The following is a 46,040-nucleotide window of genomic DNA, read 5'->3' as shown; positions in this document are numbered from 1 at the left end:
AGGACGTTTTAAATCTCAAGCCTTATTGGATGAGCATGCAATAGCCGCCTGTATGGTTTATGTGGACTTGAACCCAATCCGAGCAAAACTAGCCAATACGCCTGAAACCTCCAAACATACCAGCATCAGACGACGCATATTTGATTTAAAAAAAGGAAAACAACCTTCCACACTGATGCCATTTGTGGGCAGCACAACACAACCTCAGCCATCAGGTTTGCCGTTTGAACTCATCGATTACCTGAAATTAGTTGACCTATCAGGGCGTACCTTCCAACACAATAAACGCGGAGCAATAAATATTGATGAATCCCCTATCCTACAGCGACTTGGTTTAGATGAACAAACCTGGAGCAGTCTATTTTCATGCTTTGAAACAACATTTAGTGTGGCCGCTGGCCAAATCGACACCCTCCAAACCTATAAACGACGACGTCGGCAAAAACGCTTAGTTTGTTGAGCTTACTAGCGGTTTAATTGAGATTTAAGATGAGTAGACACGCACTAGAAATGAGTTCGGCGCACTCTCTTCGAGGTAATATCTAAAATACAAAGCCAATTATTAATCATTGGTCACTACAACTAGTGTATTTCTCACTTACTTAGGCACTTTTCATTAAAGAGCGATTCCAAATACGTTCCTCATTAAAATCAAAAGTTATGGCTGTCTATTTTGTGTGGTCCTTTTAATATGCCTGTCCAAATTTAAATTTATGACTGTCCACGATTAATTAAATTTAATTTTATGACTGTCTACGATTAATTAAAAAGGAGGTTAAAACTCGACTCTATCTTTACCGTTTTCTTTGGCGACGTATAATTTGTTATCTGCTTCGGAAATCATGTTTACTGCGTTTTTAAAATTCCCTTTATCAAACTCTTGAACACCTATACTGAATGTTACGTTCTGCTCTTTAGGCATCCCTTCGATATCAGAATTTGAAAATGTATGTTTAATACGTGCGAAAATATTTTCGGCTATGGACCTGGTACAATTAGGTAAAACAATCAACCACTCTTCACCACCATACCGACCATATTTGCCATACTTAATATCATCACGCATAGACACTTTACAGGCTTTAGAAAATGCAATCAGAACGTTATCGCCCACGTCGTGTCCATATGTATCATTCAAATTTTTGAAGTTATCCAAATCTACCAAAGCGATAATTAATGTTCTCCCTTCATCAGAAGGTTCTTTGAAGCAATTATTCGCGTACTGCAAGATAGCACGCCTATTTGGGCACCGTGTTAAATGGTCTCTAAGTGCCATAGTTTTGAAAATGTCTCGAAGTTGCACTTGCTTGTAAAGCGAAAAGGTGACAATAAGTAATGAGATAGCAATTATAAAAATAATTAAATACCACAGCTTTTGTTGTTGATTTTGTTGATCTATTTTATATTGTTGACGCTCATTTTTTTCTGTAAGGAATCTATTCTCTGTTTCCTTCAGCTCCGAGTCTAATTGAACTCTCTGCCTTTCTATTTCTTTCTTTTTCTTCAGAGAATAGTCTTCTTTTAATAACTCAATATTATTTTTGGTAAGCTCGAAAGCGGCTTTATAGTTACCTTTTAATGCTTCTAAATTTGCACGTAGTTGCTGATATCTAATGGTATTATCTGAGTTAGGAAAAAAACTTAAGAGACTCTCGCTTGCGGCTAAACTTGATTCTGCCTTATCAATATTTTTAAGGGCTATGTAAGCTTCAGTAAGCCCATTATAGGACCAAAATTCCGACGATTTATCGTCAATTTTAGCGAAGAATGGCCCTGCCTGATTATACAATTCTATGGCTTCATTCCATTTTTGTTGCTTGAGCGCAAGGTCAGCAAGGCCTCGTTTAGACCACATAAGGCCTACATCATCATTTAACTCTTTATTAATTACTATTGACTGTTCGTACATCTCTTTCGATTTAGAGAAGTTACCGTTCATCAAATAAGCTTTTCCAAGATTATATAAAATAACTGATTGATCAAAACGAGTTTTCTTTTCAATGCTAATCTCAAGTGACTTTAAATAGTAAGCAATGCCTTCTTCAAAATTTTCCAATCGAATATTGGCCGTACCTAATTCACTAGAAACCTCATCGAGAAAGGTTACATCGTTTAATTTTTCGGCAACACTGTAGGCTTTACCCAATGACATTAAGGCCTCGGTATAATCACCTACTCGACTTTTCATTCTTCCAGCTGCCAAATAAATTTCACCAACAAGTTCATCGTCTTGGATTATTTCAGCTTGAGTAAGTAAAAAGCGATATTTTTGGTCTAGTTCTTCAGAATAGCCCTGTCTTTCTAGAACGTTAAGTTCAGCTATCGCTAAACGCACCATAATATTTGTATTATCAGCTTCCTTAGCAGCAAGGATTACCTCTTCCAATAGTAATTTCGCCTCGGAGATCCGCTCTAAATAAATAAGTTTTTCTATTTTTAGTGTAACTGCCTGAAGATAAATGATTCGCCAACCATGCTGCTTGCTTGTAACAATAATTGGCTCAAGGACTTGAATGGTATCCATCGGTGGAGTTTGCTTATCAGCACGTAACTCAGTGAGATATGTTAGTGTCTCTTGTTTCGAGTCACCAGTTACCTGTTCTTGAGCAAATACAGAATTTACAACGATTAAAATGCCAAATAAAACAAAGTGAATGTAAGGTTTCATATATTCCTTTTATTGACATAATAATTAACAAAAGATAAAAGCCAAGAGTTTCAATATTAGTTCACCATATAGTAAACAGTTAACGATATATCACTTTTATTGCCAGTTAATCTTGATAAACAAACTAATATTAACGGTCGACATACCTAATTTAATTAACTGTTTAAGTTTGTCAATTTTTATGTACCAAATGTAATCCGATTTATAAGATAGCCATACATTAGCTCGCCTCTGCAAAGCCAAATAACTAGACAGCCATAAAATAAATGATTAGATCGAATTACTAGACAGCCATGGGGCAAGCGACTATTTCGACTCGCATAAGCTTGAATTCACAAACACAAAAGTCGAAATAAGAAACCTAAGTCATAGGTTATACCTTTTAAATCAGTCAATTGGCCGCGCTTCCTTTGATTTGAATTCAGATTACAAGTATAAGAAAGCACTACTTTTACTCAAAGGAAATACTATGACTATCACGCTTTATGAATTATCTGGCGCTGATCGTAACTTGCGTTTTGCTCCCCATTGTTGGAAATCAAAACTAGCGTTACATCACAAACAAGTGAATTTTAAAACAGAGCCTGTTTGGTTCACCGAAAAAGAAAAATTTGCTGTATCTGAACAGCCATTGTTACCCGTTGTTACCGACTCAGATAAAGTGATTAGCGATTCTTGGGAGATTGCCCAATATTTAGAAGATACATATCCACAGAACCCTAGCTTATTTGCTAACGATGAAGCTAAAGTGCAGGCAGAATCATTCCATCAATGGGTGTCTACGGTACTATCTAAGCATATACCAGGTATTATCATTCTAGATCTTTTTAATATTATCGCAGACCAAGACAAAGAGTATTTTCGAACGACTAGAGAAGCGCGACTAGGTACTAGCTTAGAAGAGTTTGCAGCAACACCAGAAAAGCACATTCAGGGATTACAAACTGAACTCCAATATGCAAGGGAATTGTTAGCTTCACAACGCTATTTTGGTGGCGAAATACCTGATTATCGAGATATTTGTTTATTGGGCACTTTCTTATGGATTGCCAGTAGCGGTACAACTGACTTTTTAGAAAAGGACGATATTATTTACGCGTGGTACAAGCGTGTTTTAAACGACTACCGAGAAGTCATTCCAGCCGCAATAGTGGCGTAGATAACCATACCTACATTTTGCTCTGCTCAGGCTAGATAAATAATTCTGGCCTAGCTTTTCTAACATTTATTTTTCGTTATTGGACTGCGTATTTGAAGTTCCCCTTAAATTTTAAAGCGCCACTTTAACCCAACAAACCTGATTAACAACACATTAACACTTGATTGAAATCTGTAAATCTGAAAATATTGGCTTCTTAGAAATCAGTAATTTATATGGAAATAAAATGTTTCGGTTGTTAATCGTTTTTTTGTCGACTCTACTTCCCTTCGCCGCTCAAGCCACTTACTACAAAGAAGCAATTACTTTTAAGGATTTTAATGAATACAATTCACAACGTCTATTTATGTCGAACGCTCAAAGCAGCAATGGTTTCCCTTTGGATGATACAAAAATAGTAGAAATCGAAAAAGGAAGTATTTTTTTGGGTTGCGATGAAACAGGCTTAAATCCCTGGGTACTATCAAAGGGAAAGCGTACACCAACGCCACTATGGGAAAACACTAAAACCTTTAGTAGTTGCGGCACCCAGCCACATAGTAAATTATATAAAATCAATGAAAATGAAGTTGTATTTATACTGGATAATTATTCAACTTACTATATTACCGATGGCACTAAAGAGGGAACTAAAATTTGGGCATTGAACGAAACCATAAATAAGAAAAATTTATTAATAAGTTTTCAGGATATTAAACAACTATCCAATGGTAATTTCGTTTTTGATAGCGACCCATTCGGAGTGGCATTTTACGATTCAGTTACAGAAGATTTTTATGAAGTATCAAAGACATTTTTTGCTTTTTCCGAGCGGGCTAAAGCGGCAATTATTAGCGAAGATAAAGTCATAGTGCTTAGTGATGAGCACGTTTACATATCGGATGGGACACGTCAGGGGTTTAAACAACTTGAGTCTATTTCTTTAGATAAAATTAAAAACCTTTTATATAAAACTAAAAATGCGTTTTATTTTTACGAAGCCACTGATGATGCATTTTTACTATATGAATTTGACCTACTTACTGAAGAATTTACCACTGTTTATGAGGGGCCTTGGATTAGTCTAGTACAACATTTTGGCGTTATAGAAGGCGAACAATCACTTTATTTTATAGCAATGCGAATTCAACAGGAAGGCGAAGGAGCCTGGCCGCTTCTTGATTTATATAAATTTGATACGCAAAAATATAGCCTTACTCAGCTTTATGATGACCAGCTAAAAACGCCTAAAGAGTTAAAAATCTATAACACGAATAATTATATTTTTATCAACAAAGTAAGTATCGATTCTATTAACGAGTATTTTAGTTTATCGAAAAAAACGGATGATTTAACGACGGTTGAAAACGTCAATATTCCTACCAACTACAATCAGTCTGGAAATGTTTTTTTAGGTAAATCAGAAAGTAAGGTCTATCTGTCCCCTCGTTTTAATGCCCTTCAAGGCGCACTTATCACTATTTATGATTCTGAAAATAATACAATAACCAATAAAGAACTGACTACCGCTCCAGACAGATTCAATACGTTTATGCACAATAACGAACTCTATCTTGCTCACGATACAGAATCAGCAACTATGCATGCTGGCTACTATGTTTATAATTCACTTAGTGAAGATATCGATTATGCTTTTACGATACACAAAGGGTTAACGAACAGTGGTTCCCGTGACAATAGAGACTTGAAAGTTTTCGATAGCTTTGTATCCGGCAGCGGTAGCTTCGGCAATAACCAATCTTCGGATCCTAAATACAACTATTGGCTGATGAATGAGGAACTATCAGTGATTCCGGTGATGAATCAATCGTTAAGTGATGGTATTGAAATTACCTATGATATAACGATTGATTTAGTAATTGACGACAACCTTTTTTTCTCTGTTGGTTCTGAGTTGAAAGATAGGAATACCTTTAAGTATAACGTAACTAGTCAACAACTAACTAAACTGCATTCGACAATTGAATCCGACGATGATGACAATAAAATTAATCGCGTCATTGGTTTTAAAGACAATACTCTGTATGTGGAAACCAAAAGTAGAAAAGCAGGCTTAGTTAATATCAACGACTCACAAGTAAATTTAGTTGAAACACCTGAATCATTTTATATGTTCAGTTGTGCAAACAAATTTTTGTATAAAAATCGCCGTACTGAGGAAATATTCGAGGTTTTACCTTCGAGTGATATAAATAAAATAGCAGATCTCCCCTCTTCTTTTATTTTCTATGAATTAGGATTAGTGCTTATGTATTCTTCAACTACTCCACAAATATATGATTGTAATACGGAACGTTTTACTCCTTTAGACAAAACAACTGCAGGTAGAGAAATACCAAGAATATCTCCCAGTAGTTCACTTAAAGTAAATAACGACTTATATTTCCAAAGTACTACTTCAGCGCCATACGGTCTTGAACTATATAGATATAATTCACAAAATAGAGATATAGATTATATAGGCAAATATGATGGAGGCTTTGACGAACTACATATTAATAGTACGGGGGTTTACTACAGTGAATTTAATTCAGAATCTAACGAAACTGTTATTTTCAAAATGAATAATAATACCTTAACTGAAGTGCATAGGTATCCAGAAGAAATTAGATTTATTAAAACGCATTCCAAGGATGAAAAAGGTTGGCTTTTCTTTATGGGAACGGAGCAATCTGGCAGTACAAATACTAAGCTTTTCATTTATATGCCAGAACACAACAAAATTGTAGAGCTAGACTTGTTCGCTAATGCACCAGTTTCAGAGTCAGAGTATGCAGACATTGATTTAGAGCCTCTCGGTGATTGGGAATACCTCAATGGCTACCATTATATTGATTATCAAACACACCTGATTGGCCATGAGTTATTAATCCTTTCATCTACTTGTCTTGAGCAGTTGGCCATATTTAATAATAACCAGTGCACAAATGGTTTTGCTAACAATTTACCAGAGTCTTATATTACCCACGATGTAGAAGCCGTTGCCAATAAATATATTTATATTCCCACCCGAGCGACAGATTTAGACGGAGATAAACTAGAATATTCGTTAGTGGGCGCACCTCAATGGTTGTCTATTGATAGTCAAAGTGGCGATATCACCGGTTCCGTACCTAGTAATGCAAATACCGAAGATTATGAGATGGAGGTGGTTATCTCTGATGGTGAAGAAACAGTGAAAACCAATCAGTTTTCACTAAAAATTCAAGGTGATGAAAATCAATCGACACCTCCAACAACCACAACTCCCACAATATCTGATGGTGGAGGTGGCGGTGTTATTAGCTGGGTAACCTTTGCTTTATTAATACTTTTCAGGGCCAGTAAATCAATGATAAAAACAACAAAAAGCGGGCATGATCTCAAAAACCTAGCCGCCAACTAAGCATTACTTTATTACTATTCTCTGAGTGAAATCATTCCAGCCGCAATAGCTGGAATCAGTAGGGTCATGGTCTGCATAGTCTGTTCAATGCTTTCTCGAATAGTATCGGTATTAATGGTAAAAAAGCCTTTTGTCCCATGACGCATTTCCATTAAAGATATAATCCCTTGCTCCGCGGCATTACTCTATACCGTTTCTTTAATTCTAATGGTAACACTATCTAAATAACGCTGACCGACCATACGACCTGGAACCGTGGTATAAGGTGTCCAAACGAATTAATTCAATCCTTATACAAGTCAGCGAATGCATCTTCTATTTTGGCAAATTTGAACTGGAATCCGCTTTCTTGCAATCGCATTGGAATAACTCTTTGACCATATATCAGTAAGTCAGCCATTTCCCCCATAGCAAGTTTTAGGGCAATTTTTGGGGTGAATAATATGCATGGACGATGCAGTGCTTTGGCTAACGTTGTTGAGAACACTTTATTAGTTACTGGATAGGGGGCAGTTAAGTTATAAATACCTGAACAATCACTATTATCAATCAAATGCATGATACCTCGCACCATATCGTCAATATGGATCCACGACATATAATGCTCCCCTGAGCCAATAGGTCCCCCCAAACCTAATTTGAATGGCAACTCCATTTTTTCTAAAGCACCACCATTTTCGGCCAATACGATGCCCGTTCTTAGTATACAAACACGGGTTGTATCAGTTTCAATATCTAAAGCAAGCCTCTCCCATGTTGTACACAATTCATGGCTGTATTCTTTATTCGGTTTATCAAAATCCTCATCAATTACTTGGCTGTCTTGACGACCATAAAAGCCAATGGCTGATCCGCTAATGAAGAATTTAGGAGGAGTTTGACTTGCCACACACAATAACCCTAACTTTTTAGTCATTTCCCAGCGACTGTTTTCTAAAATCGTTTTTTGTTCGCAGCTCCAACGTTTATTTACAATAGGTTCGCCAGCTAAGTTAATCACGCCATCGAAGTCGTTCAAATTAGACAAGTGCTCTAAACTCGATATATACGTCAGTCCGTTTCCGAGCTTTTCTTCAGCACGCTTAGGATTTCTTGTTAATATCGTAAGCTGATTTTCAGCCTTGATATGTTTTACGAGCTTTGAACCTATCAGTCCGCTGCCACCTGTAATTAGCAAATTCATCGATTTTCCTTTATTCGTTTGTAAGCAAGTCCATTGGAAACGGATCAATTCTTCTCACCATGCTAGCAACCTACTTCATCCAAGTAGCAACGGCACACAGTTAAAACAAAAGTGAATAATCCAAAGTATAATAGATGGTCAATATTTGGTGGGTTAAAATACCCCCCATTGATGTACTGGAAAGGTTAAGTTGTAGTGAAATTAGAAAAAGCTAAGGGTTTTACCCTAATAGAATTGATTATTGTAATAGTGATTCTTGGAATTTTGTCTGTGGTGGCTGCCCCGAAATTTATTAATTTAACCTCGGATGCCAACAAAGCTGCTTTAGATGGAATGGCCGGTGCCGCAAGTGGTGCTGTCAACTTAGTTTATGCAAAAGCCATAATCCAGGGAGTCGTTAATGACGCTGAAGGCAATGTAGACTTAGATGGTGATGGTGTTGATGACATCGCTACAATTTATGGTTTTCCTAGTGCAAACCGCACAACCGGCATAGCCAATGCACTTCAGTTAAATGATGAATGGGCATATGGTGATACCTTTGGTGGTGGTCAATTCTTTATTTCGCCAGAAAGCATCGTAGGATTTAGCGGAATTACCAACAACAACATTCCCCTTAGAAGCCCAAATTGTTATTTAACTTACACCCCACCAGCGGCTGTAAACGAGCTTCCAACTTATGATTTTGTTACAACTGGGTGTTGATACGTCATTTTCGAAAGCTGTCGCAAGAACATTAAACTCATTTTACGAATGATCTGTTGATATACATTCATCCGCGTTAAGTGAGCTTAATGTTCCATCCCGGAGATATTCTCATCTCTAAAATACGTTACGTTTAGTCAATTTCAGTGACAAAATCTTCTTTGGGACGACGTATTTTTTTCAAATTTTTAAGCCAGTCACCTTCTTCTGCTCGATAACCCAAAGGCAACAAAATAACCGAACGCAAACCACGCTCATTTAAGCCCAATATTTCGTCTACTTTTTCAGGAATAAAACCTTCCATTGGAGTGCTATCCACACCTTCCTCTGCTGCGGCTACTAACGCAGTGCCTAGACCGATATAAGCTTGTCGAGCGGCATGTTGAAAGTTAACTTCAGGATCTCTTGGTGGGTAAGTGGCCAAGATCATTTTACGGTAGTTTTCCCACCCCTCGTTAATTACGCCGCGTTCTTCGTTTACTAAATCGAACATATGGTTAATGCGTTCTGGAGTATAATTATCCCAAGCCGCAAACACTAAAAGATGCGAACAATCCGAGATTTGAGCCTGGTTAAAGGCATGTGGAACAATTTGATCTCGTAATGCTTGGTTCTTTACCACAATGACTTCGTAGGGTTGCAAACCACTTGAGGTCGCTGTTAAGCGGATAGCTTCAAGGATGTGTTGCACTTTTTCTTCAGCAACCGCTTTACTGGCATCCATTTTTTTAGTTGCATAGCGCCAATTTAACTTTTCTAACAAGTCCGACATTAATTACTCCATCAATGATTCAATATGCGAGTGATAAAAATATGGTCATTTTTGGAGATTTCAATGCCTAGGTGCGTGTTCTAGGATCAGCTTGCTTTTAAGATATTTACAAATATTCAGATTGTTATGCAAATTGTACCTTAGACTGTCTTCGTTGCACCTACTTCGTATAGTGGTTAAACTCGACCTTCTGTTTAACGCTGCTCAAAACACCAAAAAATATGAAATTAGCAAACAAATTCAATATCGTAATATTAACCTTAGGGATTTTTAGCGGCAGTTTAGCCGCCCAACCGGTTGTGCCACTCCAATCCCCCAGCAAAGCCGAAATCATTGATAGGTTTGCTGAACTTGCCCTTGAATGTGTTCACAAAGAATACCCAAATATTATCAAGCATATGATGAACAGCGATGAGGATGTGAAAACACCCAAACAGCTCTACCCTGCTTTTTATGGCTGTTTTGATTGGCACTCTTCCGTCCATGGACACTGGTTACTTACCCGTATTGCCAGCCAATATCCAGATTCAACTCGTCACCAAGATATCATGGCGAGTTTGGCTCAAAGTTTTACCGAAGCAAATTTAGCCGGTGAGTTAGCCTATTTCAATCGTGCTGATACGGGCACCAGTTTTGAGCGCCCTTATGGACTAGCCTGGTTTTTACAACTCACCACGGAATTGCGCGAATGGGATAACCCACAAGCTAAACATTGGCTAGATATTTTAACTCCTCTTGAAAACAAAATAATCGCCAATTTAACTGATTGGTTACCTAAACTTTCTTTCCCGATTCGAGTGGGTGAACATAGTCAAACGGCGTTTGCCTTTGGTTTGATGTGGGACTGGAGCCTCAGTGCTAACAATCAGGAATTTAACGACTTATTGAAGAGCAACATTACACGTTTATACGCCAGCGATGTGAATTGCCCTCTTGCTTACGAACCCTCCGGACAAGATTTTTTATCACCTTGTATTGCGGAAGCTGACTTAATGCGACGAGTATTATCATCTACCCAATATGCAAAATGGTTATCCACATTCTTACCCAGTATTCCCAGCGATGGAAAAGCCGAATGGTTACAAGTGGCCACAGTGGTAGACAAAACCGATGGTAAACTTGCCCACTTAGATGGTTTAAATTTAAGCAGAGCATGGATGCTGGAAGGTATAGCTTCGGCTTTGAATAACAAAGATCCCCGTAAAGTTGCTATTTTGAATGCTGCACAAGCCCACAAAAAATCAGGATTGAATTCAGTCATCCATGATATGCATTACATGGGCAGCCATTGGTTAGGAAGCTTCGCAACCTATTTAGAAACACAAAGAGGCTTGCAGTAAAAAAAAGCACTGAGTTATCCACTCAGTGCTTTCTAGATCCGCTATTTATATGGTTTTTACGCTTTTCTACGAAGTCTTAAGGCTAATAAGCCTAGAGCAAGGGTTGCCAAGGTCGTTGGTTCGGGAATATCATTACTCGCTAGTTCGTTACGTACTAAGAAAGTTTCACCATATGTACTGGTAGAGTATGCAGCGATGCTACTAGGCGCTCCCCAAACATATCCTAATGACACATCACCTGAATCGCAATGACTGAAGCCAGAACCAAAGTAAGATGCAGCGCAAACGTTAGCATTATAGTTGTCAAGCTGAAACGCGCTCATTAGCTCTGACGTAGTAGCAAAACTTGAACTCCACTCAATTTCAGTGGCAAATCTAAAATCATCGATTAAGGTAACATCATTGCCACAACCGCCAATACCGGCACAAGGAGAAGCATAAACCCACTCTAGGCCGTTATCGTCTGCATAATAGGTGTAACTGCCTGTTTGATAAATTAAACCCGCGTTTGCCACGCCAGCAGCAGTTAATAAGATGCCTAGTAAGGCCAATTTTAACGTTTTCATTCAATACCTCTACATTTGAATAATAATTTTCATATGATTACTTTTTGATAGTTAGTTTTTATTCCAAACTGCCAACGATACCGAATTAGCACATACCATGCCATAAATACAAGTAGTTGTTTTTAAAGAATTTAAAATGAAATTAGTTATTAAGTAAGCATATCTTGTAAAATTATTCGACACGGAAAGAACCAATTTGAGTTTACCTTAGAAGAGGTAATATAGATTCTGCGAGATGGGGCCGACCACTAGAGTGAGAGACCTAGTGAAAAAATAAAAATTGCTCAACAGAGGCGACTGAAATCGGTATTAAGACACACCTTCATATTCAGCGTTTTTTTCAAAGACCTCTAATTCAAAATCCAAAACAGTAAGCAACACCAGAGTGCAGCAGCCTTTTTAAAGAGAACGAGCCGTTCGACTCGTTTTCAGTTTCGATGTCGCTATCATTTTATGTGATTAACGAATTGAACCAAAACGTTGTTCTAAATAAGCAATAATATCGTTGCTTTCATACATCCAAGTATCTTTACCGTCGTCGGAGATGCGTAAACAAGGTACTTTGGTTTTACCACCTTGTTGCTCTAGTTCAGCCCGGAACTCGCTACCTTTGCTGGCATTACGTGTTTCTATGGGCAAATTCAAACGATGCAAAGCTCTGCGGGTTTTTATACAAAATGGACAAGCAAAAAATTGATACAGGGCCATAGATTGAATTTCATTTTCTACCTGCTGCTGTGCTTGTTCACTACGTTGTTGTTTTCGCGGACGGGTGATCAAATCAACAAAGGCAATGATGCAGCCTAGAAAGTTACGAACGAAGTTGATTATAAAAGACATATTATGAGTACTACCCTAAAAAAATGAGGCCGTATTATATACCCTTACGCAAACAAATTTCGCCGTGAATTACGAATATTTTGATATTAGCTATAAGGTGATTTAATACGATAAATAAAGCTGAATAACCGTGATGGTGGTTAGCGTTTGTAACTACGAACAATTACATTTTATCGCTGTTGAATTTTAAAAGGTAAATGCAGCCAACTAGTATGCCGGCTGCATTTAATCCATTTCATCCCCCACAACAAGCTGTTGTGGGTTTGAGTTTAATTAAAACTCAGGTGTTTGTGGTGCAGGCAAGTTGGTTTCTTGCATGCTACGAGCCTTGATGTCAGCAATATCACCGCCGAAATCAAACATACTCACATCACCACGCTCGGCCGCCATTTTAGCGCGCAAATCAGCGGTTGCTTGGGTATCTATGCTTAGATCATCGCTGATCACCACACCATAACCCAAGGCACCTTCAACAGTCACCAAAGAACGATTAATGTCGTCTAGCACTAGTTGAGGTTCTCGCTGCAATGGGTCTCCCCAACCGCCGCCGCCCCATGTATTGAAGTAAAGAATATCGCCTTTTTTCACTTCAATACCTTCACATTTGGCTGGTAAGGTTTCTTCACTACCATCGGCACGTTGCAATAGTTTAGTAGAACGCATTCCTGGCGCACCACCGTTAACTCCCCAAGGGTAAGTTAACCAACGGTCATCATGAATTGCGATCTGACCATCGTTCAAGAAACGGTATCCAACAGACAAGCCATTTCCACCACGATGCAGACCTACACCACCTGAATCAGGTATGGTTTCGTATGCTTCTACACGTAATGGGAAGTAGGCTTCAATAAACTCGTTCGGCACATTAGTGAATCCTGGCCATAATGAGTGTCCATCAGGACCATCTCCAGCAGGACGTCCAGGAATACCACCAAAACCAATTTGGAACAATTGGAACCACTCGCCATTGTCATCGTAACCAGAATAAAACAAATGGGGAGAATCTGAGAAGCCTGCTGCATTCATGGCTTCAGGAGCACCCTGCCCTAACAAACCGCCCATCACATCAAAGATTCTGCCCAGTGCATGGGTTCTGCCCGACAAAGCTGCTGGATAATTCGGTTTTAATAGGCTGCCTTGTGGAATACGCACATCAACTAGGTCATAAAAACCATCGTTAAATAGAATCTGCGGATCCACTAAGTTAATGGTGAAAGATCCGAAGAACATTTTGAACATATCTTCGTTGAGGTAGAAGTTAATGGAGCTTTTGGCTTGAGGATCTGTGCCCTCAAAATCAAAAATGGCTTTTTCACCTTCTCGCCACATTTTACAACGAATTTTATAAGGGCCTTTGCCCACACCATCATCACATAGGTAATCTTCGAACACCCGAGGCTCTTCCGGGACTAACATATTGATGATTGCTGACATAGCCGTATGGTTACGCTCTAACATCACTTCCATGGTGGAATAAAACACGTCATCGCCAAAACGATCGGCAATTTCAATGACGCGTTTAGATGCGGTATTACACGCAGCAACTAAGGCATTTAAATCGAATCGGTTCCACTGCGGGGTACGAACATTATGTAGGATCAGTTCCAATAACTCAGTTTGTAATACGCCTTTTTTATACAGCTTAGTTGGCGGAATACGTATCCCTTCTTGGAAGATAGACTCGGCTTTAATTGGGATTGAACCTGGCACCATGCCACCATTATCAGACATGTGACCGAACATTGCAGACCAAGCGATATGACGACCTTCACGGAAAATTGGCACCAAAACTAACCAATCAGGCAAGTGAGATACCGCAGCATTACACATATAGGGGTCGTTGGTGAGCAGCACATCGCCCTCTTCCATTTGTCCGGTAAATGCTTCCATAAACCCATGGATAAAAGAGCCAAACTGGCCAACCACCATTTTACCGTCGCGATTTGCGATCATTGGGAAACAGTCGCCTTGTTCACGGATACCTGGGCTCATTGCGGTTCTAAACAGCACTGCGTCCATTTCTTCACGTGCATTTTTTAATGCATTTTCAATAATATCGACGGTGACAGTATCTGCATCAACACGTTTAAGAGGAGTGCTATTAGTTTCAATAATTTTATTCATTCTATTCTCCTACTACTTATTACTAGCGTTAACAGGGTTGATTAATAAGTTACCCACAGAATCTACTGTCGCCACATAACCCGGTAAAATGACAGTTGTCGAATCCATTTCACCTACAATACATGGTCCTGGCACTTCCAAGCCAATTCCCATTTTGCCTCGCTCATAAATAGCAGCTTGATGATATTGCCCTTCAAAATAAATTTTTGAATCGGCAATTTTACAATCCGCTAAACTAGATTTTTGAGCGATTTGTTTGTTTTGAGGCAATGCTGTTGAAGAAGCAGAAACGATAGCCCGTACCATCACAATTTCATGACCTTCATCTAAGGCGAAGGTGAACAACTGTGTATGCTCTTCATCAAATCGGTCGATCAATAGATCCAACCCTTTAGCTTCAAAGTCTGCTTTTGAACACTCAATAGAAAGTTGGAAAGCTTGTCCGGTATAACGAACATCTGCTTGCAAAGTAACATCTAAGTCATCTTTGCTAATACCATCAGCAATTAATGTTGAGGCAGCTTTGTCTGTTAACTCTGCAAACAATTCGGTCAGTGACTCTTTGTCGGTATCTTTAATCAAAGTAACAAATGTTTTAGAGGCTTCATCTTTTACCACTGTTGTGGCATCACCATAGGCACACAACACACCTGGTCCAGGTGGAATAATGGTTGGCCAAGCATCCGTTAGAATACCTAAGGCGTTGGCGTGTAATGGGCCAGCACCACCGAATCCAACTAAGGCAAAATCTCTTGGGTCAAAACCTTGTTCAACGGAAACTAAACGTAGGGCACCAAACATGGCTTCATTGGCAATACGCACAATCCCTTCCGCGGCTTCTTCAACAGAAATCTCCATGGCATCAGCCACTTTTTTAACTGCAGCCACAGCTGCGGCTTTGTCGATAGCCATTTTTCCGCCAAGTTGCACATCAGAGGGTAAATAGCCCAATACCACGTTAGCATCACAAACCGTTGGTTCAACACCGCCTTTCATATAAGCAGCAGGACCTGGCTTAGCACCTGCCGACTCAGGGCCAACCCGTAAGGCTTTGGTTAATTCAGGTACAAAGGCTAACGAACCGCCTCCAGCCCCCACTGTACGTACATCAACGGATGGAGCTCTAACCACAACGTCACCCACTCGGGTTTCTCGTCTGATACGTGCTTTGGAATTTTGAATAAGGGCTACGTCGGTGGACGTTCCGCCCATATCGAAAGTTAGGATATTGTCGTAACCGGCTGCTGAGGAAAAGTGTATTGCACCAGATACCCCACCAGCAGGCCCACTCATTAGTAGGTTAACCGGATTGTCCGCTGCAGCATTGGCCGAAGCTAAACCGCCGTCTGAACGCAATATGGATAAGTGTAAGTCTTCGCCCATGGTTTTATGCAATGATGCTTGCAAATTATCCACGTACCTTGCCACTTCTGGTCGAACGTAAGAGTTCACAACTGTAGTTTCTGTACGCTCGTACTCTTGCATTTCAGGAACGATGTCGCTGGAAATACTAATGGGAATATCGGTAAATACAGATGCTGCCAATTCCTTCGCGCGTTTTTCATGGTCACCGTTAACATAGGCATTGATGAAACAGATCGTTAAGGCTTCTACTTCACCTGTTGCTTTTAGCTTTTTCAAATCTTGCAATAGTGCTTGTTCGTCTAGCTCTGTAGCGGTGCTGCCATCAGCATCCATACGCTCAGTGGCTTCAATAGTTAGCTCTAGTGGGGCTAACAAAGGCTTCTTAACAAAGCTCACCCAACCGCCTAATCCACCGGGACAAAATGAACGGGCCACTTGTAATACATGTTTGTATCCACGTGTGGTCACTAACCCTACTTTTGCGCCTTTACCGGTCAAAACCGCGTTAGTGGCAACTGTAGTCCCATGCATCACGCGATTAATTTGTTTAGGATCGATACCAGACTCATCACAAATGCGAGCTATACCGTTTAACACACCTATTGAAGAATCTTCTGGTGTAGAAGGTACCTTGGCAGTGTGAGTTTCACCGTTGCTTTCGTTAATTAATAGAAGGTCTGTAAAAGTCCCCCCTACATCAACACCTAATCGATAACTCATAACGTTTTCCTTTCTATATTCTTGTTGTATTTAATTTTATTTAAGGTCTTCGTATTAATTTATTTCGTTCATGCAGGGTACTTTTTACGTAACCATGTTTTGGCATTACCGCCTTTTGCGGTTTTGGTTAGCTCAATGGCAAGGTCAGATGCCGCTAACAGGGTTGGCATATCAATGCCAGTTTCATACCCCATCTGATGACACATCATCACCACGTCCTCAGTGGCAACATTACCACTGGCACCTGGCGCGAAGGGGCAACCGCCTAAACCGGCAATGGAAGCATCAAACCTGCGCACACCGGCGGTTAAGGCCGCATACACATTAGCCAATCCCATAGCGCGGGTATCATGGAAGTGACAGGCTATTTTGTCTTCGCCAAACTTATCAACCAAAGTAGTCATTAAGGCTTCGACACTCTGAGGATTCGCTGCACCTATGGTGTCGGCAATCACTAATCGAGACGCGCCCATATTGATCAGCTTTTCAGCAATATCGACTACCTGTTGTGCAGGAATCACACCTTCGAAAGGGCATTCCCATGCAGTGGCTAAATACACCTGTAATTCAACATCAGTGCCTTTACCCGCCTCAATCACTTGCTCAATCACTTTTAAGGTTTGCTCGTTATCCATGCGAATGTTTTTTTCGTTCATGGTGTTAGATGCAGCCATAACCAAAGAGGCTAATTTAACCTGATTTTTCTGGGCTAATTCGAAGCCTTTCATATTTGGGATAAGGGCTGAAAAATGGCAATCAGCTTTGGGTAACTGCTGACAGATTTCATCCGTACCGGCCATTGCAGGCACTGCCTTGGGCGATACAAATGCACCCACTTCGATGCCATCTAATCTAGCGTCGGTTAACACTTGAATCAGTTGCAAACGTTGTTGCGGCGAGAGTATTTCGGCTTGATTTTGCAGCCCATCACGAGGACCTACATCATTAATGTATACATGATTACTCATTGCCGGTTCCTTTAATTGCGCCACTTTCCACCAAGGAGTCGATGCGTTCTTGTGACATATGTAACAGCTCTGACAACACAGTTTGAGTATCTTGACCTAACACTGGTGCTGGAGAGAAAGACTCTTCGTCGGTACGTGAGAATTTAATCGGGTTGCCCGGTCCCTTTGTGCTTTTGCCATCAGGGTGTTTCAAATCAACCACCATATTACGATGCAAAACTTGTTCGTCACTCAATGCCTGAGATAAGTTATTAACCGGTGCGCAAGGAATGCGTTTGGCTTCCAACTGTTCAATCCAATAAGCCGACGTGTTTTGACTCAAAATTTCGTTTAATTTGGCATTGATGAAATCTCTATCAGCCCAACGTCCTGGCTGACCATCATATTTACTATCTTCAAACTCAGGGCACTTGACCACTTCATTGAGGTTTTTCCAGAAGTTGTCAGTGATCACTGCAATAACCACAAAACCATCTGAGGTTTGGAAGGTATTGTAAGGAACGTGAACAAAATGCGAATTACCGATTGGGTACGGGTTTTCACCAGATAAGAAGTGCATGGTGGCCATGTAGTTAAGCATTGAAATTTGACAATCCAACATGGAAATATCCACATCTTGACCTTTACCACTGGTTGCCCGTTCAATGATGGCTGACTGAATACCCATTACCGCGAACATACCACCGCCCAAATCGCCGATGGGAATACCTGCTCTTACTGGGTTCTCTTGATCAAGACCGGTAATTGACATACCACCGCCCATTGCTTGAGCAACTTGGTCAAACGCAGGACGTTTAAATTTAGGTCCGCTGCTACCAAATCCGGTAATACTACAAGTAATAATTCGAGGGTTAATTTTGCTTAGTGTGTTGTAGTCAATACCTAAACGATCAGGCACACCTGCACCAAAGTTATTCACTACCACATCAGACTCTTTTACCAAGTCATAAAAAACTTGTTTGCCTTCATCACTTTTTAAGTCGATACAAATACTTTGTTTATTGCGGTTCAAAGTAATGTAATAAGCGCCCATCCCATCTAAAGAGTTTTTCGGATCACTGGCAAGCAATTTACGAGTGCCTTCACCTTGCAACGGTTCGACCTTGATGGTTTCTGCTCCTAAATCAGCGAGCAACATTGCGCAATACGGACCTGATAACATATGTGTTAAATCAATTACACGTATACCAGAAAGCGGCTTATTCATTCTTTATCTCCAATTATTTTTTTGTGTCCTGAAAGTCAACGGGTATGGCACTAACAGCGCCAATCCCCGTCACTTAAAAAGTGCTTAAAAGTTATAAGCGAATTCAACGCCATACTCTGCGAGGGCTGAGGGGTGGATAAACGAACCACCGAATTCAGGAGCAGGAATGACTTCTTGTAAATATTCTTCGTCTGTGATGTTTTTGCCATAAATGGCCAAAGTCCAGTTATCAGCTTCAAGGGCAATTCGTGCATTGACGGTGAAAAAGGAATCACGTTTAGCATTATCAAAATTTTGCGAATGAGGACCCGGTGGAACTCCGCCTCCCAAGGTTCCGAAGAAGTCCCAAATAGTGGGAGTTTCTTCACCCTGTAAGGTATGGAAATAGGTTTCTCCGGTGTATTGATAATCCACGCGAGTGGTCACCCAATACTCGTCATTCACTGGCTGTTCGTAACTAAACCCTAAGGTATAGGTAGTGTCAGGTGACTGAGGTGCTTTGTTACCAACGGTAATGGGACGACTGCGGTTTTCTTTGATCTCTGAATCAAGTAAACCCAATCCAGCGAACACTTTGAAGCTATCGGTAACATCAGCTGTAACATCAAGCTCAAAACCTTGAATTTCTAGTTCATCAATGGTGCTTACCGCACGTAATAAACCGAAAGGTCCGGCAAAAAATTCAAAGAATTGGTTATCTTCAACATTCGTTTTGAATACAGCTGCATTCAATTTAACCTTGTTATCCAAAAATTTAGATTTAATACCCAACTCAATGTTAGTGGTAATTTCTTTATCGTAGTCATCAGAAACCAACAGTTGCGCATCCACTGAATCACCAGGGTTACCCGTACCTGAGCTATTAAACCAATAATCTAAGGTGGCTTGCGTACCTAGCGAGTTAAAGCCTCCACTTCTAAAGCCAACACCATAACTGGCATAAGAGTTAACCGTGTCGGATAGTTCATAACTCAAGGTAACTTTAGGTTGGAATTGGGCAAATGAACGACTGCGATCAGGAATGCCATCAGGGTTGGCGACTAGACCTGGGTTAATAGGGCCAACTTCACCATCCACAATAGTATTAATGTTGAGACCAGACGCGGAGACATTAGGTACATTGTTCGATACGGTTCGGTCTTCATAGTCATAACGAAGGGCCACTGATAATTCAAGTTTCTCAGATACGTCATACTCAATTTGACCAAATGCCGATAACACTGAAGTATCGTAAGTATCATCGAACAATAAATCCGTAGGGTTTGGCCCTGTAGGTGGCACATACGCTTGCTGCAAATAACCTTGACCTTGATCAGCACCATAGGCGACCACTACATCTCGGTCGATTTCAGCAAAATACACACCAGCGATCCAACGTAGATCTGCGGTATCATCGTCTGAGGTAAATCTTAGTTCACCACTAAAGTCAGATTGACTGCGTTCTTGATACTGATATCCGTCACACGAAGTGGGAGTGTATGGACCGTAAACTCCGGTAAACTCAACGCCGGGAGGAAAAATCCCGAAGGGAGCAAAGAAATCACCGAATAAATCTGTGCGATCTGCACCCCCTAAGGCTGTGGGTGTATTGTTCAATGTAGCTCGGTCAGTTTGACACTGTGGCGTCAACTCATAACCATAAAAAGAAGCACTGGTACCATCAGAAAGTAAGGTTTCTTCCAGATCGTTGTAAGACAACACGCCAGTTACATCATAACCCTCAAGATCCCAGTCGGCTTTTATTGAAAGCTCTGTGCTATCTTGTTTGTTTTCACCAGGGACATTAAATGCGAACACAAAATCGTGATCGTTTACATTAGCGTTATAAGCAGGTTGATTAAAATCTTCAACAAAGGAAGGCAAAGCAAACACTGCATTAAAGTTAATTGCACCACCTTTTACACTAGAAACCCCAGCTCGCATGTCCAAGGTTAGATTTTCAGTAGCATCCCACATTAGTCGACCTTTTAGTGTGGTATCTTCTAAGAAATCTACTGAATCTTCGCCGGTGAAATCGTTTTGATAGTGACCGTCGATGCTATTGTAACTAGCGGTCAAACGTCCTCTCACTGTCTCACTGAGGCCACCGCTAATAATTCCGTTAATCCGTTTCGCACCGGCATTGCCTACTGCCACTTTAACGCTACCTTCAAGCTCATCGCTAGGTAATGTAGTGGTTACTAAAATCGCCCCAGCCACAGCATTACGACCATATAGCGCACCTTGCGGGCCTTTAAGAATTTCGATTTGAGCAATATCCAACAACTCACCATTGAAGCCATTGGGATTGGTCATCAGTACACCATCAACCACATAGGCAAAGGTCGACTCTGCATCACGGGTTGACACTATGCCGCGAATATTTACTTGGGTGTCACCGACGTTTGCAGTGTCAACAATGTTCACATTAGGAACAAGGGAGATAAAATCTCCGGGGCGTTCGATGCCAGCGGTTTCAATATCTCTTGCTGATAACGCGCTTACAGCAATAGGTACTTGTTGTAGACTTTCTGGACGCTTACGGGAGATACTAATTAGCTCAATTGACTCTTCCTCTGCTTGGGTGTCTTGCGCAAGGGCAGCACCGGCAAAAGTAGTTGAGCTGGTTAACATCGATATCGCGATAGCATTTCCCAATTTATTTCGGGTAAATCTAAGCATTGTGTTTTCCCTCTTGGTTATTGTTATTATTGCGTTTCAATCTTCGCCACAAGGTGGTTTGGCTAATTCCTAAATACTGGGCAACCAATTCTTTATTGCCGTTAAATTTTGTCATTGCTTGGTTAAGCAACTCTTGTTCATTTTTTGCGATAGCACCGGTTTGTTCTATTTGTTTTATTTCAAATAGTTCTGGCGCTAACTCAGTCAACAATTGCGACACTCTTTTACTGGTTACGTCTTGGAATGCGGAGCAATAAACCAGTAAACGTTCAACAATATTTTCCAACTCTCGGATATTTCCTGGCCAATCATAGGCATTAAAAATAGGGCTTAATTGTTGGGTCAGTCGCTGAATAACCTCTTCACTCAAACTGCCGAAATTAAGGGCCATCAACTTGTTCTGGGTGATATTTTCGATATCTTCACGACGTTCTTTTAAAGAGGGAACATTAATGCTTAGAACGTTCAGGCGGTAATACAAGTCATCTCTGAACAACCCCTGTTTGACTTGTGTGGCCAAGGGACGGTTGGTGGCAGCAATCACTTTAAGATTCACTTTGAATTCTTTGTGCGAACCTATGGGTCGGTAGGTTTTTTCTTGGATAACCCGGAGCAATTTTGCTTGCTGAGGTAAGCTTAACTCTCCCACTTCATCTAAAAATAACACGCCATTATCTGCTTCATATAACAAGCCATGTTTGCCGCCACGTTTTGAGCCAGTAAAAGCCCCTTCTACGTAACCAAACAACTCCCCTTCAAACAACTCACTGGGCATTGCTGCGCAGTTAATCGCCACAAAACGCCCTTCTGAAAACTGACTCTTTTGATGAATACGTTTTGCGATCATTTCTTTACCCGTACCCGACTCACCAATGATCAACACATGGCTTGGAGAGTTCGCGTACAGATCAGTACGTTCAATCAAGTCGGTCATTAATTTGGATTTATAAATCAGCGGTTGGTCTAGGGTGGGAGCGTTCTTGGGTTGAAATATTTGTGGTGTTTGCGCATAGAATTGGTACACATTAAACTGACTTTTAGTCATTTTGATGGTGTCCTTATGGAACCACCAATCAGTTTCATTTAACCGACACTTTCCATCTGATACATCGGCAAACTGGCTACTGTGCAACAAATCCAAAATTTCTTGTTTGTTATTCGAGTCGATGGCGAATTCTGTTTTTGCGGCGCTATTCGAGGTTAGAACATCGGTATAGTTGTCGACCACTAGAATCGGCGTTTTCGAGTCCTCATCTAACCATTTATGAATTGCTTTTGTGTGAATTGAATCCCGTTGTTTGCGCCCCAAAACAACGGCTTCTTTTAATACTGCTCGGCAGGATTCTTTTGAATATATTAAGAAAGACTTTATATTGTCTAAAAGGGCCAGCCCACAGACTAAACTTGCTCCCACTACCACATTATCTGAGGTTAGATGAGCTAATTGATACCGTTGTTTAGCATCTTCAGCGGTTTCGTACTGATGACACGTAATATTAACCGATGTACTAGTATTTAATAGGCTAACTAGACTGCTGTAATCATCATAAGTAATTAGGTGGATGTCGTTACTTACTTTAGAGGCTTTTAAGACAGCGCTAACAATATCGGACTCTGTGACGGGAATAGATAATACGGGCACATCTAAGGTAGTTTTTAAGTATGCTGAATTGCTACCTGCGCTAATCACTAAGTCTGGTTTGAATACATTAATATGGGTATTGGCTTCATGAATAGTGCCGATGATTGCATCGACAACTTTGCATTCAGCTTGTTCTTCAAACTCTTCTAATACACTACTAACCAATTGGCTAAACTCTTTATGGCCAAAGATTAGAATACGGATTTTGTGATTTTGCTTTATCAATTTATTGCAACCTGAAAGTGAAAATTGTTAGCAAATTAACATAGCACGGTTCATGCCAAAAACAATGGAATTTAAAAACCGTTTAAATTCAACTATTTACATGGTTACACATTTTCATTTTCAGGTTGGAAATTTCAAAATGAAAAATAACCTATCATTTTGAAATAAAATCATTCATTTTGAAATTCAGCTTTTTGATGATTCTGTTAACTGCAAAATCGCGCCAAATTCGTCATATTCGGCAAGGTCGCAAATGGACCAGCCTTGTAAACCTGTTCGTTTTTCCAAGTAGTTAATTTCCAGTTTTTGCAATGTTTCATCGATGGACTCAGTTGCAAAAGAAAGTAGAAATATTCCTTCTCCTTTTTGCGCAAGTATCTCAGCAACGACTCCTTCATTGCTCAGCGGTTGAACTAAAACCAATAGACTTTCCCCCACGTTAAAACGTGCAGTTTTTACTAGTCTTTGGGGAAGCTCTTCAATTACCGGTGATTGCTTTAACAATCCGTTGAAATAGCTTACTGATTTGTCTAAATCTGCCACCACAAAATTAATGTGGTGAATATGGGTGATCAAAATGCATACTCCTGCTTGGATTCACTAGGCTGTTTAAGATGAGCCGCTTACCTTAAGCCAGCAATGCATCCTGTGTAATGTGATTCAACACTGCAGTCTTCATGCCAGCGTCTTTGATAAGTTAATCTAAATAAATTCATATAGTTAACTAAGCACATTAAAAACCAAACCAAGAGTAAAATTTCATTCTGAAGGAATTATTTTCACTTTGAATGAAGATTTAAAGGCCTAGTAAAGACAATTCCACTGCCGTAAAACCTTGCTGCAGATCCTTTGCCCTTGCAACCTTAACCCCATTATCATATCTTTATAACATATATACCGTATCGCTATTTGAGAAAAAGATAGGTTAGCCAAACTAAATAACTCTTAATGCTCTAACAATACAAGGCCGAAATCATAATGAAGTTAGATAGACGAAATTTTATGGCGGGAGTGGGTATAGCTACTGCACTCCCATTAGTTGGCTGCGCTGTCAGTTCATCCGTTAGCCACAATACAAAATCTGTAGACACTACTTTGACTGATGATTTCCCAACTGCTCCACCATTGTCTGGCCCCCGTATCAACTTGAGCCGAGCTTATGAAGTAATGGATAGATTAAACCTTGATGCCTTGGTGCTTGGTCAAAGCGACAATTTTTACTATTCGACAGGCCATAAGCCGGTAACCTTAACTATGGGTCATGGACCAAATTCATTTTCGATTATTACCCGCCAAGACTCTAAGCCTAATGGTTTAGTAATGCCGTCTTTTACATACTATTTCTTGTTAGCAGATGTTATCGCTCCCCATGACTTTGCAACGTACCTTTTCAGTGATAATGGCGCCTCTGACGAAGTAGCCGAAGAACCTAACCTAATGATATTTGCAGATGAAAAAGTAACGCCTTTGGATGAAATAGAAGCCAGGCGAGCAAATCGGACACGACAAACAGCAAAAGAATATGGTGCATACATTGGCGCCAGGGCTGCATTGAAAAAGGCATTTAGCGACCTTGGTCTGACTAAAGCTAGAGTAGCAACAGACAACATCACCTCTTGGGAATTAATCTCGACAACTTTACCCGATGTTTCGATTACAGATGCCGATGACGCACTTCGACGTATTCGTCCGTATAAATCTGATATAGAAATTGCACTTATGCGTCGTGCCGCACCGATGAACGCTGAAGCGGCTATTGCTGCGGTCAATTTGATACGCGATGGTGCTACCTATCGCGATCTTAGACGTTTGTTTTATGCTGAAGCGGCTAAACGCGGTAACACTGGCGTGTTTATGGTGGTGGATCGCATTAGTGACGATTTATTTGATGCACCCTTTCGCGACGGTCAGTCATTCTTAATTGACGCCGTTAGTCACGCGGACGGCTATCATGGCGATTATGGGCGTACGGTATTTATCGGTGAGCCCAATAAAGAACTTGCTAAAATGACCAAAACCATTGGCCTTGCATGGGATGAAGTTAGACATGCTTTGAAGCCTGGAATGAAGTTTTCTGAAATCACCGCTTTGGGACAAGCAACTCTGCAAAAATTAGGGGGAAATTACGCTGTGTCATTCTCACCCCATAGCGTAGGTCTTTACCATACCGATCATGTGGGTAAAAACCCGGGTGCACAGAGTGAAGATCTCGTATTAGAAAAAGGCATGATAATCAGTGTTGATTGTCCGTTATTGGCATCAGGGATTGGAGGTTCAGCTCACCTTGAAGATTTAATGTTAATAACAGCCGACGGTAGTGAGCCAATAAATCACGTAGGCGACCAAACCATTATCATTTGATTTGCAAAAGAGTCCTTATAAGCCCATAAAAAATGCCTCTTTCGAGGCATTTTTCTAATCTATACTTTTTACTAACTTATTGGTTTGCTTTCTTCCTCTGGTTAGCACGAGCATATTTATTAAACAAAGTTCGTTGCTCATCAGTACCTTCGCCCAACTGCACTTTCACTAAGGAGCTTGCATGTTGGTGATAATAAACGTATTCCATAACAGCTTCCAGCCCTCGAGCATTTTCAAAAATCAGTGGTCTTTGTTTTATTTCATCTTCATCATTTGAGTCATTTTTACTCACCCCGAACCAAAAACGCTGCACCACATTTAAACTGTTGTACCAATTCCAAGTAAGCTTGTCTAAGGCGCGCTCGGAAAACGTGGAAAAGGTCGCAATGTCATTTTCCAAAACCACGGACATATAGCTAAATTCTCTGGTTTCACTATCATTTGAAGAGCAAGATTCAAGTAGGTTCAATATATACAGTTTAGGAACATTAGTCTTACTGAACTTAACAAAATACGTTGTGTCTTTTTCCGAACCTTGGCTAGAGTTTGACGATGGTCTGTAGTCAATTTTATAACAATCAGCTAAGTTGGTTATATACAGCGGCGCATCAAAAATGGTGACACCACCATTTTCAACAATATCAATAGCAGTATTAGTATCAATATATCGACTATTTTCCCCACTAAAGTTACTCAGAGCAACTTTCTCAGAAGATATTAGGTAAGCCACCTTAATCCCATCAAGTAGCATCACCTGATCGTCTTGTTCAACGAGTTGTTCAGTGGTTACGACAGTATAAGGCGACGAACAAGCACATAAGATTAAACTGCTAAGGACCACGAACGTTTTAACTAATTCCCTCATTTATTTTCCCTAATAATCTTTAATTTTAGTTTTTATTTGATTCATACTTCATTCTCTCTTAACAATAAAGTTCAAGTCAATCAGTTAGTTAATTAACTGCATTAAAAACCACTGATCTCGAAACCCACACCTTAAAAGCAACTAATTTTTCCCTTTGCAAATACTTACGGTCATTTGTAAACCTGAAAAAAAACAACAATTAAATAGTGACTTCCTCTGGCAGACACATATATGCGCACCAAAATCTAACTTGTCTAGGCACCAGTTAACCGATATTTAATTGCTAAAAAGCCAATTTAAGCGTTAAATAATCCTTCAAACCTAAACAAAGGGATGTTGTCGTGAAAATAGTAACTAGATTAATATGGATATTGTTAGTTAGCTTTAGTATTTGTTGTGAAGCAAATGCTGAACGTGTTTACGAGAAACAAGATCCTCCCCGCAAACTGACTAGCGAACAAGCAAAGGTGGCGGCTAGCAATTACCAAAAATATTGTTCTTTGTGTCACGGCGATGATCGCGAAGGTCATAAAAATGATCACGCCCCCTCCCTTCGCAGTAAGAGTCTATTCGAATCTGGTGTACCTCATTCAATATTACGCCCCATGTCCTATGGGCGACACGGAACCGCCATGGGTGGCTATTTAGATGAAGTAGGCGGTCCTATGACGTTGGATGAAACGTGGGACTTAACCTATTGGCTGTTTTGGCAATCAGGGGCACAAAGAGTCAAGCTTAGTGAAAACCCCGTCAATGGAGATATTGAAAAAGGTGAGATTTTATATAAACAAAACTGCACCAGTTGTCATGGTGAAAATGGTGAAGGCATCACTGCACCCGCTCTTTTTAACCCTTCATTTTTAGCCCACAACAAAGACGAGTTTATTCGCTATGCCATTGAAAAAGGCCGCGAAGATACTCCTATGTTAGGATTTTCTGACAAATTAACAGAAGACGATATTGATAACCTCACCGCCTTTATTCGCAGTAAGGCCAGTGATGCTAAAATTAGCAAAGTCCCCTTAAAAGCCCTACCTACACCAGATCAGTATGTAATTAATCCACAAGGGGAAGATCCTAATTTTGAATTGGACCAAGGCAAATATGTATCCTCTAAAGACTTACATGCTGCCATGGAAGCGAAAAAGCGTATGGTACTTATAGATACCCGAGTGACGTCAGTATGGCAACGAGCCCATTTAGCCGGTTCAGTACCTTTTCCTTATTATTCTGATATCCAAAGTCGTGTTGGAGAAATGCCCAAGGATGTATTGATTGTAGGTTACTGCTCGTGCCCTCGCGCAGCAGCAGAGTACGTAATGGATAAATTTAACGAAGCAGGTTATGCCAACACTGCTGTGTTATATGAAGGTATCTTTGGTTGGATGAATTTAGGCTATCCGGTGGTTCGAGCAGAAGGTTTAGAAGAGCCAGAAGAAGTGTCAGAAAGCCATTGATATCCCTCTCTGACTCGCAGTCGTTAATTGGAGAAAACCTAAGCCCTGCTAACTAAAATTAACAGGGCGATTTTAATAATCTTTATATGATGGAATTTTGAGGGAAGCGTTAGCAACACTGACTTCTAGGAAAAATGAAATTAACCCACCAGTGATCAGTATCATGCCTAAAATAAACATGGAAATAATAGTGGTATCTAAATTCACCACAGTTAATCCATTTATTAGCAATAGAATAACGTCCATACACACAGTCACCGCCGCAGCAGTTAAAAAGGTAACCGCCCAGTTGGCAAAACGCATTCTTCGGCGCAGGGCTTTGAGCTCGTTTTTAGCTTTTTCGGTGATCTTAGTTGGGTCAACATCACCAATTCTTTCGAAGTAACGAGCCCGATCAATAATTCTAGCTAAACGGCCGGTCATCACATTCATCATTTGCCCCATGCCCACTATCAGGAACACGGGTGCCAGTGACAATTGAATCAATTCAACAGCAGATTCATTTAAATTTAATTCCATTATTATTCCATCATTTTATTTCTGATGCCCTTGTAGCAAATAACAACCTAAATTGCACTGTAAAATTACATTCACTCTGCCTATTGTCCCATTTATAGACTTAGCTCAGTATTTAAGCCAATTTCTTCAGCTAAACTCTCATTTAGGTTTTAGATACATTTAGGGTTATGTAACCATCAAATCCTAATGTCATTAGAACCCCTTCGTCATGAATATTGGTCACTCCATCAGCGATGATTGTCATACCTAATGAATGAGCTAAATTACATAAACCTGTAAGATATTCTTGGTTTGATTTATTGTTGCTAACATCAAAAACGAAAGCACTATCAATCTTTATGTAGTCCAATCCAAACTCTTGAATATCAATAAGCTGGGAAAAGCTTGCCCCTACTCGCTTCAAACCAATTTGACAACCTAACTCTTTGACTTGAGAACAAAAACGTCTAAATTTAGGTACATTTTCAAATACAACACTTTCTCGTAGCTCAAGGCAAATATTGCCAGTAACATCTGGATTTTGACTAAGAATTTGATAAATTTTGGAAAGTGATTTTTTGTCTAAAATAGTTTGAATTGAGAGCAGTATCGCATAGGTATTTTGGTTTTTTTCCAGCTTGATTTTTTCAATTATCGTCTCAATCATTTTTAAATCTATGCTAGAAACTAAATCTAAGGCTCTAGCTTTATGGGCATAATAACCTGCATTATGTACCTTGCCATCCAACTCTAACCCTATCATCGCTTGATGGTGCAATATGCGGCTCTGCTGACCTACAACGGGGTAGCACATGGTCGATATGGTTTTATCTAATGCCTGAGTTAGGGCAATGCCCCATTCATCATTTGTATTGTAGGGCGCAACCACCTCTAGTTTGTCTGAAACTTCACCAGCAGCTCCTTTTCGTTGTTGAGCCTGTTCAAGCAATTCATCTAAGCGGTTGAACAGTTCATTACTACTTTCTTGAGATTGCAGATATACAGCAGCATGAGCAATATTAATTTCAACGCTTTGTTTATATTTAGAAATGATATTCCTATGCTTAACTTCCAAGGCATAACTCAATTTATTGATATCGTCTGATTCTGTCATTAACACTGCAAAGTCAGAATCATTTAATCTCGCCATGCGAATATCCGTATAACGACCATTCAAATCCTTAGAAAATTTATTTAAGGTATTCGCATAATCAACTAAAAACGCATCCATATTTTGCTGACCAATAGTTGCTAATACATGGTCATAGTTGCTAATGCTTACCATAAAAAGAATATTATGCCCCTCTTTATCGCGATACCTTAACTGGCCTTCTAGCAAGGTGAAAAAAGCATTAATGTTAATTAAACCTGTGACTCTGTCATGTTGGCTTTTATAGCGATTTTGATCTAGACGTTTATTACTTTCCAAAACAATGCCTTTGAAACGGTCAGCCAAAGTATTCATGGCTTTTACAACCCGTGCAAAATCTTTGGTATAAGGAATAGGTATTGTAAAAAAGCGTCTTTCAGAAAAAGCCCTTGCCTGTTCAACCAACTTATCTAAGGGAACTAAAATAAAACGCAGTAGAAATGAACCAATTAGGCAAGCCAATAGTGTTGTAATAATGAAATTGATAAATAATGCTTGTGTATTATCCCAAAGGGTTTGATATGCATAGCTAGTCTGACTTTCAATATATAAAGTACCAAACTTTTGCCACCCATCATTTATTTGAGCCACACCTGGCTTAACTTTTATATCGGCTAATTTGATAAACCAAGAAGGTACTTCAGATATATCTGACTCTTCATATTGACGCTCAATTAAGATATCGCCTTTAGCATTTATTAGAACGATACTTAGAAAATGTCCAGTATCAAACTTGGCGGATATCAGCAACTCAAGATCAACGAGATCCTTATTTGAATTAGAAATTAGCATCGCTAGGGAATTAGTATCATCCACATTTTTTACATAAAGTTGTTGTTCAAAGTAGTCTCTTGCAGAGCTTATACTTATAAAAAAATTAGAAATTGAACTAATCAATAGCAAAAAAACAATCGATAACCACAGTTGTCTACTTAGATACATGAGATACTCCTTGAATAAGTTGGAGCGTGCAACTGACTACCATTGAATTCCTTCCTCTTGAGTTTTAGCCAACAAATTTCTCCATTTAGATAACTTTGATGTGGCATTGCCTACCAATTGATTGGATTGTCCTGACCATAGGCCTTCGGAATTAAAACTAAATACAGGAATGAGGTCTTTTCTTTTAGATGATGGTAGAACTTCAGAAATTAAGCTATCGAGAACCAAAGGTTCAGAATCAGGTGTAGCATAATATCCCAACACCATATGGGCTTGAGTGATGCGACTCCGTGCACCACCTATCTTAGCTTTCACATATATTAACCGTAATTTTGCATCGTCTATTCCCAGCAGTCTTAAACTAAAATATTTTAATGTCGCATAATCTTCGCAATCGCCACTTCCTTGTCCTATTGTTTCAACTGCAGAAGCCCAATAGTCCTCTTTTTTCCATAATGCTTGATCAGTTTGATAATTCAGGACTTCATCAAAAAAAGTGTTTATAGCCTCAAGCTTTTCCAACTCAGAAAGACTGATCGACTGGGTTAAAATCTCTTGCCATTTTTGTGCAACTAAAGTTCGTTGTGGGCCATATTGACGATTAACGTTTTGATTGAATTTAGTAAAATCAGCCAAATCAAACTGTGCCAAACAAATAGCCGTAATCAACAGAATAAAAACTAAAAGTGTTAAACGCATAGATTGAGTAACGCAAAAACCATATTTATTAGTGATCCCATAGAAAGTTTTTAATATTTACAAGACGCTTTACTGGGCAGTAACGTCAATGGGTACAAACATTTCAAAACAGGTTCCGCTATGCATTTGGCTAGTTACACTAATATTTCCGCATAACTTTTTGTTAACCAAATCATGAGTGATAGACAAGCCCAATCCGCTACCACCATTTTCTCTTTGTGTCGTAAAGAAGGGTTCGAATATTTTGTCGATCAACTTTTGTGGAATGCCACAACCATTGTCGATAAAACGAATAAGAACATTACAATTATCATAAATTGAAAAAGAAATAGTAATTTTCGGGTTATTGATTGCTTTAAAGCCATGCCGGATACTATTCATAATCAAATTAGTCAATATCTGTGCTATCGCTCCAGGGTAAGATTTCATTATTATGGTATCGTCACATTCAAGCTCAATCTGCAATTTCGCTTTTTTGATTTCAGGATTAAGGCTACTAATCAAAGCTTGCACATTTTTCAGTAAATCAAATTCAACAATTTCATTAGAAGATTGATCTACTGCGGTCTGTTTAAAATCTTTAATTAACTTAACTGCTCTTGAGAGGTTAGTCGACAACAAACTACAAACTTCGTTACCACTTTCAATAAACTCTGAAAATATCTCCTCATTTAAACTGCCAGATTGAAAAGCCTCTATCAACAGTTTCAATTCTTCTTCTAAGTGCGATACACCGCTTATGGATACTCCCAGAGGTGTATTCACTTCATGAGTAATTCCAGCAACCAAACCGCCTAAGGTCACCATATTTTCTGAATCCAATAATTGCTGTTGGGTATTTTTTAGAATTGTCTGTGCGCTACTTAATTTTTGATTTTGACTGTCAATCTGCTGTTCTAACTTATGATTTGCCTGGACAAGTTGATTTTGAGCTTTCCACATATTAGAAGCGTTAATAGCACGACCAATAAAATCAGCTAAAGCAGCAACAAACGCCATTTCATCTGCATCCCATATACGCGCAGCTCCAGCATGTTCGCAATGTATAATACCTATCATTTTCCCCGTGTGTCTGATTGGCGCATCGAGAATAGATTCAATCTTACAGTCATCTTTGTGCTTTAGTGAAAACTCTCGAGTAGCAGGACTGTTGAGCGCATCATTGATGCACAACTGCCTCCCTTTTATCAAAGCATTAAAATAATCGGGGTATACTTCTGCGGTAAGTAAACTCTCGCTTCTTTCACTATGATTATTACGGTCAACAACTAAATAGCACCGCATTGCTTGTTGGTCTTTTTCAAAAAACCAAACCCCTGCTCTTTCCAGCTCTAATCCTTGCAAACAACTATTAATAATAACTCTTAAAGCATCAGCAAAATTGCCATTATCAATACTGGGGGATTGAGACACATTAAACAGTAATTCATCCAATCGTTCTTTCATAAATTAGTTCACCTAACGAACACTGTTAATCGGGAAATTGATGTCTAATGGCACAAAATTGTTCAAAATTTTCAATTATGATATCGACCAATTTAGGGTCAAAATGTTTGCCCGATTCATCGACGAGCAACTGTTTGATTTTTGTTGTATCCCAGGAGTCCTTGAAACACCTTTGAGAGCCAAGAACATCAAACACATCGGCAATTGCGGTTATTCTTCCACTTAATGGAATATCGTCACCTTTTAGTTGGGTTGGATAACCACTACCATCCCACTTTTCATGATGGGTCAAAGCAATTTGCGCAGCGAGTTGTAGCACAGGATTTTTGGAGCGCTTCAAAATATCGTACCCAACCTTTGCATGGGTCTGCATAATCGCTAAGTCTTCACCTTCTAATGGTCCTGGCTTGTGTAAAATTCGATCTGGAATGGCTACCTTACCTAAATCGTGTAAAGGAGAAGCTTGCTTCATCATTACAACTTCGGCTTCAGGAAGTTTGCAGTAAGACGCGATTAACTGGCAGATAATTGCAACTCGTTTAACGTGCGCACTTATATCCGTGCTTCTCATTTCAACGGCTTCGCCTAGCAAGTAAACTAGCTCACGCTGCGTATTCACCACTTCTTCGGAAATTAATAAATTTTCATAAGTCAAAGCAACATTGATACAATAAATTTCAAGCAACTCTTTGTTACTTTCAGTTAGCTTCCCTTGGGTATCAATGTATAAAAAATAATCCATCCCTCTATCTGTTTGAGTATAAAAAACGTAGCTATCATCAAAATGACAAGAGCGTTTTTCCTCTACCGCCGTTTCAATAGAAGTTCTAACATTGACAGGAAGGGAATCTAGCTTGGTATTTTCACTAAACTCAAGCATGTCTTTTGAAGCTGCTAGAACCTGAGTAGTATCGGTTTCACCAATCTTCATAGATGAACAATAAATGGCCGTTGAAGGTAATTGAAGTAAAGAAACCAGCTCATCCAGAACAGCCGATGCAAAGGTATTAATTGAATGAGGTTTAAGAACCTGACTTGTACATTCAATTACCCGCCTTAATCCTTTTCGATGTCTTTCAATAGTATCGATATCACGATAGGACCTTAGTCCTGTGTACATTAAGGTTTTTAATTTCTGACTGGTTAATTCAGTTTTTTCTTTGTAATCATTGATATCATATTTTTCAATAATTTCATGTTCAGGGGCTTGCCCCGGCTGACCGGTGCGAAGCACTAAGCGGGTAGTATGGTTCTTCAACTCTTTTCGAACATAATGAACTAAATCTAAACCAGCGTGATCAGTCTCCATCACTACATCTACCAATGCCAATGCAATGTCATCATTTTCTTGAAATATATTTTTAGCTTCAGCTGCAGAATACGCATGCAAAAACTCGACTTTATGACCATCAAATCGAAAACGTTTAAGAGTTAAATCAGTGACTCGATGAACTTCTGTTTCGTCATCGATAATTAACACTTTGAAACAGCCTTTAGCATCTACTGGCACTGGATCAGAAGGTTTATCTATTTTCTTTTGATTAGAAAACAACGGGTTTTGAACCATTTAATTTTTCCTATAGGTGATTTTGTCCACCTTAAAAACTGTCCAGCATGTAAAATTTGAATAGTGGACGAATAAAAAGCAACGAATAGTTAACTCAGTAAACAGCGTTAATTTTTAACCAATAAAACTTAATCACAACGGTACGTTTCATCTAGTCGAACTGATGGTTAATCAAACTAAACTCAATCCAAAACCCCTGCTTATCTTCACAGCCATAAGACAATTCCCCATGCAGCTTTTGTTTGATCAAATTATTAACCACACTCAGCCCTAAACCTGCGTTACCAGCCCCCCTATTAGTAGTATAGAAAGGCTCAAATATTTTACTGAGTAAGGTTTCGTCAACTCCATGACCGTTATCGCTATAACGGAGTACATGATGTTGTTCTTGTACATCGAGTCTGACAGAGATTTTAATATGGTTATTATGATCACTGTCTTTAAAGCCATGAAGCATGGAGTTAGCAACTAGGGCACTAATGATTTGTAAAAATGCGCTAGGATACGAACGAATAACAATAGTCGGGTCGCAGTCCAATGAAACATCGAAATTAATATCTTTGTATTGAAGCTCGAAGTTAATAAACAACTCTTCCAATAATTCCCTTACATTGATTTCGTCTAGTCCATCTTTAGTTTGATCCACTGATATACGCTTAAAACTGGTCATTAATTTTGCGGCACGATGTAAATTTTTTAATGCCATTTTGCTTAAATCGTTAGCAGCTTCGATGAAGTCCTCAAACTTATCTTTATCTAAAGTACCTTGCTGAAAGGTGTCATCGAGGTCGTCGACTGTTTCGATTAAGTGTGAAATCGCAGTGATACTTACGCCTAAAGGTGTATTAACTTCATGAGAAATACCTGCAACCACGCCCCCCATAGCAGATATTTTTTCAGACTCGATTAGCTTATCTTGGGCAAACTTCAAATTTTCTAACGCAGTATTCTTTTCATTGCACATAGCTGCAGAGTTGATTTGCTTAATGTGCAGATATATCAAACAAAAACCTATAAAAAATGCCAAAATTGGAATAATGAGATATAAGCCGCCTCCTGAATTACCTTCTCGCGTAATAACAAGTTGCCAAGTTTTATCTGCTACAGAGAGCAGACTAGTAAAGCTTGCGGTATCATCCGAACTTGTAAGGTCACCTACTTTACTTTGATAGACCAATTGGGGCTCAAAAGTATGAGTTGAGAATAACTTTAGATTTTCCGCTACACCACTTATGAAATAGTTCCCTAAGAGCATTCTAATATCGAAAACTATAACTATGAATCCACTGTTATTATCTTCTCTTTGTTTAAAGGTTTTGTGCTCGTGAGGTTTTTTATACAAAGGTAAAGCAACTAACACCATAGAACTTTCATTTTCGTCACCAACGAAAAATGGAACACTCGCTGAGGGTTTTCCACTTTGTAAAGATTGCTGCAAGGCATCTTTGATTAGTGTTTGGTTCCATATAATGTCTTTGAGTTGTTTTTCATAGAAACCGGCACTATTCCAAAGTGTTAAGGGAAAATAAGATTTATCCTCGAGATTTTCGTGTTTCTTGGCCATTTCTTGTGCACGCATTAACGCACTGCCTTCTAATTTAGTCCCAACTTCTTTGGTTAAAATGATTAACTCTTCAGTGGATTCAACTTTAGGCAACCACGCCACCATTTCGGTAGCAGGAAACGACTCTAAAATGGCTGAGGTAAATTGTTTGAATTCTTGCGCATTAATTAAAGTAGATGACTCATAGAAATGTTGAAGTGATTTTAATGGAAATTTAGCAAACAATATTCGCTCTTGAGTCACTTCTACATATTCTTGAGCGGGGTTATAAAAACTCACTAATTCTTCTTGCTCGCTTATCCTCTGATATATAATTACTGACACGGCAAATATCACCAAAGAAACAATGATGCTAATTAGTAAAGAAGGGAAATATCTATACATCTATACTCCACTGAGATATTGGCCAAGTTATAAATGTTAACCAAATCCAGTATGCTAATTTTTGATTGTGTAAAGTGAGCATTTAAGCCATACCTGCAACATTATCTTTCGCTCATTGCCAACGATGTAGCCTTGACGATCGGATTAAAAATATACTCAAGAATCGTTTTCTTGCCGGTAATAATGTCTACCTGGGCAGTCATACCCGGCAAGATGTCTAAGGATTTAGTTCCTATTGTATTTTTTGCATGCAATCTAACTATATAAAAAGTTTGATCTTTGTCATTTGTAATTGTATCTGCGCTAATATGATCGACTTCAGCAGTCATGCCTCCATACACCGAAAAATCATAAGCACTAAACTTCAATATGGCAGGTTGCCCTATGCGAATAAAAGCAATGTCTTTGGGAGCAATTTTCGCTTCTACTTGCAATTGGTCATCAAAAGGAATTATTTCGATAACTTGACTACCAGGTGTCACCACGCCACCAATAGTATTAAACAACAGACGTTGTATGGTTCCTTTTACGGGTGATTTAATAACAGCTTGTTCAACTACATCTTTTAAGCCGGTTTGCCCCTCTTCTAACGCAGCCATTTTCGACAAAACGTCAGTCAGTTCCTGATTCCACATATTTACTTTGTTAAGTTGCGACTCGCGTTTGGTATTTATTAATTCATTGATGGCTGCAGTACTTCTTTCTATTGCGACTTTGTTGACTTTCAAATTACCTTGTAACTCAATAATTTGTCGTTCAAGTCGTAAAATATCCATTTCTGAAACAGCACCAGATGCTAGCAACGGTTTAGTCACATTCAGTTCTTTTTGAGTAATAACCAATAATTTTCCGAAACGATTTAAATCAGCCTTAGCTTCTTCTATGTCTTGTTCCCGTTGCGCAATTCTATTGTCGAAACCACTTTGAATTTCATTCAATTCATCAATATTTGATTCGTATAGCTGCTTTTCATTGGCTACGACAGCGCTAACTTCTTTGACTAATGTATCGTCAAATTGCAGAGGAATACCTCTGGTGAGCGCAACTAACCTTTGCTCTCTCGCTGCCAAGGAAGCATATTGGATACTATTTTCTTGGAGATTCGATATAAATCGAGTCGGGTCGAGTCGAATAAGAGTTTGTCCAGGCTCAACCAGATCACCTTCTTTGACTAACAATTCTTGCACTATTCCACCATCGAACGATTGAATAACTTGTAATTGTTGAAACGGCACGACTTTCCCTTCCCCTCTGGCGACTTCATCGATAGAAGCAAAATATCCCCAAACGATTAAACCAACTATAGTTGCAAGAATTATGTAAAGCATACTTTTCGCTTTCACAGGCGCTTGTTGAATTCGCTCCCACTCAGCTTCTAAAACCCAGTCTTGTCCTTTAGTTGGAGCAAGCCAGTCCCTCACTATTCGTTGCAGAAATGATTGTGACGCTTGTTTTTTAGGCACCTTGTTTATCCTGCTCTTTTTGTACAGCATTAGTTGTAGATAATTGCCTTAATATTACATTTTTAGGACCGTCAGCAACGATTTTGCCTTTATCTAAAATGATGATTCGGTCGACTAAATCTAGAAGTGTCTGTCTATGAGTATTTAGAATAAGGGTTTTTCCAATTACTTCCCTTTGCAACAATTTTTTCAATTGCTGCTCAACGCCAGAATCCATAGATGATGTAGGTTCATCTAATATGTAGACAGAAGATTTTTTAATTAATGCTCTCGCTATTGCTACAGCTTGTCGTTGTCCGCCTGAGAGTAATTCCCCTCTTTCACCAACGTTCATGAAAATTCCGTCAGGATGAGAGTTAACAAAGTCTATTAACCCACAATCTTTAATAACTTCCCAGACACGTTCAGTATCAATACTGTTATCGAATGCGCATATATTGTCTTTCAAAGAGCCGGAAAATAGCACTATATCTTGCGGGATATAAGATAATAACTTCCTTAAATTTTGCGGCTCATATTGCTGCAAATCTATGTTATCTAGAGTAATTAAACCCGATTTAGGTTTATGTGCTTTTAATATCAATTTGTTTAAAGTGCTTTTACCACAACCATTTTTCCCTAAAATAGCCACCCTTTCCCCCGCTTTTAAGGTAAAGCTAATATTGCACAGTACTTGGCTATCTTTTTCTGGATAACTAAAAGAGACTGATTCGAACTTCAAATCTCCGTCTATATTTGTATGTTCACTCCATTGCTTTTCAGGGGGACTCTCGACCTTTTTAGCCATTAAGTCATTGAGTGTTTGTAGTGAGGTAGCTGCATGGTGATATTGAGCAAGTAAACCTGCCGCCATAGACAATGGCCCCATAGCTCGACTTGATAACAAGTACGCGGCAATTAATCCGCCTTGGGTAATTTGACCATCTATAATCAAATAAACACCAACAATCATGATTGACACACCGACTCCTTGCTGAAGCCAGAGTGCTAAGTTATTTACCGAAGCTCCAATTAGTCGCATTTTGGCATTCACCTTGGCGAGAAAAACACTTTGTCTTTCCCACTCGTGCTGAATATACCCAGAGAGACCAAAAAACTTAACCTGCTCAAATGAGCCTAAAGATTCGGTTAGTAAACTTGAACGAGAGGAAGAAATTTTAATTGCATCGGATGACAAACTTCGAAGCGTTTTTTGTGCATATAAACCATATAAAAGAATACATGCTCCGCCAAATAAAATAGGCAAAATAAGATACCAATCGATCAAACAAATAATGACCACAAAAATTAACGCAAAAGGCAAATCAACTAAGGCAACTAGGGTTATTGAGCTTAAAAAACCTCGAATAGCTTCAAATGATTGCAAGCTGTTTATAAATGCGCCTGTTGAGTTTGGTTTTTCTTCAAAACGGATACCCAGAACTTTATGTAACAGTATCGAAGACAAACTGACATCAACTCTACTGGCTGCCATCTCAACAAAATAATGCCTCAATACTCTTAATGTAAAATCAGAGAAAAGTGCTATAAGAACACCTATTGCCAGAACCCAAAGTGTTTCCAATGCGGCATTAGGTACAACTCGGTCGTACACGTTCATGATGAATAGTGGAACAGTGATAGATAGCAAGCTAATAAAAATTGATGCAGCTATAACATCTCGATAGAGAGACTTTGAACTATTTACAACGCTCCAAAACCAATTTTTTTGATCAGTTTTATCTGCAATTTCACTAACTTTGTTTATTTTCTTAGTGGGTCTAACAAAAATAACATAGCCACTATAATTCTCTTTCAACTCACTTAAATCTATCGTCTCAGAGCTATCATTTAATTCAGGAAAAACAACTTCGGCTTTATTATTGTTTATGTCTAAAGACAGAAGAATACAAGCTTGATGGTCTCTTAACACTAACACTGCAGGAAATAGCGCAGAGTTCATATGTTCAAATTTTCTTTTTACCGTTTTACTAGTAAATCCAGCTCGTTTGGCCGCACGATCGAACCCTGAAGGTGAAATAAAATCATCCTTCAAGGGCAAACCAGATAATATCGAAACACGGGATATTGCAACCCCATGAAAATGACAAATAGTATCTAAGCAATCCATTAATACGCCCCCGAGACTGTCAGAAGTGTTGGCGTATTCTTGCGTTTTATTAGGGCTGTCCATTGGCCTAGTTGAAATCATTTTTAATCGTTCATTGAAACTATAATAGCTTCTATTCTGCGATTTTTAGCATTTGCAGCTTGGCTTTCACTATCGATAATAGGCCGCTCTTCACCGTAGCCAATAGCCGTTACACGCTCTTCAGCTATTTGGTAATTATTAATTAAGACCTGAGCAACTGCGAAAGCGCGTTCTTCTGAAAGCGTTTTATTAAAGGTTGCATCTCCATCTAAAGATGCATGACCACTGATTATAACCCCCGTATTAGGTTGAGAGTTCAAAGCGTCAATTATTGGTTGCAGAGCTTCTTCGTAGTTTGAATCGATTTTTGAAGAACCACTTTTAAATTGGATGTTCACAGTTGCTTTATCAACGACAGGGACTTCAAACAAATCAACTTGGTCTTCTTGAAACGATATGGCGCAACCTCTCTCATCAACGATAGCTCCACCTTGGGTTGCTTTGCACTCGTCCCATAAGTCGGTAATACCATCTGCATCACTATCTCGAACGAGTATATTATTTTCAGAAATTAGATGACTCGACGTTACACCAGGACAAATATATCTTGGGTCAAAGTCAACAGGCCTTTCAGCCATTGTTTCCGGATCGGGTAAGTCTTTTTTAACTAATCCTAAGAAACGCGTAAGCTCACCTTTACCGGCTAATAAATTAAAATATGCTTGAGTTTGACTGTTTAACGCCAGAATATATGCTCGACTTGACTCATAATATTCGTTCTCCGAATCAAGTAAATCAAGTAAGGTCCTTTCACCAATGTTGAATTGATCAAAATAAGCTGTTTTTACTCGATCTGACGACACTCGGTGTTCATTTAAAGATGGCAATTGACGTTCTATATTAATGATGTTGTTACGAGCAATTTGAATAGTTTGACGGATATCTCTACAAGACTTATCACGAAGATCTTTGGCTAGATTTACTTGTTGTAATGCTGAAGACACTGCGGCTGAATCAGCCCCCCCGTTATACAAATTGTAACTAAACTGAAAGCCAACTCTAGCTTCGGTTATAGTGTTGTTCAACCCAGCTTGATCGCGGCTTTGTGACCCGTAACTAGCAACAACATCAACCTTTGGTTGATACCTACTTTTTGCTGAATCCACATCAAAAGTTTTAGAGTCAATGTTATACAAGGTAGCACTAAATGAAGGGTTTTGAGTGTAGGCTTCTTGTAAGATCACCCCGAGTGCTTTTAAACTATTAGCAACATTGGGAAGCTCGATATTTTGTAGATCTTTAGCAGGATCAATTCCTACAATTCTTAAATATCTGGCAGACACATCATGCAAATTTGAAAGCTCAGTAATTACATTAGCTTCAGACAATGAAAGTCGACCGCTAATTTGTTCCAGGTCGGCCCTTCTTGCTACTCCAGCCACAACACTTTCTTCAATCTGCTTAAATACATCTACATGCATGCGTAAATTTTGTTCTGCGATAAGCAATAGCTCCTGATATAGAAGGACATCAGTGTAGGCAATTGTCGCTTCTAAAGCAGTTTGCTCCACTTGGCTAAGCAACTCAAAATAACGAACCATTTGTGCTTGTTTGAATTTCTTTACTTCAGAAGATGTTCTAAAACCGTCAAATAACATTTGGGTTAAAGTGACTTCTCCGATATGAGACATATAGTCTCTATCTAAGCCGTAATTCCGATCTACGAAACTAGATGAGCCCGTAACATCCACCGATGGCCGGTAACCTGCTTTCGCTCCCTCTGTATCATATTCAGAAATTGATAAGGCATGCCACGATGCTTGAATCTCGGGGTTATTCTCAATGGCATATCCAACAGTCGATTTTAAATCATTAAATTCTGCAGCCTTTACCTCACTATTGAAGGCAATAAACACAATAGAAATTGGAAGTAGTAAAGTAAAACGCATAGTTATCCCCAAAAGCATCATTAGATTAATTCAGAAAAATAAATTTCTTCAATGGCTTATAAAACAATTACTTGCCTCAAAACCTTTTTACAAACTAAGCGTGAACAAAACAACTTGCAAGCGGTTCTTTTTTAAGCGCCTTCCGTTTAGAAAGTAAACACATTAAATTCTCCAACTAATCAATGGGTTAGATATATTCCCCAACTTTAGTCTAATGCAAACCTTAAGCATAGTCGTCTATCATTAAAATAGCGATGCAAAATGACAACTCAAGGGAGAGTAATATGGCAAGTCCAAAGGTTAGTATTCTAGAAGTAAATGGGGAAGTTTACTTACGCCTATCTAATGGTGATTTAAAAGAACTAAACCAAGGGGACTTAATTGCAGTTGGTGATGTTGTTGTAACCGGACCTAACGGATCCGTTGAGCTATCCGCTCAAAATCAATGCCATGTTATCTCTTCAAATCAAACGGTTTCAGTGACTGAAACCATATTTGTTGAAGCAAACTCAAACCTTAACCCGTTCGTTCAAGACAACATTTCTGACATCGACATTTCTGCAAATGCAAACAATTCGCAAGGAACCACAGACGCTGAACAAGCATTTTTAGATGCTTTGAAGAGTGATGGAGATTTACTCGACAATTTGGAAGCGACTGCAGCAGGTGCATCTGGAGGCGGAGGCGCAGACGGTGGTTCATCATTTGTGAGAGTTGAACGAGTTGAAGAGAATGTTGATCCTCAAGCCTTCAATTTTGATACTTCTCCTAACGAAAATCCTGATTTAGAACCGCAAACAGCTAGTACGTCTAACAACCTAAATACTGAAGCCGAATCGAATGATGCGATTGTACTTACTGTCGATGATTTAGGTTCAGTCAATAATGTCACGCCTACGGTCACTGGCTCGACGAACGCTCCAGCGGATTCAATAGTAAATATTACAATCACGGATAACGAAGACAATATCCAAAACGTTACCGCCATTGTTCAATCCGATGAAACTTTTAGCGCTGATATTCCTAATAATTTGGCTGAAGGGACTTTCGATATTACTGCAACTCTCACTGAAGTTGATGGCACAGAAACTTCATCAACAGGTTCAGGTAATATAGACACCATAGCCCCTAGTTTGCAAAATACTCCCCAGCAATCAAGTAATACTTCAACTCCGACCATTTCTGGACAAACTGATATTGATGCCGGCAGTACAGTGTCAATTATCGTGACGGATAGTACTGGTGATGAACAATTAATTGAAGCCATCGTAGAAGAAGATGGCTCCTACTCAGCTGATGTTCCCAATGCTTTACCCGAAGGGGAATACAGCATTGATGTGAGCGCCACAGACGAAGCGGGCAATACCACTTCCAGCACCTTTAACGGCAACGTCGATACAACCGCGCCTGTTACTTCCATCACTACCCCTGATTCAACCAACGATACAACCCCGACCATTTCTGGACAAACAGATCTCGATGCGGGCAGCACAGTATCAATTACCGTGACGGACAGTAATGGTGATGAGCAACAAATTGAAGCCATCGTAGAAGAAGATGGCTCTTACTCGGCTGCAGTTCCCAACGCCTTACCTGAAGGGGAATACAGCGTTGAAGTGAGCGTCACAGACGAAGCGGGCAATACCACATCCAGCACCTTTAACGGCAACGTCGATACCACTACGCCTGTTGTCTCCATCAGTACTCCTGATTCAGGTAACGATACAACCCCGACCATTTCTGGGCAAACGGATCTCGATGCCGGCAGTACAGTGTCAATTACCGTGACGGACAGTAGTGGTGAAGAGCAACAAGTTGAAGCCATCGTAGAAGAAGGTGGCTCTTACTCGGCTGCAGTTCCCAACGCTTTACCCGAAGGGGAATACAGCATTGATGTGAGCGTCACTGATGAAGCGGGCAATACCACTTCCAGCACCTTTAACGGCAACGTCGATACAACCGCGCCTGTTATCTCCATCACTACCCCTGATTCAACCAACGATACAACCCCGACCATTTCTGGGCAAACAGATCTCGATGCAGGCAGTACAGTGTCAATTATCGTGACTGACAATAATGGTGATGAGCAACAACTCGAAGCCATAGTAGAAGAAGATGGCTCCTACTCGGCTGATGTTCCCAGTGCTTTACCTGAAGGGGAATACAGCGTTGAAGTGAGCGTTACAGACGAAGCGGGTAATACCACTTCCAGCACCTTTAACGGCAACGTCGATACAACCGCGCCTGTTACTTCCATCACTACCCCTGATTCAACCAACGATACAACCCCGACCATTTCTGGGCAAACAGATCTCGATGCGGGCAGTACAGTGTCAATTATCGTGACGGACAATAATGGTGATGAGCAACAACTCGAAGCCATAGTAGAAGAAGGTGGCTCCTACTCGGCTGATGTTCCTAATGCATTACCCGAAGGGGAATACAGCGTTGAAGTGAGCGTCACTGATGAAGCCGGTAACACCACTTCCAGTTCCTTTAACGGCAACGTCGATACCACTACGCCTGTTGTCTCCATCAGTACTCCTGATTCGGGTAACGATACAACCCCGACCATTTCTGGACAAACTGATCTCGATGCTGGCAGTACAGTATCAATTACCGTTACGGACAATAATGGTGAAGAGCAACTAATTGAAGCCATCGTAGAAGAAGATGGCTCCTACTCGGCTGATGTTCCTAATGCATTACCCGAAGGGGAATACAGCGTTGAAGTGAGCGTCACAGACGAAGCGGGCAATACCACTTCCAGTTCCTTTAACGGCAACGTCGATACAACCGCACCTGTTATTTCCATCACTACCCCTAATTCAACCAACGATACAACCCCGACGATTTCTGGGCAAACAGATCTCGATGCAGGCGGTACAGTATCAATTACCGTAACTGACAATAATGGTGATGCGCAACTAATTGAAGCCATAATAGAAGAAGATGGCTCCTACTCGACTGATGTTCCCAATGCTTTACCTGAAGGGGAATACAGCATTGATGTTAGCGTCACTGACGAAGCAGGCAACACCACTTCCAGTTCCTTTAACGGCAACGTCGACACTACAGCACCTGTCATCGTCATCAGTACCCCTGATTTGGTCAATGATGCAACGCCGACGATTTCCGGACAAACGGATCTCGATGCGGGCAGTACAGTGTCAATTACCGTGACGGACAGTAATGGTGATGAGCAACAAATTGAAGCCATCGTAGAAGTAGATGGCTCCTACTCGGTTGATGTTCCTATTGCATTAGCCGAAGGGGAATACAGTGTTGAGGTGAGCGTCACTGACGAAGCGGGCAACACCACATCCAACTCATTTAGCGGTAACGTCGACACAATCGCGCCAGTCATCGCCATCAGTCCCCTTGATTCGGGCAACGATACTACCCCGACGATTTCTGGGCAAACAGATCTCGATGCGGGCAGCACAGTATCAATTATCGTGACTGACAGTAATGGTGATGCGCAACTAATTGAAGCCATCGTAGAAGAAGATGGCTCCTTCTCGGTTGATGTTCCTAATGCATTACCTGAAGGGGAATACAATGTTGAGGTGAGCGTCACTGACGAAGCCGGTAACACAACAACAATTAGTGAAAATGGCTCTGTGGATACCATTGCACCAACGATTAATATAGATGCGCCAGATTTAGGCAACGATTCAACCCCGACGATTTCAGGGCAAACAGATCTCGATGCGGGCAGTACAGTGTCAATTACCGTGACGGACAGTAATGGTGATGAGCAACAAATTGATGCCCTCGTAGAAGAAGATGGCTCATACTCAGTTGATGTTCCTAATGCATTACCCGAAGGGGAATACAGTGTTGATGTGAGCGTTACTGACGAAGCCGGTAACACAACAACTATTAGTGAGAATGGCGCGGTGGATACCATTGCACCTACGCTCAGTTTAGATGCCCCAGGTGTTAGCAACGATTCAACTCCTAACATATCCGGTCATACTGACTTAGTTGTAGGAAGCACCGTTTCGATTACTATTACCGATAGTAACGGT

The 46,040-nt window shown here is 39.9% G+C and carries 29 protein-coding genes and 2 pseudogenes; 8 read left to right on the top strand and 23 right to left on the bottom strand.

The genetic code is table 11. From position 1 onward, the window contains the following. Positions 1–460: pseudogene (locus tag ABJV04_RS04945) on the top strand (transposase); the annotation flags it as partial. A 315-nt stretch (positions 461–775) separates the two neighbouring features. Here ABJV04_RS04945 and ABJV04_RS04940 read toward each other — a convergent pair. Next, complete coding sequence (locus tag ABJV04_RS04940) at positions 776–2,668, bottom strand: tetratricopeptide repeat-containing diguanylate cyclase (protein ID WP_348490195.1); 1,893 nt, start codon at positions 2,666–2,668, stop codon at positions 776–778. A 469-nt stretch (positions 2,669–3,137) separates the two neighbouring features. Between ABJV04_RS04940 and ABJV04_RS04935 the strand changes: the two genes are divergently transcribed. Continuing rightward, on the top strand, positions 3,138–3,827 hold the full coding sequence (locus ABJV04_RS04935; RefSeq protein WP_348490194.1) for a glutathione S-transferase N-terminal domain-containing protein: 690 nt from the start codon (positions 3,138–3,140) through the stop codon (positions 3,825–3,827). 226 nt (positions 3,828–4,053) lie between these two features. After that, the gene (locus tag ABJV04_RS04930; protein ID WP_348490193.1) at positions 4,054–7,212 is read left to right on the top strand and encodes a putative Ig domain-containing protein; all 3,159 of its coding nucleotides are present in this window, start codon (positions 4,054–4,056) and stop codon (positions 7,210–7,212) included. 41 nt (positions 7,213–7,253) lie between these two features. On the opposite strand, the pseudogene ABJV04_RS04925 reads toward ABJV04_RS04930, so the two are convergent. Together ABJV04_RS04925 and ABJV04_RS04920 are read right to left on the bottom strand one after the other, a co-directional pair. Then, positions 7,254–7,499, bottom strand: a pseudogene (locus ABJV04_RS04925) (macrolide ABC transporter permease/ATP-binding protein MacB); the annotation flags it as partial. Next, entirely contained in the window at positions 7,496–8,395 is a 900-nt protein-coding gene (locus ABJV04_RS04920) for a TIGR01777 family oxidoreductase (protein ID WP_348490192.1), read from the bottom strand. The pseudogene ABJV04_RS04925 and the gene ABJV04_RS04920, both read right to left, overlap by 4 nt. Positions 8,396–8,590: 195 nt before the next feature. Here ABJV04_RS04920 and ABJV04_RS04915 point away from each other — a divergent pair, with 195 nt between their 5' ends. After that, entirely contained in the window at positions 8,591–9,100 is a 510-nt protein-coding gene (locus tag ABJV04_RS04915) for a prepilin-type N-terminal cleavage/methylation domain-containing protein (RefSeq protein ID WP_348490191.1), read from the top strand. A 133-nt stretch (positions 9,101–9,233) separates the two neighbouring features. Here ABJV04_RS04915 and ABJV04_RS04910 read toward each other — a convergent pair whose 3' ends face one another. Then, positions 9,234–9,872: an NAD(P)H-dependent oxidoreductase gene (locus ABJV04_RS04910; RefSeq protein WP_348490190.1), complete on the bottom strand. Its 639-nt coding sequence runs from the start codon at positions 9,870–9,872 to the stop codon at positions 9,234–9,236. Positions 9,873–10,093: 221 nt separating this feature from the next. Between ABJV04_RS04910 and ABJV04_RS04905 the strand changes: the two genes are divergently transcribed. Continuing rightward, positions 10,094–11,212, top strand: coding sequence for a DUF2891 domain-containing protein (locus ABJV04_RS04905; RefSeq protein WP_348490189.1), 1,119 nt, complete (start codon positions 10,094–10,096; stop codon positions 11,210–11,212). 56 nt (positions 11,213–11,268) lie between these two features. Here the strand turns inward: ABJV04_RS04905 and ABJV04_RS04900 are convergent, their stop codons facing one another. From ABJV04_RS04900 to ABJV04_RS04860, 9 genes are all read right to left on the bottom strand, one after another. Beyond that, the gene (locus ABJV04_RS04900) at positions 11,269–11,778 is read right to left on the bottom strand and encodes a PEP-CTERM sorting domain-containing protein (RefSeq protein WP_348490188.1); all 510 of its coding nucleotides are present in this window, start codon (positions 11,776–11,778) and stop codon (positions 11,269–11,271) included. A gap of 459 nt (positions 11,779–12,237) precedes the next feature. After that, a complete protein-coding gene (locus ABJV04_RS04895; RefSeq protein WP_348490187.1) occupies positions 12,238–12,618 on the bottom strand; it encodes a glutathione S-transferase N-terminal domain-containing protein in 381 nt (126 codons plus the stop codon). 273 nt (positions 12,619–12,891) lie between these two features. Beyond that, entirely contained in the window at positions 12,892–14,742 is a 1,851-nt protein-coding gene (locus ABJV04_RS04890) for a hydantoinase B/oxoprolinase family protein (RefSeq protein WP_348490186.1), read from the bottom strand. Positions 14,743–14,754: 12 nt separating this feature from the next. Continuing rightward, complete coding sequence (locus ABJV04_RS04885) at positions 14,755–16,827, bottom strand: hydantoinase/oxoprolinase family protein (RefSeq protein WP_348490185.1); 2,073 nt, start codon at positions 16,825–16,827, stop codon at positions 14,755–14,757. Positions 16,828–16,895: 68 nt separating this feature from the next. After that, a complete protein-coding gene (locus ABJV04_RS04880; protein ID WP_348490184.1) occupies positions 16,896–17,795 on the bottom strand; it encodes a hydroxymethylglutaryl-CoA lyase in 900 nt (299 codons plus the stop codon). Then, on the bottom strand, positions 17,788–19,002 hold the full coding sequence (locus tag ABJV04_RS04875) for a CoA transferase (protein WP_348490183.1): 1,215 nt from the start codon (positions 19,000–19,002) through the stop codon (positions 17,788–17,790). Before ABJV04_RS04875 ends, ABJV04_RS04880 begins: the two co-directional genes overlap by 8 nt. 84 nt (positions 19,003–19,086) lie before the next feature. Then, positions 19,087–21,663 (bottom strand): TonB-dependent receptor, encoded by a 2,577-nt coding sequence (locus ABJV04_RS04870; protein WP_348490182.1) that lies wholly within the window; start codon positions 21,661–21,663, stop codon positions 19,087–19,089. Further along, positions 21,656–23,530, bottom strand: a complete 1,875-nt coding sequence (locus ABJV04_RS04865) for a sigma 54-interacting transcriptional regulator (protein WP_348490181.1) — start codon at positions 23,528–23,530, stop codon at positions 21,656–21,658. The genes ABJV04_RS04870 and ABJV04_RS04865 overlap by 8 nt, the downstream gene beginning before the upstream one ends. Before the next feature lie 186 nt (positions 23,531–23,716). Then, entirely contained in the window at positions 23,717–24,106 is a 390-nt protein-coding gene (locus ABJV04_RS04860; protein WP_348490180.1) for a VOC family protein, read from the bottom strand. Between the two features lie 402 nt (positions 24,107–24,508). Here ABJV04_RS04860 and ABJV04_RS04855 point away from each other — a divergent pair, with 402 nt between their 5' ends. Continuing rightward, the gene (locus ABJV04_RS04855) at positions 24,509–25,891 is read left to right on the top strand and encodes a Xaa-Pro peptidase family protein (RefSeq protein WP_348490179.1); all 1,383 of its coding nucleotides are present in this window, start codon (positions 24,509–24,511) and stop codon (positions 25,889–25,891) included. A 76-nt stretch (positions 25,892–25,967) separates the two neighbouring features. On the opposite strand, the gene ABJV04_RS04850 is transcribed toward ABJV04_RS04855, so the two are convergent. Further along, on the bottom strand, positions 25,968–26,756 hold the full coding sequence (locus tag ABJV04_RS04850; protein ID WP_348490178.1) for a hypothetical protein: 789 nt from the start codon (positions 26,754–26,756) through the stop codon (positions 25,968–25,970). A 341-nt stretch (positions 26,757–27,097) separates the two neighbouring features. On the opposite strand from ABJV04_RS04850, the gene ABJV04_RS04845 reads away from it, so the two are divergent. Next, the gene (locus tag ABJV04_RS04845; protein WP_348490177.1) at positions 27,098–28,213 is read left to right on the top strand and encodes a c-type cytochrome; all 1,116 of its coding nucleotides are present in this window, start codon (positions 27,098–27,100) and stop codon (positions 28,211–28,213) included. A gap of 72 nt (positions 28,214–28,285) precedes the next feature. Here the strand turns inward: ABJV04_RS04845 and ABJV04_RS04840 are convergent, their stop codons facing one another. The 9 genes from ABJV04_RS04840 to ABJV04_RS04800 all read right to left on the bottom strand — a co-directional run bounded on the left by ABJV04_RS04840 (position 28,286) and on the right by ABJV04_RS04800 (position 42,006). Then, positions 28,286–28,732, bottom strand: a complete 447-nt coding sequence (locus ABJV04_RS04840) for a DUF2721 domain-containing protein (protein ID WP_348490176.1) — start codon at positions 28,730–28,732, stop codon at positions 28,286–28,288. Between the two features lie 142 nt (positions 28,733–28,874). Next, positions 28,875–30,803, bottom strand: a complete 1,929-nt coding sequence (locus ABJV04_RS04835) for a LapD/MoxY N-terminal periplasmic domain-containing protein (RefSeq protein ID WP_348490175.1) — start codon at positions 30,801–30,803, stop codon at positions 28,875–28,877. Between the two features lie 36 nt (positions 30,804–30,839). Further along, the gene (locus tag ABJV04_RS04830) at positions 30,840–31,502 is read right to left on the bottom strand and encodes a transglutaminase-like cysteine peptidase (protein WP_348490174.1); all 663 of its coding nucleotides are present in this window, start codon (positions 31,500–31,502) and stop codon (positions 30,840–30,842) included. A gap of 69 nt (positions 31,503–31,571) precedes the next feature. Continuing rightward, positions 31,572–32,948: a GAF domain-containing sensor histidine kinase gene (locus ABJV04_RS04825; protein ID WP_348490173.1), complete on the bottom strand. Its 1,377-nt coding sequence runs from the start codon at positions 32,946–32,948 to the stop codon at positions 31,572–31,574. A 25-nt stretch (positions 32,949–32,973) separates the two neighbouring features. Continuing rightward, entirely contained in the window at positions 32,974–34,515 is a 1,542-nt protein-coding gene (locus ABJV04_RS04820; RefSeq protein ID WP_348490172.1) for a DUF3369 domain-containing protein, read from the bottom strand. A gap of 151 nt (positions 34,516–34,666) precedes the next feature. Next, the gene (locus ABJV04_RS04815) at positions 34,667–36,463 is read right to left on the bottom strand and encodes an ATP-binding protein (RefSeq protein ID WP_348490171.1); all 1,797 of its coding nucleotides are present in this window, start codon (positions 36,461–36,463) and stop codon (positions 34,667–34,669) included. 101 nt (positions 36,464–36,564) lie between these two features. After that, positions 36,565–37,926 carry an HlyD family type I secretion periplasmic adaptor subunit gene (locus ABJV04_RS04810; RefSeq protein ID WP_348490170.1) on the bottom strand — a complete coding sequence of 454 codons (1,362 nt, stop codon included), beginning with the start codon at positions 37,924–37,926 and terminating at the stop codon, positions 36,565–36,567. Beyond that, positions 37,919–40,117: a type I secretion system permease/ATPase gene (locus tag ABJV04_RS04805; RefSeq protein ID WP_348490169.1), complete on the bottom strand. Its 2,199-nt coding sequence runs from the start codon at positions 40,115–40,117 to the stop codon at positions 37,919–37,921. Before ABJV04_RS04805 ends, ABJV04_RS04810 begins: the two co-directional genes overlap by 8 nt. Positions 40,118–40,119: 2 nt before the next feature. Further along, positions 40,120–42,006 carry a TolC family outer membrane protein gene (locus ABJV04_RS04800; protein ID WP_348490168.1) on the bottom strand — a complete coding sequence of 629 codons (1,887 nt, stop codon included), beginning with the start codon at positions 42,004–42,006 and terminating at the stop codon, positions 40,120–40,122. A 284-nt stretch (positions 42,007–42,290) separates the two neighbouring features. Here ABJV04_RS04800 and ABJV04_RS04795 point away from each other — a divergent pair. After that, positions 42,291–46,040 (top strand): retention module-containing protein (locus ABJV04_RS04795; protein WP_348490167.1); only part of this gene is annotated, 3,750 nt, incomplete at its 3' end.

It is taken from the genome of Aliiglaciecola sp., assembly GCF_039982535.1.
Taxonomy (GTDB): domain Bacteria; phylum Pseudomonadota; class Gammaproteobacteria; order Enterobacterales; family Alteromonadaceae; genus Aliiglaciecola.
Note: the sequence above shows the minus strand (reverse complement) of the source record. Positions and strands in the feature narration are given on the sequence as shown.

What these genes read in the sequence shown, in the direction of transcription:
- ABJV04_RS04875 (WP_348490183.1), bottom strand. Translation starts at nt 19,002, where the DNA reads ATGAATAAGCCGCTTTCTGGTATACGTGTAATTGATTTAACACATATG.
- ABJV04_RS04815 (WP_348490171.1), bottom strand. Translation starts at nt 36,463, where the DNA reads ATGTATAGATATTTCCCTTCTTTACTAATTAGCATCATTGTTTCTTTG.
- ABJV04_RS04840 (WP_348490176.1), bottom strand. Translation starts at nt 28,732, where the DNA reads ATGGAATTAAATTTAAATGAATCTGCTGTTGAATTGATTCAATTGTCA.
- ABJV04_RS04895 (WP_348490187.1), bottom strand. Translation starts at nt 12,618, where the DNA reads ATGTCTTTTATAATCAACTTCGTTCGTAACTTTCTAGGCTGCATCATT.
- ABJV04_RS04930 (WP_348490193.1), top strand. Translation starts at nt 4,054, where the DNA reads ATGTTTCGGTTGTTAATCGTTTTTTTGTCGACTCTACTTCCCTTCGCC.
- ABJV04_RS04830 (WP_348490174.1), bottom strand. Translation starts at nt 31,502, where the DNA reads ATGCGTTTAACACTTTTAGTTTTTATTCTGTTGATTACGGCTATTTGT.
- ABJV04_RS04880 (WP_348490184.1), bottom strand. Translation starts at nt 17,795, where the DNA reads ATGAGTAATCATGTATACATTAATGATGTAGGTCCTCGTGATGGGCTG.
- ABJV04_RS04850 (WP_348490178.1), bottom strand. Translation starts at nt 26,756, where the DNA reads ATGAGGGAATTAGTTAAAACGTTCGTGGTCCTTAGCAGTTTAATCTTA.
- ABJV04_RS04940 (WP_348490195.1), bottom strand. Translation starts at nt 2,668, where the DNA reads ATGAAACCTTACATTCACTTTGTTTTATTTGGCATTTTAATCGTTGTA.
- ABJV04_RS04800 (WP_348490168.1), bottom strand. Translation starts at nt 42,006, where the DNA reads ATGCGTTTTACTTTACTACTTCCAATTTCTATTGTGTTTATTGCCTTC.
- ABJV04_RS04910 (WP_348490190.1), bottom strand. Translation starts at nt 9,872, where the DNA reads ATGTCGGACTTGTTAGAAAAGTTAAATTGGCGCTATGCAACTAAAAAA.
- ABJV04_RS04825 (WP_348490173.1), bottom strand. Translation starts at nt 32,948, where the DNA reads ATGAAAGAACGATTGGATGAATTACTGTTTAATGTGTCTCAATCCCCC.
- ABJV04_RS04890 (WP_348490186.1), bottom strand. Translation starts at nt 14,742, where the DNA reads ATGAATAAAATTATTGAAACTAATAGCACTCCTCTTAAACGTGTTGAT.
- ABJV04_RS04870 (WP_348490182.1), bottom strand. Translation starts at nt 21,663, where the DNA reads ATGCTTAGATTTACCCGAAATAAATTGGGAAATGCTATCGCGATATCG.
- ABJV04_RS04855 (WP_348490179.1), top strand. Translation starts at nt 24,509, where the DNA reads ATGAAGTTAGATAGACGAAATTTTATGGCGGGAGTGGGTATAGCTACT.
- ABJV04_RS04900 (WP_348490188.1), bottom strand. Translation starts at nt 11,778, where the DNA reads ATGAAAACGTTAAAATTGGCCTTACTAGGCATCTTATTAACTGCTGCT.
- ABJV04_RS04935 (WP_348490194.1), top strand. Translation starts at nt 3,138, where the DNA reads ATGACTATCACGCTTTATGAATTATCTGGCGCTGATCGTAACTTGCGT.
- ABJV04_RS04835 (WP_348490175.1), bottom strand. Translation starts at nt 30,803, where the DNA reads ATGTATCTAAGTAGACAACTGTGGTTATCGATTGTTTTTTTGCTATTG.
- ABJV04_RS04920 (WP_348490192.1), bottom strand. Translation starts at nt 8,395, where the DNA reads ATGAATTTGCTAATTACAGGTGGCAGCGGACTGATAGGTTCAAAGCTC.
- ABJV04_RS04820 (WP_348490172.1), bottom strand. Translation starts at nt 34,515, where the DNA reads ATGGTTCAAAACCCGTTGTTTTCTAATCAAAAGAAAATAGATAAACCT.
- ABJV04_RS04805 (WP_348490169.1), bottom strand. Translation starts at nt 40,117, where the DNA reads ATGATTTCAACTAGGCCAATGGACAGCCCTAATAAAACGCAAGAATAC.
- ABJV04_RS04905 (WP_348490189.1), top strand. Translation starts at nt 10,094, where the DNA reads ATGAAATTAGCAAACAAATTCAATATCGTAATATTAACCTTAGGGATT.
- ABJV04_RS04885 (WP_348490185.1), bottom strand. Translation starts at nt 16,827, where the DNA reads ATGAGTTATCGATTAGGTGTTGATGTAGGGGGGACTTTTACAGACCTT.